The 56,117-nt window shown below is 66.8% G+C and carries 50 protein-coding genes, 1 tRNA gene, 1 other RNA gene and 1 pseudogene (2 of these 53 cut by a window edge); 22 read left to right on the top strand and 31 right to left on the bottom strand.

What is annotated here, in order from left to right; translation table 11 throughout:
• Positions 1–2,090 carry the 3' portion of a S8 family serine peptidase gene (locus tag AC1DBN_RS10565; RefSeq protein ID WP_477723148.1) on the top strand. Its footprint begins 1,240 nt before the window's first position, so the window shows 2,090 of its 3,330 coding nt (coding positions 1,241–3,330); its start codon lies beyond the left edge, outside the window; it ends in the stop codon at positions 2,088–2,090.
• Positions 2,091–2,198: 108 nt separating this feature from the next.
• Here AC1DBN_RS10565 and AC1DBN_RS10560 read toward each other — a convergent pair whose 3' ends face one another.
• The 4 genes from AC1DBN_RS10560 to AC1DBN_RS10545 form a co-directional block, all read right to left on the bottom strand.
• Complete coding sequence (locus AC1DBN_RS10560; RefSeq protein WP_091718017.1) at positions 2,199–2,576, bottom strand: serine protease inhibitor; 378 nt, start codon at positions 2,574–2,576, stop codon at positions 2,199–2,201.
• Complete coding sequence (locus AC1DBN_RS10555; protein WP_091718019.1) at positions 2,554–3,516, bottom strand: 3-methyladenine DNA glycosylase; 963 nt, start codon at positions 3,514–3,516, stop codon at positions 2,554–2,556. Before AC1DBN_RS10555 ends, AC1DBN_RS10560 begins: the two co-directional genes overlap by 23 nt.
• The gene (locus AC1DBN_RS10550; protein WP_091718021.1) at positions 3,503–4,084 is read right to left on the bottom strand and encodes an SSI family serine proteinase inhibitor; all 582 of its coding nucleotides are present in this window, start codon (positions 4,082–4,084) and stop codon (positions 3,503–3,505) included. Before AC1DBN_RS10550 ends, AC1DBN_RS10555 begins: the two co-directional genes overlap by 14 nt.
• 101 nt (positions 4,085–4,185) lie before the next feature.
• A complete protein-coding gene (locus tag AC1DBN_RS10545; RefSeq protein WP_091718023.1) occupies positions 4,186–4,653 on the bottom strand; it encodes a MarR family winged helix-turn-helix transcriptional regulator in 468 nt (155 codons plus the stop codon).
• A gap of 76 nt (positions 4,654–4,729) precedes the next feature.
• On the opposite strand from AC1DBN_RS10545, the gene AC1DBN_RS10540 reads away from it, so the two are divergent.
• Complete coding sequence (locus tag AC1DBN_RS10540; RefSeq protein ID WP_015935909.1) at positions 4,730–4,972, top strand: hypothetical protein; 243 nt, start codon at positions 4,730–4,732, stop codon at positions 4,970–4,972.
• A 166-nt stretch (positions 4,973–5,138) separates the two neighbouring features.
• Positions 5,139–5,354, top strand: coding sequence for a hypothetical protein (locus AC1DBN_RS10535; RefSeq protein ID WP_091718025.1), 216 nt, complete (start codon positions 5,139–5,141; stop codon positions 5,352–5,354).
• A 102-nt stretch (positions 5,355–5,456) separates the two neighbouring features.
• On the opposite strand, the gene AC1DBN_RS10530 is transcribed toward AC1DBN_RS10535, so the two are convergent.
• Positions 5,457–6,815, bottom strand: a complete 1,359-nt coding sequence (locus tag AC1DBN_RS10530) for an aspartate kinase (RefSeq protein WP_091718027.1) — start codon at positions 6,813–6,815, stop codon at positions 5,457–5,459.
• Between the two features lie 207 nt (positions 6,816–7,022).
• Here AC1DBN_RS10530 and AC1DBN_RS10525 point away from each other — a divergent pair, with 207 nt between their 5' ends.
• The 3 genes from AC1DBN_RS10525 to AC1DBN_RS10515 all read left to right on the top strand — a co-directional run bounded on the left by AC1DBN_RS10525 (position 7,023) and on the right by AC1DBN_RS10515 (position 10,403).
• Positions 7,023–7,982, top strand: a complete 960-nt coding sequence (locus AC1DBN_RS10525; protein WP_091718029.1) for an ABC transporter ATP-binding protein — start codon at positions 7,023–7,025, stop codon at positions 7,980–7,982.
• Entirely contained in the window at positions 7,979–9,112 is a 1,134-nt protein-coding gene (locus AC1DBN_RS10520; RefSeq protein ID WP_091718031.1) for an ABC transporter permease, read from the top strand. Before AC1DBN_RS10525 ends, AC1DBN_RS10520 begins: the two co-directional genes overlap by 4 nt.
• A 175-nt stretch (positions 9,113–9,287) precedes the next feature.
• Positions 9,288–10,403 (top strand): hypothetical protein, encoded by a 1,116-nt coding sequence (locus AC1DBN_RS10515; RefSeq protein WP_477723147.1) that lies wholly within the window; start codon positions 9,288–9,290, stop codon positions 10,401–10,403.
• Between the two features lie 50 nt (positions 10,404–10,453).
• On the opposite strand, the gene recR is transcribed toward AC1DBN_RS10515, so the two are convergent.
• The 3 genes from recR to ffs form a co-directional block, all read right to left on the bottom strand.
• Positions 10,454–11,053, bottom strand: a complete 600-nt coding sequence (gene recR, locus AC1DBN_RS10510) for a recombination mediator RecR (RefSeq protein ID WP_091718033.1) — start codon at positions 11,051–11,053, stop codon at positions 10,454–10,456.
• Between the two features lie 73 nt (positions 11,054–11,126).
• Positions 11,127–14,849: a DNA polymerase III subunit gamma and tau gene (locus tag AC1DBN_RS10505; protein ID WP_477723146.1), complete on the bottom strand. Its 3,723-nt coding sequence runs from the start codon at positions 14,847–14,849 to the stop codon at positions 11,127–11,129.
• Positions 14,850–14,870: 21 nt separating this feature from the next.
• An RNA gene (gene ffs, locus AC1DBN_RS10500) (signal recognition particle sRNA small type) lies at positions 14,871–14,967 on the bottom strand.
• Positions 14,968–15,394: 427 nt separating this feature from the next.
• On the opposite strand from ffs, the gene AC1DBN_RS10495 reads away from it, so the two are divergent.
• Positions 15,395–15,482, top strand: a tRNA-Ser gene (locus tag AC1DBN_RS10495).
• 81 nt (positions 15,483–15,563) lie between these two features.
• Here the strand turns inward: AC1DBN_RS10495 and AC1DBN_RS10490 are convergent.
• On the bottom strand, positions 15,564–16,484 hold the full coding sequence (locus AC1DBN_RS10490; protein WP_091718037.1) for an oxygenase MpaB family protein: 921 nt from the start codon (positions 16,482–16,484) through the stop codon (positions 15,564–15,566).
• A 238-nt stretch (positions 16,485–16,722) separates the two neighbouring features.
• Between AC1DBN_RS10490 and AC1DBN_RS10485 the strand changes: the two are divergent.
• The 4 genes and pseudogenes from AC1DBN_RS10485 to AC1DBN_RS10470 all read left to right on the top strand — a co-directional run.
• Positions 16,723–17,469: pseudogene (locus tag AC1DBN_RS10485) on the top strand (M23 family metallopeptidase); the annotation flags it as partial.
• 113 nt (positions 17,470–17,582) lie between these two features.
• The gene (locus tag AC1DBN_RS10480) at positions 17,583–18,323 is read left to right on the top strand and encodes a hypothetical protein (protein WP_314215613.1); all 741 of its coding nucleotides are present in this window, start codon (positions 17,583–17,585) and stop codon (positions 18,321–18,323) included.
• Positions 18,308–18,820 carry a glutathione peroxidase gene (locus AC1DBN_RS10475; protein ID WP_231994447.1) on the top strand — a complete coding sequence of 171 codons (513 nt, stop codon included), beginning with the start codon at positions 18,308–18,310 and terminating at the stop codon, positions 18,818–18,820. Before AC1DBN_RS10480 ends, AC1DBN_RS10475 begins: the two co-directional genes overlap by 16 nt.
• Before the next feature lie 164 nt (positions 18,821–18,984).
• Positions 18,985–19,914 (top strand): phosphodiesterase, encoded by a 930-nt coding sequence (locus AC1DBN_RS10470; RefSeq protein ID WP_477723145.1) that lies wholly within the window; start codon positions 18,985–18,987, stop codon positions 19,912–19,914.
• Between the two features lie 56 nt (positions 19,915–19,970).
• Here the strand turns inward: AC1DBN_RS10470 and AC1DBN_RS10465 are convergent, their stop codons facing one another.
• Both AC1DBN_RS10465 and AC1DBN_RS10460 read right to left on the bottom strand, forming a co-directional pair.
• Entirely contained in the window at positions 19,971–21,608 is a 1,638-nt protein-coding gene (locus AC1DBN_RS10465; protein ID WP_056076815.1) for a stealth family protein, read from the bottom strand.
• A 107-nt stretch (positions 21,609–21,715) separates the two neighbouring features.
• Complete coding sequence (locus AC1DBN_RS10460) at positions 21,716–22,645, bottom strand: hypothetical protein (protein WP_477723144.1); 930 nt, start codon at positions 22,643–22,645, stop codon at positions 21,716–21,718.
• Positions 22,646–22,792: 147 nt separating this feature from the next.
• On the opposite strand from AC1DBN_RS10460, the gene AC1DBN_RS10455 reads away from it, so the two are divergent.
• Positions 22,793–23,092 carry a type II toxin-antitoxin system VapB family antitoxin gene (locus AC1DBN_RS10455; RefSeq protein ID WP_171908923.1) on the top strand — a complete coding sequence of 100 codons (300 nt, stop codon included), beginning with the start codon at positions 22,793–22,795 and terminating at the stop codon, positions 23,090–23,092.
• Positions 23,085–23,762: a LytR C-terminal domain-containing protein gene (locus AC1DBN_RS10450; protein WP_056076811.1), complete on the top strand. Its 678-nt coding sequence runs from the start codon at positions 23,085–23,087 to the stop codon at positions 23,760–23,762. The genes AC1DBN_RS10455 and AC1DBN_RS10450 overlap by 8 nt, the downstream gene beginning before the upstream one ends.
• Positions 23,763–23,828: 66 nt before the next feature.
• Here AC1DBN_RS10450 and AC1DBN_RS10445 read toward each other — a convergent pair whose 3' ends face one another.
• Positions 23,829–24,479, bottom strand: coding sequence for a TetR/AcrR family transcriptional regulator (locus tag AC1DBN_RS10445; protein WP_056076809.1), 651 nt, complete (start codon positions 24,477–24,479; stop codon positions 23,829–23,831).
• 56 nt (positions 24,480–24,535) lie between these two features.
• Positions 24,536–25,234: a DsbA family oxidoreductase gene (locus tag AC1DBN_RS10440; protein ID WP_477723143.1), complete on the bottom strand. Its 699-nt coding sequence runs from the start codon at positions 25,232–25,234 to the stop codon at positions 24,536–24,538.
• A gap of 217 nt (positions 25,235–25,451) precedes the next feature.
• Between AC1DBN_RS10440 and AC1DBN_RS10435 the strand changes: the two genes are divergently transcribed.
• Complete coding sequence (locus AC1DBN_RS10435; protein WP_477723142.1) at positions 25,452–26,513, top strand: glycosyltransferase family 4 protein; 1,062 nt, start codon at positions 25,452–25,454, stop codon at positions 26,511–26,513.
• 59 nt (positions 26,514–26,572) lie between these two features.
• The gene (locus AC1DBN_RS10430) at positions 26,573–28,753 is read left to right on the top strand and encodes an amylo-alpha-1,6-glucosidase (RefSeq protein ID WP_056076806.1); all 2,181 of its coding nucleotides are present in this window, start codon (positions 26,573–26,575) and stop codon (positions 28,751–28,753) included.
• Between the two features lie 4 nt (positions 28,754–28,757).
• Here the strand turns inward: AC1DBN_RS10430 and AC1DBN_RS10425 are convergent, their stop codons facing one another.
• Together AC1DBN_RS10425 and AC1DBN_RS10420 are read right to left on the bottom strand one after the other, a co-directional pair.
• Complete coding sequence (locus AC1DBN_RS10425; protein WP_477723141.1) at positions 28,758–29,291, bottom strand: N-acetyltransferase family protein; 534 nt, start codon at positions 29,289–29,291, stop codon at positions 28,758–28,760.
• Positions 29,292–29,305: 14 nt separating this feature from the next.
• Positions 29,306–30,265, bottom strand: coding sequence for a D-2-hydroxyacid dehydrogenase family protein (locus AC1DBN_RS10420; RefSeq protein WP_477723140.1), 960 nt, complete (start codon positions 30,263–30,265; stop codon positions 29,306–29,308).
• A 145-nt stretch (positions 30,266–30,410) separates the two neighbouring features.
• Between AC1DBN_RS10420 and AC1DBN_RS10415 the strand changes: the two genes are divergently transcribed.
• Entirely contained in the window at positions 30,411–31,607 is a 1,197-nt protein-coding gene (locus AC1DBN_RS10415; RefSeq protein ID WP_477723139.1) for an MFS transporter, read from the top strand.
• Positions 31,608–31,878: 271 nt separating this feature from the next.
• Here the strand turns inward: AC1DBN_RS10415 and aceB are convergent, their stop codons facing one another.
• Both aceB and aceA read right to left on the bottom strand, forming a co-directional pair.
• Complete coding sequence (gene aceB / locus AC1DBN_RS10410; protein ID WP_477723138.1) at positions 31,879–33,531, bottom strand: malate synthase A; 1,653 nt, start codon at positions 33,529–33,531, stop codon at positions 31,879–31,881.
• Positions 33,532–33,749: 218 nt separating this feature from the next.
• Positions 33,750–35,078, bottom strand: a complete 1,329-nt coding sequence (gene aceA, locus AC1DBN_RS10405) for an isocitrate lyase (RefSeq protein WP_091718063.1) — start codon at positions 35,076–35,078, stop codon at positions 33,750–33,752.
• A gap of 148 nt (positions 35,079–35,226) precedes the next feature.
• Between aceA and AC1DBN_RS10400 the strand changes: the two genes are divergently transcribed.
• On the top strand, positions 35,227–36,738 hold the full coding sequence (locus AC1DBN_RS10400) for a helix-turn-helix domain-containing protein (protein WP_477723137.1): 1,512 nt from the start codon (positions 35,227–35,229) through the stop codon (positions 36,736–36,738).
• Position 36,739: 1 nt separating this feature from the next.
• On the opposite strand, the gene AC1DBN_RS10395 is transcribed toward AC1DBN_RS10400, so the two are convergent.
• From AC1DBN_RS10395 to AC1DBN_RS10380, 4 genes are all read right to left on the bottom strand, one after another.
• Complete coding sequence (locus AC1DBN_RS10395; RefSeq protein WP_477723136.1) at positions 36,740–37,132, bottom strand: hypothetical protein; 393 nt, start codon at positions 37,130–37,132, stop codon at positions 36,740–36,742.
• 398 nt (positions 37,133–37,530) lie between these two features.
• Complete coding sequence (locus AC1DBN_RS10390; RefSeq protein WP_477723135.1) at positions 37,531–38,556, bottom strand: TAXI family TRAP transporter solute-binding subunit; 1,026 nt, start codon at positions 38,554–38,556, stop codon at positions 37,531–37,533.
• Positions 38,543–39,985, bottom strand: a complete 1,443-nt coding sequence (locus AC1DBN_RS10385; protein ID WP_477723134.1) for a sensor histidine kinase — start codon at positions 39,983–39,985, stop codon at positions 38,543–38,545. Before AC1DBN_RS10385 ends, AC1DBN_RS10390 begins: the two co-directional genes overlap by 14 nt.
• Entirely contained in the window at positions 39,982–40,650 is a 669-nt protein-coding gene (locus tag AC1DBN_RS10380; protein ID WP_477723133.1) for a response regulator transcription factor, read from the bottom strand. Before AC1DBN_RS10380 ends, AC1DBN_RS10385 begins: the two co-directional genes overlap by 4 nt.
• Before the next feature lie 239 nt (positions 40,651–40,889).
• On the opposite strand from AC1DBN_RS10380, the gene AC1DBN_RS10375 reads away from it, so the two are divergent.
• Positions 40,890–42,308: an MFS transporter gene (locus AC1DBN_RS10375; RefSeq protein ID WP_477723132.1), complete on the top strand. Its 1,419-nt coding sequence runs from the start codon at positions 40,890–40,892 to the stop codon at positions 42,306–42,308.
• Positions 42,309–42,469: 161 nt separating this feature from the next.
• Here AC1DBN_RS10375 and AC1DBN_RS10370 read toward each other — a convergent pair whose 3' ends face one another.
• A complete protein-coding gene (locus tag AC1DBN_RS10370) occupies positions 42,470–42,757 on the bottom strand; it encodes a hypothetical protein (RefSeq protein ID WP_477723131.1) in 288 nt (95 codons plus the stop codon).
• 100 nt (positions 42,758–42,857) lie between these two features.
• On the opposite strand from AC1DBN_RS10370, the gene AC1DBN_RS10365 reads away from it, so the two are divergent.
• From AC1DBN_RS10365 to AC1DBN_RS10355, 3 genes are all read left to right on the top strand, one after another.
• Positions 42,858–43,481 carry a TetR/AcrR family transcriptional regulator gene (locus tag AC1DBN_RS10365; RefSeq protein ID WP_091718075.1) on the top strand — a complete coding sequence of 208 codons (624 nt, stop codon included), beginning with the start codon at positions 42,858–42,860 and terminating at the stop codon, positions 43,479–43,481.
• 102 nt (positions 43,482–43,583) lie between these two features.
• Positions 43,584–46,040, top strand: a complete 2,457-nt coding sequence (locus tag AC1DBN_RS10360; protein WP_477723130.1) for a hypothetical protein — start codon at positions 43,584–43,586, stop codon at positions 46,038–46,040.
• Between the two features lie 138 nt (positions 46,041–46,178).
• Complete coding sequence (locus tag AC1DBN_RS10355) at positions 46,179–47,927, top strand: pyruvate dehydrogenase (protein WP_091718079.1); 1,749 nt, start codon at positions 46,179–46,181, stop codon at positions 47,925–47,927.
• Between the two features lie 112 nt (positions 47,928–48,039).
• On the opposite strand, the gene AC1DBN_RS10350 is transcribed toward AC1DBN_RS10355, so the two are convergent.
• From AC1DBN_RS10350 to AC1DBN_RS10335, 4 genes are all read right to left on the bottom strand, one after another.
• Positions 48,040–48,897, bottom strand: a complete 858-nt coding sequence (locus AC1DBN_RS10350; protein ID WP_091718081.1) for a hydroxymethylpyrimidine/phosphomethylpyrimidine kinase — start codon at positions 48,895–48,897, stop codon at positions 48,040–48,042.
• Positions 48,898–48,967: 70 nt separating this feature from the next.
• On the bottom strand, positions 48,968–49,393 hold the full coding sequence (locus AC1DBN_RS10345) for a hypothetical protein (protein WP_091718082.1): 426 nt from the start codon (positions 49,391–49,393) through the stop codon (positions 48,968–48,970).
• Positions 49,390–50,301 (bottom strand): TIGR01777 family oxidoreductase, encoded by a 912-nt coding sequence (locus tag AC1DBN_RS10340; protein WP_091718084.1) that lies wholly within the window; start codon positions 50,299–50,301, stop codon positions 49,390–49,392. Before AC1DBN_RS10340 ends, AC1DBN_RS10345 begins: the two co-directional genes overlap by 4 nt.
• Positions 50,302–50,342: 41 nt before the next feature.
• Positions 50,343–50,999, bottom strand: coding sequence for a TetR/AcrR family transcriptional regulator (locus tag AC1DBN_RS10335; protein ID WP_091718086.1), 657 nt, complete (start codon positions 50,997–50,999; stop codon positions 50,343–50,345).
• A 187-nt stretch (positions 51,000–51,186) separates the two neighbouring features.
• Between AC1DBN_RS10335 and AC1DBN_RS10330 the strand changes: the two genes are divergently transcribed.
• Complete coding sequence (locus AC1DBN_RS10330; RefSeq protein WP_477723129.1) at positions 51,187–51,921, top strand: queuosine precursor transporter; 735 nt, start codon at positions 51,187–51,189, stop codon at positions 51,919–51,921.
• Positions 51,922–52,018: 97 nt separating this feature from the next.
• On the opposite strand, the gene AC1DBN_RS10325 is transcribed toward AC1DBN_RS10330, so the two are convergent.
• The 5 genes from AC1DBN_RS10325 to AC1DBN_RS10305 all read right to left on the bottom strand — a co-directional run.
• Entirely contained in the window at positions 52,019–52,246 is a 228-nt protein-coding gene (locus AC1DBN_RS10325; RefSeq protein ID WP_477723128.1) for a hypothetical protein, read from the bottom strand.
• A 33-nt stretch (positions 52,247–52,279) separates the two neighbouring features.
• Positions 52,280–52,951 (bottom strand): type IV toxin-antitoxin system AbiEi family antitoxin domain-containing protein, encoded by a 672-nt coding sequence (locus AC1DBN_RS10320; RefSeq protein ID WP_477723127.1) that lies wholly within the window; start codon positions 52,949–52,951, stop codon positions 52,280–52,282.
• 172 nt (positions 52,952–53,123) lie between these two features.
• Entirely contained in the window at positions 53,124–54,428 is a 1,305-nt protein-coding gene (tgt, locus tag AC1DBN_RS10315) for a tRNA guanosine(34) transglycosylase Tgt (RefSeq protein WP_477723126.1), read from the bottom strand.
• Between the two features lie 110 nt (positions 54,429–54,538).
• The gene (locus AC1DBN_RS10310) at positions 54,539–55,264 is read right to left on the bottom strand and encodes an SRPBCC family protein (protein ID WP_314215937.1); all 726 of its coding nucleotides are present in this window, start codon (positions 55,262–55,264) and stop codon (positions 54,539–54,541) included.
• A 48-nt stretch (positions 55,265–55,312) separates the two neighbouring features.
• Positions 55,313–56,117, bottom strand: partial view of a DUF6707 family protein gene (locus AC1DBN_RS10305; RefSeq protein WP_091718096.1) — the 3' portion only. It continues 257 nt past the right edge of the window; 805 of the gene's 1,062 nt are visible here — the last part of the coding sequence; its start codon lies beyond the right edge, outside the window; it ends in the stop codon at positions 55,313–55,315.

The raw sequence follows: 56,117 nt of genomic DNA, 5'->3' as shown, positions 1-56,117 counted from the left end.
GCGTGGATGTCCTGAACTACTCCATTTCGGGCAGCACCTCCACCACCACGGACCCAGTTGCTTTGGCGTTCCTCTCCGCAGCCTCAGCCGGAGTCTTCGTTTCCGCCTCCGCAGGCAACAGCGGCCCCACGGCCAGCACCGTGAACCACGGCGCACCATGGCTCACCACTGTCGCTGCCTCGTCCTTCTCCACCGAGCTGCAGGGAACTGTTGAATTCGAGGACGGCAGCAAGTACCGCGGTGCCAGCCTGATGGCCAACAACGTCCCGGCCAGCCCGCTGGTCCTCGCAGCATCGGCTGCAGCAGCAGGAGCCGCAAGCCCCGAACTCTGCGGACCGAACACACTGGACCCCGCCAAGGTGGCCGGCAAAATCGTTGTCTGTGACAGGGGAGTTGTTGACCGCGTTGCCAAGAGTGCCGAGGTCAAGCGCACCGGCGGCGTCGGCATGATCCTCGTCAACGTCACCCCGTCCTCCGAGGACGTGGACCAGCACGCCGTACCCACTGTCCACGTGAATCCGCCGGCAACGCAGCAGATCAAGGACAAGCTGGCGGCCAACCCCGCCATCAAAGCCGCGCTGGTGAACAAAGACACCACCGGCCTGCCGCAGGAGCCCCAGCCGCAGATCGCCGGATTCTCCTCACGAGGCCCGCTGCTGGCCACCGACTCCGACCTGCTGAAGCCGGACGTCGCCGCTCCCGGCGTCGCCGTGCTGGCCGGTGTCTCTCCCATCGGTGAAGCCGGCGCCCAGTTCGGCATGATGTCCGGCACATCGATGGCCGCCCCGCACGTGGCAGGCTTCGGTGCGCTGGTCCTGGGCAAGAACCCCACCTGGTCTCCCGCCACGGTCAAGTCAGCCATGATGACCACCGCTACGGACGTCAAGAACGCGGACGGCAGCCGCAACACAGATGTCTTCGCCACCGGCGCAGGCCAGGTGTCCGTTGCCAAGGTCCTGGACCCGGGCCTGGTGTACGACGCCAACGAGACCGACTACCTGAAGTTCATCCAGGGAACCGGACTGGACCTGGGCATCCCGGATCTGGGAACCACCGCGCCGCGCGACATGAATGTGGCCTCGTTTGCGCTGGGCTCACTGACCGGCAGGACTGAGGTCACCCGCACGGTGACCGCGCTGACCCCCGGCCTGTACCGCGCCCAGGTGAACGTGCCGGGCGTCAAGGTCACCGTGACCCCCTCGATCCTGAACTTCAGCGCGGTGGGCGAAAAGCGGACGTTCAAGGTCAAGTTCGAAAATGCCTCCGCCCCCACGGGCCAGTTCGCCATGGGCAGCCTGGTCTGGCAGGGTGCCGGCAAGAATGTCGCTTCACCGGTAGCGGTCCGTCCGCAGTCCGTAGTGGCGCCGGCGAATGCCGCCTTCAGCTCAGTGGGCGGTACCGGCCAGGGGAAGATTCCCGTGGTGTCCGGAACCAACGCACCGGTCAGCATGACGGTGGACGGCCTGTCCAAGGCGGATTCAACTGCCGTGGAACTGGTCCCCGGGCCGCTGGCCCTGGCGAACAACACCTCCAACGCCATGAAGCAGGTAACGGTGGCGGCGGGTTCGCCGCTGGCCAAGTTCTCCGTCTTCTCCTCTGACGAGAACGCCGACTTCGATCTCCTGGTGTTCACCCCGGATGGGAAGCAGCTCGCCTCCCAGACGGTGTCCGCCAGCGAATCGGTGTCCGTCACCAATCCCAAGGCCGGCGTGTACACAATGTTCGCCAACCTCTACGCCAGCCCTAACGGCCAGCCCACCAAGGCATCGTTGGATGCTGCCGTCCTGGGCGCCAACATGGGCAACGCCTCGGTCAGCCCGAACCCGCTTCGGCTGGCGAACGGCACTGCCGGTGACGTGACGTTGTCGTGGCAGAACCTTGAACCGGGCTCCTACATTGGCAGGGTCAACTACTCGGGCGGTGCCACCCCCACCTTTGTCTCGGTGGTGGTAACCCCGGGTGCCGGTGCCGTGGTCCCGGATGACGAGCAGACGGACCCGGGCAAGAAGGACAAGAAGGACAAGGTCAAGAAGGAAAAGAAGAAGAAGGAGTTCCAGGACGAATCGGGGAGCTCCAACCTGGGAATCTAGGCGCCAGCCTCCCAAGAGGCCCGGAGCCTGAATAACCGGACAACTGATGGCCGGCGGATCGACTGCGATCCGCCGGCCATCCCTGTCTTGGGCCGGGCAACCGTCCGCCTAGGTGGTGCCGGCGGCTCCGGCAGTTCCGCCCAGCAGTGGAGCAAGGGCCCGCCACCGGGAAATCTCGCAACCATCGGTCAGGGTCAGCGTGGTGTGAACACGCCTGCCCTGGAACGTCCCCGTGACGACGGCCTGCTGGGGCCCGCCATACTGCTGGGTACACAGGCGCGGCGGCCCGGGTTCCGGGAAGAAGATCGCAGGTCCGTGTTTCAGGACAGCGTCGAGGGCGGCCTGCGGGTCCGGTACGGTCGAGCCGGGGGACACCTTGCCGTGGCTGGCCTGCAGGGTGAATTTATGGTGCGGGCCGTCAGGCGTTTCGCTGAGGTTGATGACCAGGTGGACGGATCCGGGGTCAGGCTGCGCCTTGTTCTCCATGGACTTCTCCTTTCGCGGACCTGGTGGTCTCGCCTGTGGCCTCCGCCAAAGACGCTGCCAGCCGGCCCCGGAGTATTGCGGCTTCCTGGGCAAAGCCACGCTGCCGGGCAACGTAGTCGGCCTTTCCATCGGTGGTCTCAATCCGGATGGGCGGGTAGCCCCAGCCGGCGAGGTCGTAGGGGGAGGCCTGCATATCCATGGCGCGGATCCGCCAGGAGAGCTCGAAGCAGTCCATGACCAGCTCGCTCGGAAGTGCCGGAAGCAGCTTGTAGGCCCACTTGTAGAGGTCCATGTTGGCATGCAGGCAGCCGGGCTGTTCCATGTGCCGTTGGGAGTCCCGGGTAGGCAGGTGCTCATTGAGCGGCAACGCATCAGGAGTATAGAAGCGGAACGCATCAAAGTGGGTGCAGCGGATGCGGTTATCCTCCACCACCTGGTCGGTTCCCTCCGAACCCAGGCGCAGTTTCAGGTATTCGTGGCGCAGATCGAACTTGTCCTGGCGGTACACCATGGCCCATTCGTGCAGGCCAAAGCAGCCGAACTGGGCAGGCCTTGCCGCGGTTCCGCGCAGGATGATCTCCGCGAAGGCCACCGCGTCCGCACGGTCGGCCAGGAAGGCGGCCCGGTCGAAGGTGACCGCCGTGCTTCCCGCAGGCAGGCCGAGCGCAGCCAGTTCGCCGTCGTCGAGCACCCGGTAGTGCTTCCAACCGCGCCGGGCCTCGCCCGCGCTGCCCGCGAGGACGGTTCCGGCGCCCGGGTGCCAGCGGCGAAGCTGACCCGGTTTTTGCGTGTAGTAGGTGAAGAGGAAGTCCTCCACCGGATGTTTCCGTCCGGCGGACCTCCGCTCCAAATAGGGATCCGCGTAGCGGCCGACGCGCAGCTGGTGGGCCTCTTCCCTCGCCCGCCACTCGTTGGCCGCAAGGAGCTTAAGTTGCTCCACCGGCGCCTCCCAGTATGTCTTTCGCGGCGTCCCAGGCGCTGATCTCGCAACCGTCCGTGCGGGCGAAGGATGCTTCGACGGCGGTTCCGTCAACCACTCCGCTCACGGTCGCCTTTTCCGGTCCGCCATATTGCTGGGTGCAGGCCTGGGCCGTGCGGGGCGCCGGGTTCAGCAGGGCCGAATTCCGTTTGAGGGCGGCGCAGGCGGCGTCGGCCGTCGGGTGGCTGCTTTCGCCTGCCGGCACTCCGGCTTCGCACACCAGCGTGTAGTTGACTGCGGCTTGGCCTTCAGCCGGAATGACAGTGATGGCAAGTTCGGCATTGCCCTGGCCAGGCCCGGCAGGCAGCGCGGACGGGGAAGCGGGCGGCGGGGCCGGAACTGACGTTTCGGTGTCCGGGGACGGAGTGGCTGTTGACGGGGGCGCGGTTGCCGAAGACGTGGCGGAGGAGGTTGGCGACGGAGCCGGGGACGTGGACGGCGGGTTGCCGCCGTCCGGGCCACCGGTGCAGGCGGAGAGCAGCCCCGCGGTGACGGCAAGGGCCGCTAGGTGAAGCCGCACGTTACGCATGGTCCGACGCCTCATTCATGCCTCGATTCTAACTTCCCCGGGTTGTCCCGCGGGCTGCGCTGATCCGGGCCTGTGCGCTGGAGGGGAGTGTGCTGCGCTGCCTATGACTCCGTGCTGCCGGATGTGGCGGCGATGAGCGCCATCATGCTGGCGTGCAGTTCGGTGACCTGCCCGCGGGTCAGTCCCAGCCTGTCCATCATGGTGCCGGGAACCTTGAGCGCCTCCTGCCGGAGGGCGGCTCCCTTCGGCGTGAGTTCCACCGACAGCGCACGTTCGTTCCCGTCAGCGCGTTGCCGGGTGATGTATCCAGCGGCTTCAAGGCGGCGCAGCAGCGGTGAAATGGTGGCGGGTTCCTGGGCCAGGGCTTCGCTGATGTTCCTGACGGTGCGGGGACTTGTTTCCCAGAGCGCGAGCATGACGAGGTACTGCGGGTGTGTCAGGTTCAGTTTTTCGAGGACGGGCTTGTAGGCGCCTACGACGCTGCGGGAAGCCACGGTCAGGGCGAAGCACAACTGGTGCTCCAGGAGCAGGTCGTCTTCACGGGTGTCCGGGGCGGCTGCGGTGGTCATTGGTCCTCCAACTGTTAGTGCACTAATAATTAGCGTACACTTTTGGTAGGCAGAATGTCAGATGGAAGGAAAGTTCATGGCCAGGCGCAACACTGAAGACAGGGGTAACGCTTCCCAGCGGTTCATGCGGGCCACCGGCAAATTGCGGGCAGTCTTCGGGCCGGCCAACCGCTCCGCCCTCGGCCACGCCATGACCGAGGAAAACCGTCGGCTGCTCGCTCAGCGCGAGGCTGAAAGCCAGCAATGGGAAACCATCACCCGGCCGGACGGAAGCACCTACGTGGTGCCAAAGGATCCGGGCGACAAATCCCTGCGCTGACGGGCCTGCGGTTCCGTCACTAGCCAATCGGCCGCCGCGCCCCGCCGTGAGGTGACGCCCGATGGTCCGGAGCTTTTTGCACCTTCCCGGCGTAAAATGAGGGGCACCGGCTCCCGGGTGGAGCCAATGGCTCATTTCCTCGCACCGGGGAAGGGGGTGGAAAACAGTGGCACACGTACTCAGCGGATTTATGAGCATGACGGACCGGCTCCGCTTCTTCTTCGGTCCAGCGACCCGGCTCGATGCCGATACTCCGGTGATCCACAGGCACGATGACTTCGAGCAGGCCTCGGAGGAGGACCTTTCGCACTTCGTGGTGGAAACCGACTCAACAGGCCACCACTACGCCGTCCGGCTGGAAGACCTGGAACGGGAAAGCTGAACCCTTCCGTAGACAGGTCCCGGGCCGCACAGCATGAAAAAAGCCGGGCCGCCTTCCATGAATCAATGGAAGGCGGCCCGGCTTTTTGTCTGCCGGCGGCGGTCAGCGGCCGGTGCCGCCATACACGGTGGCTTCGTTGTCGCTGTCCAGCTCGAACGCATTGTGGATGACGCGCACGGCCTCATCCAGCAGGTCTGCATGGGTGACTACGGAAATCCTGATTTCCGAGGTGGAGATCATGTTGATGTTGATGCCGGCGTCGGACAATGCCTTAAAGAAGGTGGCCGAGACGCCCGGGTGGGACCGCATGCCGGCTCCGATCAGGGAGAGCTTGCCGATCTTCTCGTTGTACTCGATGGTTTCGAAGCCGATCAAGTCCTGCGCGGCGTGCAGGGCGGCAAGGGCATCGGCGCCCTCAATGATGGGCAGCGTGAACGAGATGTCGGTCTTGCCGGTTCCGTGGGTGGACACGTTCTGGACGATCATGTCGATGTTGGAATGGGCGTCGGCGATGACCTGGAAGATGGCCGCGGCCTTGCCCGGGATGTCCGGAACGCCCACAACGGTGACCTTGGCTTCCGAGCGGTCGTGCGCAACGCCGGAGATGATTGGCTGCTCCAAGGCAACTCCCTCTTGAGTGGTGATCTTGTCTTCGGCGCTGGGGATGACCCAGGTGCCTTCGTGCTGGCTGAATGAGGAACGGACGTGCAGGGGCACGCCGAACCGGCGGGCATACTCGACGCACCGGAGGTGCAGGATCTTGGCGCCGGACGCCGCGAGCTCCAACATCTCCTCGCTGGAAATGGTGTCGATCTTCTGGGCGGACGGGACCACCCGGGGATCGGCCGTGTAGATGCCATCCACATCCGTGTAGATCTCGCAGACGTCAGCTTCCAGTGCCGCAGCCAGGGCCACCGCTGTGGTGTCCGAGCCGCCGCGGCCCAGGGTGGTGATCTCGTTGGTGCTTCGGCTCATGCCCTGGAAACCGGCCACAATGGCGATATTTTCCTTGTCCAGCGCGGTGCGGATGCGGTGGGGGTCAACATCGATGATGCGGGCCTTGCCGTGGATGCCATCGGTAATCATGCCGGCCTGCGACCCCGTAAACGACTGCGCAGACGCGCCGAGTTTGTTGATGGCCATGGCCAGCAGGGCCATGGAAATACGTTCGCCGGCGGAGAGCAGCATGTCCATCTCGCGGGCCGGGGCGGAGTCGGTGACCTGGGCGGCGAGGTCCAGGAGTTCGTCGGTGGTGTCGCCCATGGCGGAGACCACCACAACAACCTCGTTGCCGGCCTGCTGGGCGTTTACCACCCTGGCGGCCACACGCTTAATGCCGTCAGCGTCGGCAACGGAGGACCCGCCGAACTTCTGCACGATGAGTTGTTTGGTTACCGCACCGCCGGCCTGCAGGCCCTGCGGCTGCGTCGCGTTGTGCACTTCGGTAGTGGGCGTACTCATGGCGCATACCTTCATCGGATCAATGGGATTTTCGGAAGCCAGGCAGCGGGGCGGCCCGGCATCCTCCGACAGTTTATCGCCGCCCGTACCGCGCCGCTGAATTGTGACCGAATCTCAGCCCGGAGGACGACAACCCGGGTATGGCCGCTGGCGTACGCTCGGAGGATCAGCATGCAGCAACACTGTGGGGGGACAGGTGCGCACACTATGGCAATAATTTCGGAACAGTCCGGCGGGCAGCAGGTTCCCGACGACGGAATCACGGCCCGGGGGGTAAGCCGCAGCTTTGGCGCCGTCCGCGCGGTGGACCATATGGACTTCCACGCCCCGGCGGGCATGGTCACGGCACTCATCGGCCCCAATGGTGCAGGAAAGACCACCCTGCTCCTCATGCTGGCCTCGCTGCTGGCCCCGGACCAGGGCACCATCACTGTTGGCGGGCTGGACCCTGTCCGGAACCGCGCGGAGGTCCGGAGCCGGTTGGGCTGGATGCCGGACACCCTGGGGGTGTGGGAATCGCTGACGGCCCGGGAGATCCTGACCCAGATGGCCCGGTTCTACCGGCTACCAGCGTCCGGGATCGCCGCGCGGGTCACCGACATGCTGGAGCGTGTCCGGCTGGCAGACCTCGCCGACCAGCCCGCCCGGGTCCTGTCCCGCGGGCAGCAGCAGCGGCTGAGCCTGGCGCGCGCACTCATCCACGATCCGTCGGTGCTGCTCCTGGACGAGCCTGCATCAGGCCTGGATCCGGGGTCCCGCGTTGAGCTGCGGACCACACTCCGGCAACTCGCCGCCGAAGGAAAAGCCGTCGTGGTGTCCTCGCACGTGCTCAGCGAACTGGATGAGATCGCGGACGGTGCGGTGTTCGTCAACAACGGACGCACGGTCCGGCAGCAAACCACCGAGGAAGCGGTCGCGGCTGGCCGCCGTTATGCGATCACGGCGGCCGACACAGCTGCGCTCGCCGCGGAACTGGAGCGGCTGGGACTCGAATTCCGCCGCGAGGAAGGCCGCCGGCCGGGCGTCAGCCTCGTTCTGCACAACGAGGTCGGGGCGGAGCGGCTCCTGCGGGACCTGGTGCTCGCCGGCGTCGGAATCCGTTCCTTTGCCCCGGCCGTCGGCGCGTTGGAGGAGACCTACATGAACCTCGAAGGGGAACGGCGATGAGCAGCATGACGGAAAACCGGGAAGGAGCCGCCCGCCGCGGAACGCCCGGCCCCTACATGGCCGGAATCGGGCATGTGGTGGCCCTGGAGCTGAAGCAGCGGCTCCGGTCCCGCGGCTGGTACATCATGCTGGCCATCTGGTTCGCCCTGACCGGACTGGTGACGTGGCTGACCTGGGCAAGCTGGAGCGCCTCGAATGCCTTCCAGCGCGACTTCGGTGGCGTATCCGGAACACGATCCACCGGGCCGGGTTCGCTGATCTTTGAAGTGGTGCTGGCGTTCGTCCTGCTGTTCGCGCTGCTGGTGGCGCCGGCACTGTCTGCCAACGCCGTGAACGGTGACCGGGCGGGCGGCACCTTGGCCATCCTCCAGGTCACGCTGCTGGAACCGGGCCAGATCCTCTGGGGCAAATTTTTCGCCGCCTGGGCGGCGGCCCTGGCGTTCCTGGTGGCCAGTACCCCGTTCCTGGTAATTGGCGTAGCGCTGGGCGGCCTGACTCCCGCCTACATACTGGTATCGCTGGTGATGCTCGCCGTTGAGGTGGGCATTGTCTGCGCCATCGGCGTCGGGATTTCCGCGCTGGCCGGGCGCCCCTTGTTTTCCATCGTGGTGACCTACCTGGCGGTGGCCGGCCTGGTGGTTGGCACCCTCATCTCCTTCGGGCTGGGCACCGGGCTGACCCAAGGCACAGTAATGGCCAACAATCCGCAGTACCGTGCCTACGCGCCGCTGCAGTCAGAGCCCGTGGACGCCGGATACACCTGTTCCGGACCTCTTCGAGAACAGTCCGCCCTGCATACCGAGCGGGTGGCCTGGACGCTTGCCATGAACCCCTTCGTGGTGGTGGCGGACGCCATTCCGTACCCGGACAGAACGGAGCGGCAAAACTTCACGTCCATCGGCGCGATCGAAGGCATCAGCCAGGCGGCCCGCCAAGCCATGGCCGGGCCGGAAGGGACCACGCCGTGCGTCAACGGCAAGGTCCAGCCCACATACCTGGGGCAAAAGACCCCGCTGTGGCCTGCCGGCCTCGGCCTCCAGCTCGTGCTGTCCGGGCTCCTGATGTGGCTCGGCTGGCGTTCGCTCCGGACGCCCGCCCGCAAGCTCGCCCGCGGGACCCGCATCGCCTGAGCAGGCCGGCAGGCTGAACCCGAACCCGCCGGGCGGGACCTTTCGAGGGTTCGGCCTGACGGGATCTGGACAGCCCGGCGCCGGTATCCCACGATTGAACCAGTTGTAACGCAGCTGGCCGGCAATCGCCGGCCGCTTCCGGGGCTGGGGCCTGTCCAGGGAAGGCGGACCCGGCATGCCCAATCAGCGGCAACCTTCCGAAGGTCCCGCGCCGGAGCCATTCTTTGAGCCGATCGGCCGGGACACTTCCCCTCCGGGCGCGGACTCTTCCGGGTTCCCGGACGCAGGGACTGATGACGACGACGGCGGGCGTCCGGCCGGTCCCGCGTTGCGGGCGGCGGTGCTTTCGGCAGTCGTGGCTTGGCGGGGCAGTATTGCTTCGCTTCGCTTCTGGGCCGTTGCCGTGGGCGCAGCGTGTGCGACGTGGGCCGTCGCCGCAGGCCTGGTGTGGGTGTCGGCCCCCGCGGAAGGCGACCAGTCCGGCTTGGTTCCCGCTGCGCTGCTGATCTACGTCCTTGCGTCCTCGCTGCTTCCGGCTGCGGCGGCCCTGGTGGGGATGCACTGGGGCATGGCCTGCCAGCTGCGGCGAGCCTCGACCGGAGAGCCTCATCCGGGCTATCTTGCAGCCGTCCTGGCCACCGCACTGCAGGGCCTGGTGTTCGCAGTGGTGGTGCTGGTCAGTCTTCTCATCCAGGCAATGGCTTCCGGTGGCCCCGGATCCGTCGCTGTCACCTCGTCAGGACTGGCGGTCGTGGAAGGGACCCTGTTCGGTGCCATGGGTGTTGCGATGGCCGCCCTGGTGCGTGGCCCTGTCCTGGCAAGGGTGGCGGGTTGGGTGCTCGGCCTGTTCCTCGTGGCGGGGACCCTGGTTGCCGGCGCCCTGCTGGTGCCTGCTGTCCGCTCCGAAGAACCCGTTACTGTGGCGCTGAACGTTCACCGGGCCGCAGACGGGACTCCCGTTGCCTACGAGTGCTCGCAGATCCCGGCCGGAACCGTCGAGGTTTACCGGACGGAGCGGATCATGTGGCTGCCGGCTGTGAGCCCCATTGTGGTGTTGACGATGCTGGCCGGTGAACCGGGGCCGGGGCAGGAACTGCCCGGCTGGCTTTCTGCGGAACTGCAGGCCGCGGCCGACGGCCCCAGGGTTCCGTGCGTCAACGGGGAACCGAGGAGCACGGATTCGCCGCGAACGCCCCTCGCAGCGGCTGGCCTCCTGCTGCAGGCTGGCTTGACCGGCGCCTTGCTGGGTGGCGCGCACGTGGCGGCGTCCCGCCGTCGTCCGCCTGCCTGACAGTTCCGGCGCTCTGCACTTGCCGTTATGTCCTTGCCCCGGGCCCGGGGTTAGCTCAGGGCGTTCCGCCGGCCCTCGAACGCGCGGCCCAGCGTGACCTCGTCCGCGTACTCCAGGTCGCCGCCGACGGGCAGCCCGGAGGCCAACCTGGTGACAGCAATCCCGATGGTTTTGAGCATCCTCGCCAGGTAGGTGGCTGTAGCCTCGCCCTCCAGGTTGGGGTCGGTGGCGATGATGACTTCCTGGATGGCGCCGTCGTTCAGCCGGGTGAGCAGCTCACGGATCCGCAGCTGTTCGGGGCCGACGCCGGCAATCGGATTGATGGCTCCGCCCAGCACGTGGTACCGCCCGCGGAACGAGCGCGTACGTTCCACCGCGAGGACATCCTTGGACTCCTCCACCACGCAGATGATGGCGGGATCGCGGCGCGGGTCGCGGCAGATGTTGCAGAGCTCCTGCTCCGTGACGTTGCCGCAGACCGTGCAGAACTTGACCCGGTCCTTGACCGTGGTGATGGCTTCCACCAGCCGCTTCATGTCCTGTGGATCTGCTTCAAGGATGTGGAATGCCAGCCGCTGCGCCGACTTGGGACCGACTCCCGGAAGGCGTCCGAGCTCGTCGATAAGCTCCTGGACCGCACCTTCGTACACAATTCCCTCTTTAGCTTGGTTTGGTTGTTTTGCAGGTCATGGCGTGGCCGCCCCGTTGGCGGACTGGCCGCCGTCAGTAGCGCGGAGCCAGGGGGCTGCCGTCCGGCGAGCGTTCTTCGATCAGCTTTCCGCCCAGAATACGTTCCACGGCAGCGCGTCCGAAGACGCCCGACTCCTCGATGGTTTCGTCGTCCGCGCTGGGAATGTCCTGCACATAAGTGGCCGCTGCGGCGGCCGCCCGTGCGGGGGCCTTGGCACGTCCGGCTTCGGCTTCCGGGCTGTTGGAAAGCCTTTGGTAGAGGCTTTGGCGTGTCGCGGCGGCAGCGGCAGACGCCGGGGCGGTGGCAAGGGCTGGCGAAGGTGCGGATGCCGGTGCGGAGGATGCCATGGCGTACTCGCGGGCCTGCTGCGGTTCCGGGCTGGCCGGTGCCGGCGGCGCTGGTGCCGGTGTTGTGGCTGCCACTGGTGCCGACGGTGCTGCTGAAGGCGTTGTGGCCGCGACGGGTGCCAACGGTGCTTCCGCTGGCACGGTGGTGCGGACCGGTCCGGCGGCGGGAGTAACAGGGATGGACGGTGGGACCTGGGCCGTGGCGGGCTCGTAGTGCGGGGTGCTGGTCACAGCCGTGACACCTGCTGGCCTGGACGGGTTGTCCAGTTCCGCACTGGCCCCGCTTGCGACGGGAGGGGCTCCCACGTTGCTTTCCGTCCCCACAACCCAGACGCCGGGTGCCTGTTCCACAGCCCGGGTCCAGGGGTCGTGGGCGCCGTCTGCTGTGCCTGAAGCCCGCTGTGGGGCTTCCACGACGGGGGATGCCGCTGGTGCCTGTGAAGACGCGGGCGCCGGTGAGGACCCCGGTGTTGGGGTGGGCGCGCGGGCCGGTGCTGGCGCTGGTTTGCTTCCCCTTGAGGGCGAGGGAGCCCAGTCCATGGGAGGTTCTTCTTCCAGCGGGGGAGCGTCCTCGTCCCTCGGCGGTCCCCAGTCGTCGTCTGAGTAGGAGTAGTCGCCTGCAAGGGCCGCATAGGGGTCCCCTCCGGCGGCGGCGCTGGTACCTGAAGGTGCGGCGGAGCCGGCGGGACTGTTGACGGCAGAACGTGCCGGGGCGCTCCCGGCTGTGCCTGCGCCGGACGGTGCGGGCCCGCTGGGGTTGCCGGCGGCGCCGTGATTACCTGGGGCGTGGCTGCCGGCTGCGTGGATGCCCGGTGCCGGGGCATCGGCCCGCGCACCCTGTGCCTGGTCCTGCGACGCTGGCGGCGTGGGGACTGCTTCTGCGCGTTCGGCCGCCTGCGCTGCGCCGGTCCCCGCGGGCACAGCGGAGGAACCGGTGCGGGTTGGCTGCGAGGATTGCGCGCTGTGGCCTGGACGCCCTCCGGCATCGGCAGGTTCAACCGCTGGTGCTGGTGCTGGTGTGGGCGCCGGGGCGAGGCCCCAGGCAACGTCAGCTGAGCTGGCCGGTGCTACTTGGCTGGCCGGAGCCGCCTGGCTCGCGGTAGCTACCTGGTTGGCGGGAGCGACCTGATTGGCCGTGGGTACCTCATTGGCCGTAGCTACCTGGCTGGCGGGTGCTTTTGGGTTTGGTTCAGCGCTCGCTTGGCCTGCGCCGGCCGCCACTGCATTGATCTGGCAGTCGATGCCCACCGTTTTGTGGATCGCCTGGCGGAGGTTGTCGGAGTGGTCCGCCCGCCCGAAGGCACCGGCGAGACCGGACGTTGCGAAAGCAAGCGTGAGGACGCTGCCATCGAAGGCGCTGACCTGGGCGTTCGGTTCCACCAGTGCCCAAGTGCTGCGCTTGATTTTGGACAGGGTCTGCAGCACGTCTGGCCACGCACGGCGAAGGACTTCAACATCGCCCATGCCTGCCGGGCCACCAGGGGCCGCAGTAACGCGTGGCGCGTTCTGTCCGGCATTGTCAGTGCTGCCGGCGCCAGCAGTGGCGTCGCCGCGACCGTGCGACGTGTGAGCTGAACCTGCCGGGGCGGATGCGTCCTGTGTTGCGGAGGACGCAGCGGGCTGAGCCTGCTCCGGAGCGCCCTGCACCGCAGCGGCAGGTCCTGACGCGGGCGCCGGGCGGCCTGCAGCAGACTGGACCGGAGAGGTGCTGCTGCCCGGTTGGCGTTCGTTGCCAGGCTGATCCACGGGCCAGTCGTTGGTGCTCACTCGCGGGGGCGTCAGCGGCGGGCGGCCGTCCGCGGTCCCTGGACCCGGAGCGCCTTGAGTTGTCCTGGGCGCAGATTCCCCTGGTGCAGGGAGGGAAGGTGCATCTGGGCCAGCCTGCGGCTGGGCCGACGCGATGGGGGCCTTGGGAGTCTCCTCCGGAGTCCCGGCTGCAGGGTCATGCGCTGAAGGGGCCTGCGGTGCCTGAGCCTGGCCCGTATGAGCCTGCTCAGCGGGAACATGGCCAGCTGCGGCCTGAGCGGCGGGGGACTGGGCTGTGTGGGACTGGGCCGCGGGAGCGTGGGTCTCGGATGCCTGGCCGCCGCCGGCAGCGCCAGCCTGCGTTGCCGCCGGAATCCGGGTAGCTGCAGGGGCGTGTGGTGCCGAGCCGGCACCCAGCGCGGCGCTGGCACCCTGGCCGGTGGCAGCACCGGCGTCGTTCCCGGAGTAGTTCAGCCGCCGCTCGACGCGGTCGATGCGCGCAGCAATGCCGCGTTCATTCTGTTCCGAACTTGGCAATAGGATCCGGGCGCAGAGCAGTTCCAGGTGCAGCCGCGGAGACGTGGCACCTGTCATCTCGGTCAGCGCCGTGTTGGTGACATCGGCAGCGCGGGACAGCTCCGCTGCGCCAAGGTTGTGGGCCTGGTTCTGCAGCCGGGCGATCTGGTCCGCGGGCATCCCGCGCAGGATGACCTGGGCGCTCTCCGGCATGGCCTGGACGATGATCAGGTCGCGGAAACGCTCCAGCAGGTCCTCAACGAAGCGCCGCGGGTCATGCCCGGTTTGGATGACGCGGTCCACCGCGCGGAAAACGGTGGCTGCGTCCGAGGCGGCAACGGCCTCCACAACATCGTCCAGGAGGGAAGCGTGCGTGTAGCCGAGCAGCGCAACCGCGAGTTCGTAGTCGAGCCCGTTCGGACCTGCGCCCGCCATGAGCTGGTCCAGGACGGACAGGGAGTCACGGACGGAACCGCCGCCGGCGCGGATCACCAGGGACAGGACACCGGGGGCAACCGGGACGTTCTCCTGGTTGCACAGCAGCTCAAGGTAAGCCATCAGCGGCTCGGGCGGAACCAGCCGGAATGGGTAGTGGTGAGTGCGGGAGCGGATGGTGCCAATGACCTTGTCCGGTTCCGTGGTGGCGAAGATGAACTTGATGTGTTCCGGCGGCTCTTCGACGATTTTCAGCAGGGCGTTGAAGCCGGCCGAGGTGACCATGTGCGCTTCGTCGATGATGAAGATCTTGTAGCGGTCGCGGACCGGGGCGTAGGTGGCGCGTTCACGGAGGTCGCGGGCATCATCCACACCGCCGTGGCTGGCCGCGTCAATCTCGATCACATCGAGGGAGCCGGAGCCGCCGCGGGCCAGTTCAACACAGCTGGGGCACACGCCGCAGGGGGTGTCGGTGGGGCCCTCGGCACAGTTCAGGCAGCGGGCCAGGATGCGGGCGGAGGTGGTTTTGCCGCAGCCCCTGGGGCCGGAAAACAGGTAGGCATGGTTGACGCGGTTCTTGCGCAAAGCCGTCATCAGTGGTCCGGTGACATGCTCCTGCCCGATAACGTCTGCGAACGAATCGGGACGGTATCTGCGGTAGAGAGCGGTAGTAACTGTCACAGGAAAAACCCTACCAATCCGGGCCGACATCCTGCCGCCCTGTGGGGGAATAGTAAAGACCCCCCATGCACCCGCCAGAGCCCGTCTACCCTTGCTACCTTCCGGTCCTGGGGGAGTTCAACAGGATGACGCCACATGAGGGGCCGTCAGACACTTTACCCGAACATCGGGCCCGACTCGAATCGGGGGCGGTCCCGCGCATCTTCTGCCCGCCACGCCTGCCCTGGGATGGAATGGCGAGCACAGAGGGGGCTATTTTCATTGCTTATCCCGTCGGCAGCCGCGATCATAGGTATGTACACCGATTGGGGCAATCTCAAGGTTGTGAGCTGTGTGGCCTGGCTGAACGGGCCGGACCCGGCAGCTCAACGGTGTCCGATGGAATGGGCGCGTTGGGGGCGCCCATTTCTGGCGTATGGCCGGTTTTGGGTGGCTGGCCAGTAGGGCGGGTGGAGCCCTGCGCAGGCTGCGCCGCGGCCGCCGTCCAAGCGCCGGCGTCACGCCGAAAATGGCCCAATTGGGCGATGCGCGATTCTTCAGGTAATCTAGTATCTGCTTTTGATTCAAGAGCAGCTGGAGAATTCGCCTAGCGGCCTATGGCGCACGCCTGGAACGCGTGTTGGGTTAACGCCCTCGGGGGTTCAAATCCCCCATTCTCCGCCAGCCAGGAACCCGGTCCCACAGTGTGGGGCCGGGTTTTTGCATGTTCTGACCAGAATGCGGGCTTTCTGAAAGGCACTGTGCTCAGGCGTCCGGTGCTGCCATTCCCAGCCGGAGCAGACGCGCCCGCGCTGCAATCTCGCTCGGTCCACGGGGACCAAGCGTGAGGCGTACGACGCCGAGGACGGCTTTGGTCGCCAGCCTCACCGGCAGCGGGAAGGGGCCCAGCCGCGGGACAGAGAGCCCCAGCATCTCGCGGTACCGGGGCTCGAGGCTGTACACGGCGCCGGCAAAGAGAACACGATAGCCGGGCCGCAGCATCGGGTGCAATGGAGCCTTTCGGATGAACTCCACCGTCTCGGCGACCCGATGGTCCGCGCGCAGCTGGCCGCTTTCGTACCAGCGGTCCAGTTCGGCCCGCATCTCAGCCTCCGTCAAGGGTGGCCGGTCGACGCCCATCAAACTGCCGGCCTGGGCCCACTCACGGACATAGGCGTCGGGGCCTCCCGGGACAGGCCCACCCCAGATTTTGTGGGAGGCCAGGAACGCGTCCGTGAAGGCGATGTGGATCCAGCCGGCAAGGTGGGGATCATTGGCGCTGTAGCTGTGGGCTTGGCCATCGTTGCCGTCATAGGTCCCGCGCACGGGCACATGCAGGCGGCGGACTCTGCCCGAGGCTTCTTCGGCGGCTTCCCTTGAACCGTAGGTCACCGTGAAGATCCAGCGGATCGTGTGGGCAAGGCGGCCCAGCGGGTCCTCCCGGAAGTTCGAGTGCTCGTGGACACCCGCCAACGCCCCCGGATGGAGCGACTGCATCAGGAGCGTCCGGATTCCGGCCACGATAGGGGACATGGAGCCGTGGACTGCCCACACGGCGGAACCGGGGTGGTGGTATCCGGCGTCGTCCCCCTCCTCGAGCCGCACGGCCCAGTCCGGAGGGGCGTCCGACCTTCCGGTGAACGTCTTCCTGATTTCGCCTTGCCACTTCCGAAGAAAGCTCCGCATACCCCATTGTTGCCCGGTTCCGCCGGTCGATGGGAGGAAATCGCCCTGCACAGCACACCGGTGACCAGGCTTGGGAGCCCCGCGCCAGTCCAGCCTGCGGTTTTCCACATAATCCCCGCAATGTGTTGTTAGGGGTTCACACCGGTCCGCCCGTATGGTCCCATGAGATGTACCGTCAAGAAAGCGCGGATGGCTACCTTCTGGAGCCAGTCAATTGGGCAAGCATTGGGGAACCGGTATGGGCGGAGATGCCCGGCGCTTCAGCCATCCGGCCGCGCGCGCGCTGGTTGCTACCGGGGCATTGGCGGTGGCCTTCGGTGTGGTGAACCTCAGTGCTTCTTCCACCGGTCTGTGGCCAGGTTCAGCCGACACCGTCCGGACTGCTGCCACACCCGGGGCGAATGAGCCGTTGACAGGTGCGGGGAACAGTTTCCAACTTCCCGGTGCACCCGCCCAGGACACCCAGGCGTCCGGCCGTGTTGGTCCCGGCCTGCTGTCCCCGGCAATCCTCACGGATCCCGGGGCTGCCGTCGCTTTTCCACGCCCCCAGGTGGGCAGCTCGGGAGTTGGCTCACAATCCACGGTGTCAATGGAACTGTCGGGTATCGGCAGGCCGCCGGCCGGCTTCCTGATGGCACCGCTGGCCCTCCTGAATGCCAGCTCTCCCTTTGGGTTCCGCACCAGTCCGCTGACGGGGACGGCAGGGGATTTCCATCTTGGCCAGGACTACGCGGCTCCGTGCGGCACCACCGTCTACGCCGCCGATTCCGGCGTGGTGCGGGCTGCCGGCTGGCATCCCTGGGGCGGCGGCAACCGGGTGGAAATCGATCACGGCAACGGCCTCATCACCACCTACAACCACCTCGAGTCGATTGCCGTCCGCGCGGGAGACAAGGTGCAGGTTGGCCAGGCCATCGCCCGCGTGGGCACCACCGGCTGGTCCACCGGTTGCCACCTGCACTTTGAAACGATCATGGACGGCAAGTACGTCAGCCCCCGTGGCTGGAGCCTGATGACGCTTCGCGCGCTGGGAGGACCTGCACCCGAGCCCTCAGTTTCCTATGCCCCTGGCGCCGGAGCCTCTTCGGGAGCCACGGTGTGGACCATACCTTTAGGGGTGGGAGCGGATCCGTCGGCCGGCCAGGAGGAAACCACGGCGACGACGACGCCCCCCACCACTGCGTCTCCGTCACCTTTCCCGTCGGTGACGCCGGGCCCCACAGGGACAGTCCTGCCGCCGCCGGGTGCTCCCCAGGTACCGTCGCCTACGCCCTCACCCAGTCCGACGCAAACGCCTACGCCTGCTCCGACACCGACACCGGCGCCGAGTCCGTCGGCACCGGCCGCAACTCCCAGCCCGACGCCGGCACCTTCGCCCTCACCTGGCCCGACGCATACGCCCAGGCCCACTCCGACACCAACGCCCACGCCTACCCCGTCGCCAACACCTACGGCAACGCCCACGCCTTCACCCGCTCCGTCGCCGAGCCCGACGCCCACTACTACGCCAGTGCCAACTCCAACGCCGCCTCCGACGCCGGTCCCTACACTGGCGCCCACTCCTACGCCCACCCCGACGACGTCTGCCCTGACGCCGACAGCACCTCCGCCGTCGTCCGCGCCGCCCAGCCCGGTGCCGACCTCCACCGCCACTCTGACCCCCACCGTCGCTCCCACCCCAACGCCGCTGCCCTCCGCCACCTTGCCTGCAACGGACCCCTAGGCCGGCAGTTCCTCGGGCCCGGCCGGACCAAACCCCTCGCACGTACAGGAAACACGCAGCCGCGACCAGTACCGTGGGCGGTTGGCAACGAAGCACCGGCATGGACAACTACCTGAGGACGCAACGCGTGGCACCCCTGTACCCAATTCACCTGACCCTGAACGATGGCACCACCACCGAGTTTGCCCGGTTCAAAGGGAACGTGGTTCTAGTAGTCAACGTTGCTTCGAACTGTGGTTTCACGTCGCAGTACGCGGGCCTGGAAGCCCTGTACGGCAAGTTCCGCGACCGGGGATTCGAGATCCTGGGCGTCCCCTGCAACCAGTTCGCGGGCCAGGAACCGGGCAGTGACAGTGAGATCGCAGAGTTCTGCGAGCGAAACTTCGGTGTCTCCTTCCCGCTGACCACCAAGGCCGATGTGCGCGGCAAGAACCAGCACCCGCTCTACGCCGAACTGACCAAGTTCAAGACGGGGATCCTGCCGGGACTGGTGAAGTGGAACTTCGAGAAGTTCCTGGTCAACCGCGACGGCGACGTGGTTGCGCGTTTCGCACCCACCGTGGAGCCGGATTCGGCGGAGGTCATCGACGCGATTGAAAAAGCACTCGGCTGAAATGTAGGCTATTTCCCGAATTTGCCCTGCAGAAAGCGCAGTTCTTTTAGCTTTTTCCACATCAGCTCCGGCGATTTGCCCAAAGTTTGCCAAATGTCTGATTGGATAAATATTACTGAGGGGTACAAGGGAAGCGCCGTTTCCCACCGACCACAGAGGTAGCAATGGAGCACATCGAGGCCGAACATCCCCGGCCACGCCACTTCCTACTCCACCTGAGCGATCCCCATTTGTTGGGAGGTTCGGAACCCCTGTACGGCGTCGTCGACAGCGAAGCCCGCCTCACGCAGCTCTTTGAAGAAGTCAAGGCGTCCGGGGCCAGGCCGGAGGCCGTCATCTTTACCGGCGATCTTGCCGACAAGGGCGAGCCGGGCGCTTACACCAAGCTTCGCGCGATCGTGGATCCCGCCTGCAAGGAGCTCGGCGCCGAGGTCATCTGGGCCATGGGAAACCATGACAACCGTGCCAACTTCCGCGAGGGCCTGCTGGACCAGCCCGGCGATGACGCCCCGGTGGACAACAGCTACTTCATCAACGGCCTGCGCGTGATCACCATGGACACCACCGTTCCTGGGTACCACCACGGGGAGCTGAGCGGGTCCCAGCTCGAGTGGCTGGCCAGGGAACTGGAGACGCCCGCGCCGGACGGCACCATCCTTGCCCTGCACCATCCGCCCGTACCCTCGGTGCTGGACCTGTCGGTGCTGGTGGAACTGCGTGACCAGGGGTCGCTGGCTGCGGTGGTCCGGAATTCAGATGTGCGGACCATCCTGGCCGGGCACCTGCACTATTCCACCACCGCCACCTTCGCCGGGATCCCGGTGTCCGTGGCCTCCGCCAGTTGCTACACCCAGGACCTCAACGTCCCGGTGGGCGGCACTCGGGGGCAGGACTCCGGCCAGGCATTCAACCTGGTCCACGTGTACGAGCACACGATTGTCCACTCGGTGGTCCCCATGGGAACCGCGACGACGGTGGGCGAGTACGTGACAGCGGAAGAGACTGCGCGGCGCCTCGAGGCCGCCGGGGTACGCATCCCCGAGACCGCGAAGCAGCGCACCATGTCGAGGACGGGCGCCAACACCAGGCGCTGACCTTGCGGTGGCTTTCCGCGCGGCAGTGCCACAGCGCGGGCTGTGGCACTGCAGTGCTACTTCTCCCAGGGCGCCTTGATGGGGTAGTACTTCTCCAGGAAATCCGTGACCAGTTCGGCGCGTTCATCGGCTGCGACTTCCGGGAAACTTCCGTCGTTGAGGCAGAAGAAGTCCATGTTCCGCTTGGACAGCAGTTTGGGCAGGTAGTTCAGCCCGGCCCGCATGGTGGTGTCCACGTATCGCACCTTGGCCGCGGTCTGCGTAACGGCACGTCCGGTCAGCAGCGCGTAGTAGTGGTAGAACGAGTTGGTCACCGAAATGTTGTCGGCCGCCCGGAACCTGCTGGCGGCGGTCTTCCGGAACTCCTCCGGAAACTCCTCCTCCATCTGCTTGATGAGGCTGCGGCGAAGGGGCGCGGCAGTGTGCTCCAGGTGACGGGTGGTGATCCGGCCGAACCTGTTCCACAGCAACTTGCGGTTGACCCGTGCCGCGTTCTCGAACCCGCTGCGTTCCGCAGCGTTGTCGCCCAGGCCGATCCTGGTTTCCGCCTCAATGAACTTCGTGATGCCGCCGGGGGTGAAGAACAGGTCCGGGCTGACGGGCCGGCCGAAGAACATGTCGTCGTTGGAGTACAGGAAGTGCTCTGAGAGTCCGTCGATGTGGTGCAGCTGGCACTCGACGGCCTGGGAGTTATGGGTGGGCAGCACCGAGGGATCGGAGAAGAACTCCTCGCTCCGCACGATGGTCACCGAGGGGTGCTCTGCCAGCCAGGCCGGGGCGGGGGAGTCCGTGGCGATGAAGATGCGGCGGATCCACGGCGCGAACATGTAGACAGACCGCAGCGCATACTTGAGCTCGTCGATCTGCCGGAACCGGGCCTCGTGGTCGTCGCCTTCGCCCAGGACGGCGTCCTTTTGCTGGGCACGCCGGGCGGCAATGTACTCGGGCGAGCTGCCGTCCACCCATGAGAACACCAGGTCAACGTCGAAGCTGATGTCGCTGGCATGGTCGGCGAACATGTTCTCGATGGTGGGCCAGGTGTGGCCGTAGCGTTCCACCGTTCCGCGGACCGCGTCCTGGCGCAGGAGCGTGCGGCGCGTCAGCGAGTTTTCGATGGGCAGGATGATCTGCTCGCCCTCGAAGGACCACAGCTCGATCTGCACACCGGCGGATGCGCCGAACTCGAAGCCGCCCACCGGTTCCACACGGGGCCGGTACAGGCGGAAGATGCGCGCCTGCCGGTTGGAGGAGAGTTCGCCGTCCGCAACCAGAACGGACGTCTTCTTCTTCGCATCCACGGTCATGGAGTAGAAAGGTTCGTCCCGGCAGGCCTCCACCAGGGCGGCCCGGAGCTTCTTCCGGTCCCGCCAGCCCAGCGCGATGACGGGCCTGTCGTTGTTGCCGCGCACCAGAAGGTAGGCCAGCCCGGCGTTGGCCAGCACGTTGCGCAGGAACAGCAGGTCCTCCACCATGGCCTGGTAGGGCGTCCTGTTGTCGTTGACCACGGCGTAGCGGCCCTTGTGCCGGATCACGTCAGGGCGGAGCCTGAACCGCTGTTCAGCCTCAGCCGAGGTCACCTCGGAATGGAACTGTTCCTCGCTCGAGGGCTGTCCGGCGTAGTAAACCTCGTCCTGGACCGGTGCTTCTGTGATGGTTGTCTCCGTGCTGGTCAAAGTAAGCCTTTCTACCTGCATGATAGCCGCGCGGGGGAAACAGCTTGTTTCGCTTGCGTCGGCATGCCCGCGCCAAGCGGGATGTGGCGGGCCGCCCGGGACCGGGTGCCGCGGGGAAGGATCCGGCGTCAGGCGCCCAGCGCCTCCCGCCAGCTGCGCAGGAAGGCGCCGCCGGCGTCGTCGTGGATAACCGAATCTGAGAGTCCCAGGTCCGTGGCCGTCAGGATATCGTACGGTTTCTCCGGGACGCCATCAGCGGGCCGGACGTCCACATGTTTGACCGGATGGTCGTTGTGGTGCAGCCAGTCAGCCATGGCGTAATCGGTCCGGGAATCACCCACCGTCCGCCAGGCGTCAGGCGTGATCCCTTGGGCGGCCAGCAGTTCAACCGCCCGGCTCGCCCCCAGGTCCTTGCCCAGCCGCACCGACTCAATGTCGGTGGAGATAATGGTGGGGTCCACGCGGTAGTCCACGTCGTCGTCGGAATTCGGCGCGTGGTGGTCCAGGCGCACCACGCCCAGGCCGTGGCGGGCCATCAGCTCCATGGCGTCCGCGTCAAAGAGTTTCTGTTCGGCAAGGTAGTCCGCGCTGGGCACCTCGATGTGCTGCTCCACGGACACCATGGCACGCTTTGTTTCGTCGAAGAACATGTGTGCGCTGTAGTCCTCGGCCACCAGGCGGCGGATGTCGTCACCGTACGCGGCAGGCACGGCCAGCTCGCGGTCAACGTGGACGGGTCCGGGGCCCGCGGCGGTGTAGCTGAACCACACTGCGCCCTTTTCGCAGACCGCATGGATGACGGTGCCGTCCGGGATGCCCGCAGCGAGCATCGGCTCCATGACCTGCTCGCGGATGAAGGCATCCGAGCGGCCGGTGTTGAAGATGACGGGGATGCCGGCGGCGGCCAGTGCCACCAGGTCGCCGATGATGTCCGGTTTGACGTCCCGCGTGACCGGACTGGCTATCGGCCCGTCCACATCCAGCAGGAGGGCCAACGGCGGGGTTGACGGCAGGCGGGTTCCGGTCACGGACACGGCGGGGGCTTCGGATGCTGTCATGGATCCATTGTCTCAGTTGGGTGGTCAACTCCCCGCTCCGGCTGTGCAAAGGTCACCGCGTGTGACATGGTCACCGTTTGGCTACAACCTTAAGGCGGCACGGCCGGGTACTTCCGCTGTCGTCGGCAGGATGCCTAGGGTGGCATGGTGATATTCAAAGCTGTGGGCGAGGGCCGCCCTTACCCCGACCATGGTTACAGCACGCCCAAGGACTGGGCCTCGCTGCCGCCGCGGCCGGTCCGGCTGGACGAACTGGTAACCACCAAGCGCACCCTGGACCTGGAAGCGCTGCTGGCGGAGGACTCCACATTCTTCGGCGACCTGTTCCCGCACGTGGTGCAATACCAGGGAACCCTGTACCTGGAGGACGGGCTGCACCGCGCGGTCCGGACTGCCCTGCACCAGCGCACCGCGATCCACGCCCGGGTCCTGGTGATAGATGGCTAGGAAGAAGAAGCCGCAGGACGTCAGCGTCCTGCACGGACATCATGTGGTCAGCGGGCAGGAGCTGCGGGCCACGTTCGACGCCGGCCGGAACGCCGACGACACCGCCCGCGTACGGCGCCGGGTGCTGCACGCCGTGGTCCTGGTGCTCCTGATCGGACTGATCGCAGCGGGCATTATCACGGCTCTTGCCATCATCAACGGGCGGTTCAGCATCCCCTCTGCGGAGCCGGCCGCGAAGACCGTCAGCGCCTGCCCGGCCGCAACGTTCGACTACACGCCGAACGAACAGGTCAACCTCAACGTCTACAACTCCACCAGCAGGCCAGGGCTGGCGAAATCCGTGGCGGATGATTTCCTCGCGCGCAAATTCGTCGTGGCCGCGGTCGGCAACACCGAGCCCAGCTACCGCGGGGTTGCCGCAGTGATCTCCGGAGCGGCCGGGCAGTCCGCAGCCTTCAGTGTCCAGCGGAACCTGCCGGGATCGGACTACTTCCAGGACAGCCGGACGGACGGCACCGTGGACGTCATCCTGTCGCAGGATTACCGGGCACTTGCGCCGCCGGAACTGGTGGACCAGACTCCCGGCACGCTGAGCTGCCCCAGGGAAAGCCGGCGGGTGGCGGACGATGACATGTGGCCCGTGATGCCCTCGGCAGCCCCCGCCTCCTGACACCCGCTGCCATATCAGCCCGGGCTGCTAAACCCGGCTTGTGGGGACCTGAAGTGATGGGGCAACTCAGCCGGCCACGGCGCGAAGCGGTGCCAACCGGACGGGCCGGCCGCCGTCGTCGAACCTTGCCCCGGCGCCCAGTTGGATGAACCGCACGGTCCGCGCCACCCGCGCTTCCAGTTCCGCGGGCTCGTCGCTGCCCCTGGCCGCGCTCGAGGACAGGGTTCCCAGGATCAGCTGCGACTGCTGGCCCACGTCCGCGGCAGGCAGGTAGCCCTGGTCCATGCCGTCACGCAGAATGCCCTGCAGGAGCACGCTCAGCTCGCCTACATGGTCGGCGAGTTTGGCAAAGGACGACGGCGAGAGCACCGCGCCCATGGCAGGTCCGGGCGGCAGGTGGCGCCGGGTGAGGTCCTCCACCTGCGCGCGCACGTACAGGGCCAGCCGCTCCACCGGATTGTCGAGCCGGCCGAGCGCCTCCCGCAGCTCCGCGAGGAACTTTTCCGTCTCCTCCAGGGCATAGGAAATCAGCAGCTCTTCGATGTCCGCGTAGTAGTTGTACACGGCCGTGCGCCCCACGCCGGCGTGCCGCGCGACGTCGGTCATGGTCAGCCCGGGCAGGCCGTGCGAGAAGAGCAGTTCGCCGAAGGCCGTCAGGATGCGGCGTTGGGTGTCGGCGCGTTGTGCTGCGTTGGTGGCCGCTGAAATCCTGGGCATACAGACACTTTACCGCGATGTGTCACTAAACGGTGAGTGCCCCGCCTGCAGTCGGGTCAGACGCTGCAACCATCCGGGCCGCAGGCTTCGCCGTCGCCGGAGTTGACCAGAACCAGGGGGTTGGCGTCCTGCCATGCCTGGTTGAGGGCAGCGGTGAAGGTTTCGGTGGGCTGCGCTCCGGAGAGGCCGAACTTCCGGTCGATGACAAAGAACGGCACCCCGCTGATGCCCAGGGCACGGCCTTCCTCGACATCGTTGCGGACGTCATCGGCGTACTTGTCGGTGGTGAAAAGCGCTTCCACCTCTGCGTCCGGAATTTCGAGGTCGCTGCCCAGCGCGGCCAGGTAGTCCCGGCTGCCGATGTCCTTGCCATGCTCGAAGTGGTCGCTGAGCAGGCGCTCCTTGGCGGCGTCCTGCTGGCCGTGCGCGGCAGCCAGGTGGATCAGGCGGTGCGCAGTGAAGCTGTTGGCCACCACCACGTTGTCGAACCGGTACTCCAGGCCCTCACCCCTGGCCTGCTCCGCCACATGGTTGAACATCTGGGAGACCTGCTGCGGTGCCATGCCCTTGCGGGTGCTGAGGTACTCAAGTTCGGTGCCCTCGTAGTGCTCGGGGAGGCCGGGATCGAGCTGGTAGCTGCGCCACTGCACCTCAACCGCGTCGCGGTGCGGGAAGTCAGCCAGGGCGGCCTCGAAGCGGCGCTTGCCGATGAAACACCACGGGCAGGCAACGTCGGACCAGATCTCAATCTTCATGGACTGCATAACCGGTGCGGTTCTGCAGTCATTCCGGGCCCGGGTGTGAGATACCCCACGGTAGGTCTTGTGGGCCGCCGCATCCTGCGCAATAGTCTGAACAGAGGCCCAGTAATGGACCGCGGAAACCCAAACATTCCACTGCGGCATTGCGTGCCGCGGCGGGGTGGCGCCCGGCCCGCTGGGGAGCCCGGCCCGTCTCACCTGGGAGGTCAGGATGCGGATTGGCTTGGTATCAGGACCATGGATTCCTGTTCCACCGGCAACGTACGGGGGGACGGAACGGGTGGTGGACACCCTTGCCCGGGGCTTCGCCGCACGCGGCCACGAGGTACTCCTCGCCGCACCCAGTGAAAGTACCTGCCCGGTGCCCCTTGTCCCTGGCATGCGCCCGGCGGACTATACGGGCATGGGCACCAGCCTGTCGGAGCTTAGCCACGTGGTCAGGGCCTATGAGGGGCTGGCGGACGTGGACATCATCCATGACCACACCCTTGCCGGCCCCCTCTACATGCACCGGCCCGGAGGGATTCCGGTGGTGACCACCATCCACGGACCCCTGCATGCCAGGGCGGTCGACATCTATCGCGCCATAGCCCGGGCAGGGGCGGTGATCGCCATCTCCCGGGACCAGGCCTCGCATGCTCCCGGCGTACCCGTCACCCGGGTGATTCACCACGGTATGGACCTCGCGGCGGTTCCGGTGGGAACGGGAGGAGGCGGTTACCTGTGCTTCGTGGGCCGGTCCTGCCCGGACAAGGGCCTGCTGGAAGCCATCAGCATCGCCCGTGAGGTGGGGATGCGCCTGAAGATCGCGGTGAAGATGCGGGAACCGGAGGAGGTGCGCTATTTCCGGGATGTGGTTGAACCCATGCTGGGCTCCAACGAGGACTTTATGGGGGAGGTGGATGACGCGACCAAATACCGCCTGATGGGGGAAGCGGTGGCATTCCTTAACCCCATCCAATGGGCCGAGCCCTTCGGCCTGGTCATGATCGAGGCCCTCGCCACCGGAACGCCGGTGGTTGGAACCGCTGTGGGAGCCGCGGAGGAGATTGTGGAGCACGGGCGAACGGGCTTCCTGGGCGCCACCGAACAGTTAGCGGACTTCATTCCGGCCGCCGCAGGCCTGGACAGGGCGGTGTGCCGCAGCGCGGTGCAGGGGCGCTTCAGTGCAGAGCGGATGGTGGCGGACCACCTGCGCCTATATGCCGAACTGATTGAAAGGCGGCCTCCGGCGGGGGTTCCGCATGCCGTCCCGGTGGACCAGAATCGATAGGGCAACGGTGCTTCCCGGATTTTCGGGCAGCACCTCGTCGCTTGAGAGGGGAGTCCCTGATGACCGCCTGGAACGCCGATAACGAAGCATCCGTGTCCGATTCCGGATCGGTCACCGTCCTGGAAGGATCCTCCTTCTGCATCTCGTCCGGAAGCGGGGACATCCCCTCCGACGGCGGCACGAACGGTGCGTTCTTCCAGGACACCCGCATCGTTTCGCGGTGGATGCTCCGCGTCAATGGGGCCCTGCGTGAGCCCCTGACAGCCCAGCGGCCGCAGCCCTTCAAAGCGACGTTCGTGGGCCGGGCCAAATGGCCCGGCGGCAGGTTCGACAGCCCGCTGGTGGTCCGCCAGGTGCGGCACATCGGTCCCGGCATGCAGGACGACATCACGCTGGAAAACTATGCATCCGAGCCGGTGGACTGCGAAATTGAGCTGCTGGTGGAGGCGGACCAGGCAGACCTGTTCGAGGTCAAGGGCAGCCGCGCCACGGGGAACGACGACACCACCCGGACCGTCAGGGACGGCAAGCTCATCATCGAGGCCTTGCGGCACGGCCAGCAGCGCGGAACCGCCGTTGGCGCCAGGGATGCCGAGGTCAGCACCGAAGGCCTGCGCTTCCGCATCACCGTCCCGGCGCGGGGAAAGTGGGCCACCAGCATCATCGTGGTGCCCCTGGTCAACGGCGAAGCACCGGACCAGCCCTTCCGCGAGGGGCAACTGCCGCACCACCGCGAAGGCGTGCGCCGGCACCTGGACTGGGAAGAAGGCGTACCGCGGATCAGGATCGAAGACGCCAGCCTCCAGGACCTGCTCAACCGCAGCCAAAGCGACTTGGGTGCACTGCGCATCTTCGACCCCCACCATCCGGACCGGGCGGCCGTCGCCGCCGGGGCGCCCTGGTTCATGGCGCTGTTCGGCAGGGACTCGCTGCTGACCTCCTACATGAGCCTGATGGTCAACCCCAACCTTGCCCTTGGCACACTGCAGACCCTGGCCGGCATCCAGGGCAAGAAGGTGGACAACGACTCCGAGGAGGAACCCGGCCGCATCCCGCACGAGGTCCGGCTGGGGGTCACCGCCGGATTGTCCCTCGGCGGCACGGCCTACTACGGCACCGCCGACGCCACCCCGCTGTTCGTGGCCGTCCTCGGAGAACTGAGCCGATGGGGACTGTCCAAGGACGTGATCCAGCCACTGCTCAGCCACGCGGACCGGGCCCTGGAATGGATTGAGAAGTACGGCGACCGCGACGGTGACGGTTTCGTGGAATACCTGCGCCCCAACAACCACGGGCTGGTCAACCAGGGCTGGAAAGATTCGTGGGACGGCATCAACTTCGCCGACGGGACCATCGCCGAACCGCCCATCGCCCTCTGCGAAGTGCAGGCCTACGTCTACTCGGCCTATCTGGGCCGCTCCCTGCTGGCGCACTGGGACGGGGACCCGGAACTGGAACACCACTGGGCTGAAAAGGCAGCGGCCTTCAAAGAGGAGTTCAACAAAAAGTTCTGGCTGCCGGACAAAGGCTATTTCGCCGTCGCGCTGGACAAGGACAAGCGCCCGGTGGACGCCCTGACCTCCAACATCGGCCACTGCCTCTTCTCAGGCATCGTGGACCGGGACAAGGCGCAGTCCGTCATGGAGCACCTGATGTCCCCGCAAATGTTCACTGGGTGGGGCATCCGCACGCTCGCCTCGGACATGGGCGCCTACAACCCGGTCAGCTACCACAACGGGTCCGTCTGGCCGCACGATACGGCCATGGTGGCCACAGGCCTGATGCGCTACGGGTTCGTGGACGAGGCAAGACGGGTGGCCCTGGGGGTCTTCGAAGCAGCCGAACACTTCGACAACCGGCTGCCCGAACTCTTTTGTGGCTTCGACCGCGGTGAGTTCCCCGGCCCCGTGCCGTACCCCACCGCATGTTCGCCGCAGGCGTGGGCTGCCGCGGCGCCTGTCCAGCTGGCGCGGATCCTCCTCCGCTTCGACCCTGTCTTTACCCGCGGAGTAGTGCACCTGGCACCGATCCTCCCGGACACCGTGGGCACCTTCCGGGCCGAAAACGTCCTGCTGGACTCTTCCCGGGTCACCATCACCGCCACCGGCACCAGCGGCACCATTGACGGACTTCCCCCGGGCCTGAAGCTCCTGGCCCAGCCGCGCCCGCCGCTGGCGTATCCGCCCGGAAGCCCGGAGGCCGCCTCAGACCATGCCGGCCTGAACCAGCCCGGCACGTAAGCAGCTACGGCAAGGCGCGTTCGAGGACGAAGTCGTGTTCCACGGTGCTGCCCAGCCGGAAGGACTTGGTGCCCACCTTCTGGAACCCGGACTTCCCGTAGAAGCGGATGGCGCGGGCATTCTGGCTGTTGACGCCCAGCCAGATCCCGGCCCGGCCAGCCGCACCGGCGGCCTGCACACTGGCATGCATCAGTTCGGCGGCGGCACCCAGTCCGTGGTGTTCGGGATGCACATAGCACTTGCTGAGCTCCACCGACGGCGTGAGTGTCAGGGCCGAGGCAACGTCCGGGTCCGACGCCGGCCGGTCCACCAGCAGGCTGTACCCGTTAAGCCGGTCGCCGCTGTCCAGCACCAGGATGGTGATGTCCGGATCGGCGAGGTAGCCCCGGAAGTGGTCTTCGCTGAGCGTGTTTGCCAGGTGCGCCGCGATATCCTCCGGCGACGACGACGGCGGGCAGGCCAGCGGAAAGGTGACGGCCGCCAGCTCAGCCAGCGCGCCGGCGTCGGCCACGGTGGCGCGGCGGACGGTGTGGCTCATGGGTTACTCCGGGGTCAGGGGGTGATGGTGCGGATGGGGGAGCCTGCCAGCCAGGCGGTGACGTCCTCGAAGGCGCCGCCGTAGAACTGCCGGTAGCTCTCCTGCGTGACGTAGCCGAGGTGCGGTGACAGGACGGTGTTGGGGGCCGCCAGCAGCGGGTGGCCGGCCTGCAACGGTTCCTGGTCGAAAACGTCCAGGGCGGCGCCGCGGATCCAGCCTTCGTTCAGTGCCCGGACCAGCGCTTCCTGGTCCACGAGGGGGCCGCGGGCGGTGTTGACCAGGATGCCTTCGGGGCCCAGCAGCCGCAGCTCCTGCTCACCCACGGTGCTCTCCGAGCGAGGGGAGAGCCGCAGGTGGAGAGTGGCGATGTCGGACGCGCGGAACAGCTCCTCCTTCGATACCAGCCGCACCCCGGCCTCCGCCGCGGCTTCGGCTGTGAGGTTCTGGCTCCACGCCACCACGTCCATGCCGAAGGCTTGGCCGTAGCCGGCAATCCGGCGCCCGATCTTGCCCAGCCCCACCACGCCCAGGGTCTTGCCTGCCAGCTCCACCCCTACGGTTTTCTGCCAGGAGCCGGCCCGCAGCGAGGCTTCCTCGGCCGGCAGGTGCCGTGCGATGGCCAGCAGCAGCGCCCAAGTCAGCTCCGGGGCTGCCGCGGGCGAACCGGGTGTTCCGCAGACCGTGACGCCGTGGTCCGCGGCTGCGGCGACGTCGATGGACGCGTTGGCCATCCCCGTGGTCACCAGCAGTTCGAGGGCGGGCAGTTTCTCGAACACTTCGCGCGGGAAGGCGGTCCGTTCCCGCATGGCGATCACGATGGTGGAGCCGGCGAGCGCCGAGACCAGCGCATCCTGCGAGGCGAAGGGTTCGCGGAACGTGGAAACTTTGACCCCCTCTGCTTCCAGGGCCGCCCAGTCGGCGTAGCCATGGGCCACGTCCTGGTAGTCGTCGAGGATGGCAAGGCGGTGCGGCATGGCGGTGTCCTGTCCTTCGCGGTGTCCGTTGGGGCAGGTTCATCCTAAGCCTGGGGGTCACGCGGTGCCTTGCGGAACCTGCGCCCCTGCGCGGCGTGATAGCAATGAAGGTGATGAGTGACTTCCAGTTCCCCTTTTCCGCCCCGTGAGCGGCCGGCTGCTTTCCCGAATTCCCGGCAGCTGGATCCTGCTCGCCTGCATTGGCCTGCTGGCACTGAACCTGCGCGGGCCGTTCGTGGCCGTCGCGCCGGTGGTGGGTCCCATGCAGGCAGAACTGCATTTCTCCCCTGTGGTGCTGGGACTGCTGACCAGCATTCCCGTGCTCTGTTTCTCGCTCGCTTCGCCGCTGGCGTCCCTGGCCGCGAGGAAGTTCGGCGCCGAGTTCGCCGTGAGCCTCACCATTTTGGGCGTCCTGGCGGGCGTGCTGGTGCGGTCCGCCGGGGGGCCAGCCCTGGTGGTTGCTGGGACGGTGATTATTGGCCTGGCCATCACAGTGGGCAACATTGCCGTGCCGCTGATCATCCGCCGCGACTTCTCGCCCTGGCGGCAGGGGACCGCCATGGGCATCTACACCGCTGCCCTGAACATCGGCTCGTTCCTGACGTCCGTGGCCATGGCGCCCCTGGCTGAATGGACCGGCTGGCGTGCAGCCCTGGCATCGGTGGCCCTCCTGGCCGTGGCCGCCATCGTGGTGTGGACGCTGGCGGTGGGGCCGCGGACCGCGTTCATCGCCTCCGCTGCCGAGGACGCCGGCGAGGCCAAGCTCCCGCCGGTGGCCGGCACCGGCTGGATCACCTTCGGCCTGACGGCCGGCTTCGGCGGCCAGGCCTTCTCCTACTACGGTGTCACCGCCTGGCTGCCCAGCTACCTTCACGACGAGCTGGGCATGTCCGCCGCGGAAGCCGGTGCGGCGTCATCCATCTTCCAGATCCTCGCCATTGTGGGCGGGCTCGGCGTGCCGTTCGCCGCCAAATACATGAGTACGACGGCGGTGGCGGTCACCTTGGGCGTGTTGTGGACGGCCGTCCCGGCCGGGCTGCTGCTGATGCCGCAGCTGTGGTGGCTGTGGTCGACCTGCGGCGGGATCGCCCAGGGCGGCGGCATTACCATCATCTTCATCGCCATCATCCGGCTGGCCCGGAACCAGGCCATGGCGGGCAGGATGTCCGCCACCGTGCAGGGCCTGGGCTACTGCCTCGCTGCGGTTGCCCCGCCCCTGGTGGGCTTTGTCCACGACGCCTCGGAGTCCTGGACCCCGGCGCTGCTGGTCATCCTCGCCTCGGTGCTGACCTTCTTCGTCAGCACCACCCTCTCCGTCCGCAAGGTGCCGCGGGGCCGCTAAGGCGCGGGCCGCCGTCGGACGTCCCTTCCGCACCCCGGGACGCGCGCTCATTTGATGTCGTTAACCCAAGGACGGGCGCTCACTTGATGGGGTTAAACCGCGGACGCGCGCTCACTCTTCTGGGGGAAGTGAGCGCGCGTCGGGCGGTTTGACGCAATAAGTGAGCAGGCGTGTAAAGGGGTTCCGTTGCCGGGCCGGCGCCCCGGATTTCGGGGGGGCCTGTTGCGAAGGGCGTGCCGGCCCGGCGGACGGAAGTTTGGGCAGCTGCGGATCAGGCCGCTGCGAGCTCCTCCACGGTGGCCTTTTCACGGGCTTCGGTGAGGTAGCGGGCGTAGGCCGGGAGGGTGAGGAAGGACGGGAACTCCGTGGCGAGGGTGACTTCCTCGAAGATGTCCCGGGCGTCCTCGAAACGGTCGCCGTCGAAGCGCTCCAGCCGGGCGAATTCGCCGTCCAGCAGCTCCTCCACCCATTCGTGGGTGATGATCTCGCCGTGGTCGGTGATAGCCCGGGCGTAGATCCACTGCCAGAGCTGGGAGCGGGAGATCTCCGCGGTGGCGGCGTCCTCCATCAGGTTGTGGATGGCCACGGCACCGTTGCCACGGAGCCAGGACTCGATGTAGCGGATGCCCACCTCGATGTTGTTGCGGATGCCCTGCTCGGTGATGGTGCCGTGCAGGGATGCGATATCGATGAGGGCGCGGTCGTCCGGGGTGACGTCCTCGCGGAGCTTGCCGAGCTGGTTGGGGCGCTCGCCGAGGACAGCATCGAACGCTTCATGGCAGATGGGCACCAGATCGGGGTGGGCCACCCAGGAGCCGTCGAAGCCGTCGCTGGCCTCGCGGGTCTTGTCCGCCCGGACCTTCTCCAGGGCATTGGCGTTGGCCTCCGGGTCCTTGCGGTTGGGCACGGCCGCGGCCATGCCGCCGATGGCCATGGCGCCACGCTTGTGGCAGGCCCGGACGAGCTGCTCGGTGTAGGAGCGCATGAACGGGGCGGTCATGGTCACCTGGCCGCGGTCCGGGAGGACGAAGCGGGGGCCGCGGGTGCGGAAGTTCTTGATGATGGAGAAGATGTAGTCCCAGCGGCCGGCGTTCAGGCCCGAGGCGTGGTCCCGCAGTTCGTAGAGGATCTCCTCCATTTCGAAGGCTGCGGTGATGGTTTCGATCAGTACCGTGGCGCGGATGGTGCCCTGCGGGATGCCGAGCAGGTCCTGGGCCAGGATGAAGATGTCGTTCCAGAGCCGGGCTTCGAGGTGGTTCTCGATTTTCGGCAGGTAGAAGTAGGGGCCCTTGCCCTGGGCGAGCAGGCGGCGGGCGTTGTGGAAGAAGAACAGGCCGAAGTCAACGATGCCGCCGGCGATGGGTGTGCCGTCGATGAGCATGTGCTTTTCGGGCAGGTGCCAGCCGCGCGGGCGGACCACGATGGTGGGCAGATCGCCGGCAGGCTTCAGCTTGTACTCCTTGCCCTCTTCGCTGGTGAAGTCGATCCGGCGTTCCAGGGCGTCTGTGAGGTTCAGCTGGCCCTTGATGACGTTTCGCCAGGTCGGGGTGGAGGAGTCTTCCATGTCGGCCAGCCAGACCTTGGCGCCCGAGTTCAGGGCATTGATGGTCATCTTCTTGTCCACCGGCCCGGTGATCTCCACGCGGCGGTCCTCCAGGCCCGGCGCCGGGGGAGCCACCCGCCAGGATGAGTCGTTGCGGATGTGTTCGGTCTCGCGGAGGAACCTCGGATCCTGTCCGGCGGCGATGGCAGCCCGGCGGCTCCGGCGGGCCTGCAGCAGCTCCTGACGGCGCGCCGCCGTGGCCCGGTGCAGTTTGGCGATGAATGCCAGCGCGTCCGGCGTGAGCACCTCGTCCTGCCGGCAAATGGGCTGGGCAGTCATGGTGATGCCGTTGATGGTGAAGCTATCGGTGAAGCTGTTCATCTCAGTCTCCTTAAAGACGAAAGGGAAGTTCGACGGCGGCGAGCGGCACCAAGGCGAGGAACACGCAAAGCCGTAGGTGCGGTGATGCGGCAGCCTGCGTAAAGGGGCCCTGTGCCCGCCCCCGACCGAGTTCGACGAGGTCATGGGGCGGGCATGGGGATAGCAGGCAGAGCATTGCCGCTCCGAAGGCGAAGGTGACCGTCCGCCGTCGTAAGTTGCTAGTGGAACTGGCCTTCTTCGGTGGATCCCACCAGGGCCAGGGTGGACGCGTTCGGGTTGAGCGCGGTGGAGAGAGTGTCGAAGTAGCCGGTGCCGACTTCGCGCTGGTGCTTGGTTGCGGTGTAGCCGCGGGATTCGGAGGCGAATTCCTTCTCCTGGAGTTCGACGTAGGCGCTCATGCCTTCCCGGGCGTAGCCGTGGGCAAGATCGAACATCGAGTAGTTCAGGGCGTGGAAGCCGGCCAGGGTGATGAACTGGAACGTGAAGCCCATGGCGCCGAGTTCGCGCTGGAACTTGGCGATGGTGTCGTCATCGAGGTGCTTGCGCCAGTTGAATGACGGGGAGCAGTTGTAGGAGAGCATCTGGTCAGGGAACTCGGCCTTGACGGACTCGGCGAACTTGCGGGCCAGCTCCAGGTCCGGGGTGCCCGTCTCCATCCAGATGAGGTCGGAGTACGGGGCGTAGGCCTTGGCCCGGGCGATGCAGGGTTCGATTCCGTTGCGGACCTTGTAGAAGCCCTCGGCGGTGCGCTCACCGGTGATGAATTCCTGGTCCCGCTCGTCAACGTCCGAGGTGATCAGGGTGGCGGCCTCGGCGTCGGTGCGGGCAATGACGACCGTGGGGGTACCGGCGACGTCGGCCGCGAGCCTGGCCGCGTTCAAGGTGCGGACGTGCTGCTGGGTGGGGATGAGGACCTTGCCGCCGAGGTGGCCGCACTTCTTCTCGGAGGCGAGCTGGTCTTCCCAGTGAACGCCGGAGGCGCCGGCCTGGATCATGGATTTCATGAGCTCGTAGGCGTTCAGCGGGCCACCAAAGCCGGCTTCGGCGTCGGCAACAATCGGGACCAGCCAGTCCTCGACGGTCTGGATGCCTTCGGAGAACTCGATCTGGTCTGCGCGGAGCAGGGCGTTATTGATGCGGCGGACCACGGTGGGGACGGAGTTTGCCGGGTACAGCGACTGGTCCGGGTAGGTGTGCCCGGAGTTGTTGGCATCAGCTGCTACCTGCCAGCCGGAGAGGTAGATTGCGCGCAGGCCGGCCTTGACCTGCTGCACCGCCTGGTTGCCGGTGAGGGCGCCCAGGGCGTTGGTGTAGCCGCCGGTCTTGTGCTCTTCGGTGAGCTGCTTCCACAGCTTCTCCGCACCGCGGCGGGCCAGCGTCTGCTCTTCGGTGACACGGCCCCGGAGGCGGACGACGTCGGAGGCTGAGTAGTCCCGGGTCACACCTTCCCAACGCGGGTTGGCGGCCCACTCGAGCTCCAGGGCGGCGGCCTGCTGCGTGTTGTCCTGGCCGGACGGCTTCTGGGTGGGCTCAAATGCTGCAGTCATCGTTGATCTCCTTGATTGAGCTCCGGATTGGGTAGGTGGGAACCGCGTCGTTGAGGTTCCCACCGGCTTTCCGGTGCGGTGCTTCTTTCCGTGTGAACTACTTTTCAGCACTTTCAACCCCCTTTCTAGATAAAAACTATGGAAAGAAATGCACTTCTTCACGTATTCTTCAGAAATGTCGCCTTCAAGCTGGAACAGGGACGTTTCCCAGCCGCCGTCAGCCGCCGCCGCGGGACTCGACGTCATTGCGCTGGGCCGCCGCGTCCGCCATCTGCGTAAACAAGCCGGGCTCACGCTCGATGGGCTGAGCGCCGCCGTCGGGACCGCCCCCAGTCAGCTCAGCCTGATCGAAAACGGCAAGCGTGAACCCAAGCTGACCCTTCTGCAGCACCTGGCCGCGGCACTGAACGTGAGCATCGATCAGCTCCTGGGCGCCGAACCGCCCAGCCGGCGCGCGGCGCTGGAGATCGAGCTGGAACGGTACCAGCGCGGACCGCTTTACGAGTCTCTCAACCTGCCGAAAATCCGCATCAGTTCGCGGCTTCCGCTGGATGTGCTCGAGGCCCAGGTGGGGCTCCTGCACGAGCTGGAGCGGAAGATGAACGAGCAGGTGGCCACCCCGGAAGAAGCCCGGCGCGCCAACGGTGAGCTGCGTGCCATGATGCGTGAGCGCGGCAACTACTTCCCGGAGTATGAGGCCGAAGCGCAGAAGGTCCTCAAGGAGGTGGGCTACACCGCCGGTCCTCTGAGCCAGCACGTCATCGCTGACATTGCCGCGCACCTTGGATTCGCCCTGTACCACGTGGGCGATTTGCCGCATTCCACACGGTCCGTGACCGATTTGAAGAACCGCAGAATTTACCTGACGCAGAGCCAGCGGCAGGACCACGATCCCCGGTCCGTGCTGCTGCAGGCCCTGGGACACTACGTCCTGGGCCACGAAACACCCCGAAACTATGGCGACTTCCTGGCCCAGCGGGTGGCGACCAACTATTTCGCCGCGGCGCTGCTACTCCCGGAGCAGGCCACCGTTGAATTTTTGCAAAAAGCCAAAGCAGCCAAGGAAATCGCCGTGGAGGACATCCGGGATGCATTCGCCGTTTCCTACGAGACCGCGGCGCACCGGTTCACCAACCTGGCCACCAGGCACCTGGGCATCACCACGCATTTCCAGAAGACGCACCAGAGCGGGATCATCTACAAGGCGTACGAGAACGACGGCGTGAACTTCCCCCAGGACCACACCGGCGCCATCGAGGGCCAGCCGTCGTGCAAGGCCTGGACATCGCGTGCCGTGTTCGACGTTCCGGACAAGTTCAGTGCCTACAGCCAGTACACGGATACGCCGTCGGGCACGTACTGGTGCACCGCGCGGACCGAGCGCTCGGCCACCGGTGAGTTTTCTCTCAGTATCGGGGTGCCCTACCAGCATGTGAAATGGTTCCGCGGGCGTGAGACGACAGCCCGGGCCACCTCCAACTGCCCCGACCCGAACTGCTGCAAGCGCCCGCCGGCCGCCTTGACCTCGGAGTGGGCCGGGAACGCCTGGCCCTCCGCACGCGCCCATTCGCATCTCCTGGCGGCCATGCCGCCCGGCGCCTTCCCCGGCGTCGACGAAACCGAGGTGTACAGCTTCCTGCAGGCCCACTCGGGGAGCTGAGCTAAGGCCAGTCGGCGGTTCCGGTGGTGACATGTTCTGGGATGTGCTCGTAGCTAATCGCTATGCGCACCCTGGCGTTGGAGATGTCCTCCAGGATGCCGTGCACGGCCAGGAACGATTCCTGGCTGCCGGACCAGCGGCCGGCAGCATGGAGGAACTCGACGAACCGCATCAGAGAGTAGGCGGCCATGACGCCTTCGAAGAGGGTATGCGTGATGAGCGACGACAGCTTTGCAGACACTTCCGCTGATTTCAGGGCAGTGATGGAACGACCTCCTTCGAAACTGGGATACAAGCGGAAGAAGAGCGTTAGGCTCTCCAGCACCTCCTCGATGTCAACGCTGAATCGGTGCTGGGCATACCAGGAGATGAAGTCCGGACTCAGGGATTCCAACTCCTGGATGTTTCCGGTCGACGGGATGGCCACTCGGGGGATGGCGGTTTTGAACGGGTCTCCGGGTTGGTTCCGCGGATGATTCGTTCGGGCCGCCCGTCGGCGCTGGTTCCTGTCCACATTGATCCTCGCTTCGCTTGCTGTTCGGGGTATCCCAAACGGTAGGAAGGACGCGGTGCGCTTGCTATCACCGGAAGCGCGTATGTGGATAAGGCGCCGAAACCCTGACCCACGCCCGCTCAGCAGTGGTGGGTTTCCCCGCGACGCGCGCTCACTTTCCTGAGGAGAGTGAGCGGGCGTTGGTGTGGGAGCCGCCACGAGTGAGCCCGCGTCGGTGGGAGTGCCGCCACGAGTGAGCGCGCGTCGGTGGGAGAGCCACCGTAAGTGAGCGCGCGTCGCTAGCCGTGGAGGGCGCGGTACGCTGCGGCGGCAGCGGGGTGCAGCGGGATGCCGGCGGTGTTGATCAGCGTTTCCGGACTGAGGAACTGCACGCCCAGGCTGGACTGCGGAATCAGCTCGCCCGCGTGGTTCACCAGGAGCTGGACGGTCCGCTCGACGGTGCCGGAATCCAGGTCGGCGCGGCACAGCAGCAGGTTGGCTGTGCCCACCGTCCACACGGCCGGCACCCTCGGGTAGCTTTCCGCGGGGATGAACACGCGATCGTACTGGGCCCCGTGCCGGGCACGTAGCTCCGGCAGCAGCGACGAGAGGTCCAGCAGCGCCAGCGGCACCTCCCTCTGTGCGGCGGAGATGGCTGCCGTGGGTACGCCGCCGGACCAGAACAAAGCGTCCACGGTACCGGCCTTCAGGGCTGCGAGGCCGTCGTTCAGGCCCAGGCTTACGACGGCGACGCTGCCTTGCGCCGCCGGCCCGGCCTCCGCCGAGGTGCCAAGGCCCGCTGCCGCGAGCAGCCGCGGCGTGGTGAGTGACGTCCCCGAACCCGGCTGGCCCACTGCCACGGTCCGCCCGGACAAGTGTGACAAGGCAGTGATGCCGCTGCCTTTCCGCACCACGCAATGGACGTAGTTTTCATAGACCTTCCCCAGCGCAGCCAGTTGTGCGCCGCCGCCAGTCGCATCCATGGCAGGGTCGGCGACCGCATCCGCCAGGGACACAGCAAGCGTGGCCCTTCCATCCCGCAACTGCGCCAGGTTGTCCAAACTGCCGCCGGTGGCCACGGCTACAGCTTTTTGGGCCACATTGTGGCGTTCCAGGGAAGCGGCCAGCAGCGTGGAGAACTCAAGGTAAAAGCCACCCGCCTCACCGCCCGCCACGGTTAGCAGCCCGGGCCGGTTCCCGCTGCAGGCGGACAATACGGACGGGAAGAGGGCCGCTGCCGCCAGGCCTGCGCCGGTTTTCAGGAGGGACCGTCTGGGCAGGCCGGCACCGGTGAGGCCGGACGTCCTGGCCTCAGCCACGTCCATCCCCGCCTTCGGAGGGGCGCTCCAGGACCGGAACAGGAAATTCGAGCCGGGCTGACAGTCCGTGCGGTGCAGCCGTTGCCAGGACCAGGCGGCCACCGTTGGCCGCCGCCAGTTCACCCACGATCGTCATGCCCAGGCCTGTTCCCCGGACCGAGGCATGCTGCGGCGCCCGCCAAAACCTGGTGGACGCCTGGGCGAGGTCTTTTTCGGAAAGCCCCGGGCCGTCGTCGTAAATTTCCACCGTGACCATGGAAGGCTCCGCCCGGACGGAAGCAGTGACGGTGGCACCGGGGGCGTACTTGACCGCGTTGCCCACGAGCTCACCCACCATCTGGGCAAGCTCGGCCGGCTCGCACGCCACCAGGTCCGGGGACGGCGGCGGGGGAGCGAGGACCAGCCGCACACCGGCGCGGCCCGCAGCGGGGGCAGCCCGCTCCATTTCCTCCTGCAGGACCGGGTAGGGGTCGATCGGCGCAGCAACGGGCCTGGCCTCCGGGCTGTTGAAGGCCCTGACGGCGTCCTCACTGGCACGGTGCTCGGCGGCGGCCAGCTTCAAGACGTCGTCCAGGATCTCCTCCACCCGCTCCAGCTCGGCCACGGCACTGGCGGCGGCGTCGTGTTCCCGTTCGCTCTTCAGCTCAAGCTGGAGTACGTCCAGACGCAGCCGCAGAGCGCCGATGGGGTTCCGCAGCTGGTGCGACGTGTCGGCGATCAGCTGGCGCTGCGACTCGATGCTGTCGCTGACCGTCCGCGCCATGGCCGTGAAGGACCTGCTCAGTTCGCGCAGCTCCGGCGGACCGTCCTCCGGCAGCCGCCCGGCCCGGCCCGTGCGGCCCAGCTCGGTCACCGCGGAATTCAGCCGCAGGACGGGCCGGAGCACCCAGCCGGTCACGCGTGCGGCGGCGAGCAGCAGGACCGCAGCGAGGGCGACGGCGGCGGCCCCCACCACGAGCCAGCGCTGCTGCAGCTTCGTCCTGGCGGCGTCGAGGTTGACGTCCATGGCCACGCCGCCCAGCACCTGGTTGGCGCTGCCGAAGGGGCGGAAGATCACCTCGGAGCCGGAACCGAGCGGCTCCAGCGGCGCCAGTGCGGTGCCGTTGACGTTCAGCCGGGCCAGGGACAGCGCATCCTGCACGTCGGAGCGCGCTTCACTGAGCCCTCCCGAGCTGAGCGTCTCCTGTTGCAGCCGGACCACGATCCCCTCGGCATAGAGGGCCGAGTACGTGTCCATCTCGCGCTGCAGCCGCGCGGTATCGCCGTCGCCGGCCGCATCGAAGGCCACCTGGGCCAGCCGGTTCAGGGACGCCACCCGGTTGATCTGGACCTCCTGCGTCAGCTCCCGCGCCGCCGAGGAGAGGATGGTCCCGGACACCAGGAACACCACCACCAGGCAGAGCACGCTAAGGACGCCAAGGACCCGCAACCTCATGCGGGATCCGCCTCCACCCGGTAGCCCACGCCCCGGACGTTGATGATGAAACCGGGTTTCTGCAGTTTGGCCCGCAACCCGGTCAGGTGCACATCCAGGGACCGGGACGAGGCCAGGAAGGCATCACCCCACAGGGCATCGAGGATCTGTTCCCGGGTCACCACCGAGCCGGCGTGCCGGGCCAGAAGGGCCAGAAGTTCGAATTCCGTGGCCGTCAGCGGGAGGACAGCGCCCTCCCTGGATGCGATCCGGCGGCCCAGGTCAATGTCGAGATCGCCCAGGACGATGGTGTCCGGCACGCTTCCGGTGCGGCGCCCGGCCCTGCGGGTGACGGCCTCGATCCGTGCCAGCAGTTCCACGAGCTTCACGGGTTTGACCAGGTAATCGTCGGCGCCGGAGCGAAGTCCCAGCACCACGCTGCGTTCGTCGTCGCGGGCGGTGAGGATGAGAATGGGGCAGTCGGTGATCTGGCGGAGCTTGCGGAGGACATCCAGGCCGTCCATGTCCGGCAGCCCGAGGTCCAGGAGGATCACTTCGAAGTCCCGGTGGACCAGCAGGGCGTCAGCTCCCCGCGCCACCCTGGTGGTCTTGTGGCCCGCCGTCGCAACACCCGCCGCCAGCGCGCCTGCCATGGCGTCGTCGTCCTCGACGATGAGCACTTCCATGGCCATGTTCCTTCTCTTTGGGGGCGGGGCGTGGGGCGAAACAAGGATCGGGTGCGGGGACCAGCCCGCCTTTGGAGATTACCGCCTCACGGGGAACCGGCGCTTGGGAACGGGAAAATGCCTATTCCTAAGGAAGTGTTAGGAAACCCGCTTCCGCATTGGCTGTGCCGTGGATCACCCATAGTTTGGTGGAGGTCCTCCGCGCTTTCGGGAGACCGTCACACCAAGGAAGGTTCATGATGAGCACCGAACAAGCAGCGCCGCTGACGGGGGCAGCCCAGTCCGAGGCGGCACAGACCCGCCGGGCGGTGGGCAACATCCTTAAGGGCTCCGCCGGAAACCTGGTGGAATGGTACGACGTCTACATCTACACGGCGTTCCTGGCCTACTTCCAGCCGCATTTCTTCAATTCCAAGGACCCGATGCAGGGCGCCCTTGAAGGCATGGCCGTCTTCGCAGTCACCTTCTTGATGCGGCCCATCGGCAGCTGGTTCTTCGGCCGGTTCGCCGACCGCCGGGGCCGGAAAGCCGCCCTGACGCTGAGCGTGACCATGATGTCCGCCGGTTCCTTCTTCATCGCCATCCTGCCCACCAAGGACGTCATCGGCGTCTGGGCCCTGGTCCTGCTGGTCCTGGCGCGCCTGGTGCAGGGCTTCTCCGTGGGCGGCGAGTACGGCACCAGTGCCACCTACATGTCCGAGGCCGCCACCGCCAAGCGCCGCGGCTTCTTCTCCAGCTTCCAGTACGTCACCCTGATCGGCGGCCAGATGCTGGCCCTGCTGGTCCTGGTGGTCCTGCAGAACGCCCTGGGCAAGGACGCCCTGACCGAGTGGGGCTGGCGCATTCCGTTCGCCATCGGCGGCGTGGCCGCTTTGGTGGTCCTGTGGCTGCGGCGTTCCATGGAGGAAACCGTCTCCGCCAGCCAGGTGGAAGCCGCCGCAAACGCCAAGTCATCCGGCGAGGCGCAGCCCGGCACGCTGAAGCTGCTCTTCACCAAGCACTGGAGGGCGCTGCTGATCTGCATCGGCGTCACCCTGGGCGGCACCGTGGCGTTCTACACGTACACCAACTTCATCCTTAGCTTCATGAACAACACCAGCGGCATCCCCAAGGAAACTACCTCGGTCATCAACTTCTGGGCCCTGTTTATCTTCATGCTGCTGCAGCCCGTCTACGGCATCATCTCGGACAAGATCGGCCGCAAGCCCCTCTTGCTCTGGTTCGGCATCACGGGCGTGCTGTTCACCTGGCCGCTGATGTCCGCTCTGGCCGGCACCAAGGACCCGATGGTCGCGTTCCTGCTGATGATGGGCGGCCTGCTGATCGTGGGCGGCTACACCTCCATCAACGCCCTGGTGAAGGCCGAGCTCTTCCCCGCCTCGATCCGCGCACTCGGCGTGGGACTGGGATACGCGCTCGCCAACTCGATGTTCGGCGGCACCGTCCCGCTGATCGGCGCAGCCCTGCAGAAGGCCGGCCAGGTGGAATTGCTCTTCACCTACGTCACGGTGGCCATCGGGGTGTCGCTGCTGGTCTACATCTTCGCGCTCAAGAACAAGAAGTCGACGCACCTGGACCAGGAACAGGGCCACGCCTGGGACGCCGGCACGGCTTCCGCCGCGGACGACGACGATCGCCTGGCTGCCGCCAAGCGCTGAGCTTCCGCAGCACGCACCGGCGCCCGTTCCCCGCTCAGGGGGACGGGCGCCGTCGTCGTTAAGCGTCGCGGCGGCCGCGCCCCGGCGCCGGCAGGCTCAGGTGCCGTGGGCTGCCCGGGGAGGGGGTCGCCGTCGTGCGCTGTCCGGTGCTGCCGGTGTGCCTAGCTGCGCCCGACTCGGCGCCCGGCCAAGGATGCGTGCGCCCTCATCATGCGGGGCACCACCAGGTATACGGCGGTGGGAACCACCATGAGCGTGAGCGCCAGGGCCTTGAATACCGGGTGCCACCCCTCGGTCAGCGGAGCGGTGGCCATCATGCCGAGGGCCACCAACGGGAAGATCGCCAGCCAGGTGATGACGGCCCGGACGTGGACGGACGGTACGGCCGGCGGCGAGGCCGGCGACGGCGATGCGGGGGTCAGGACGGCGGGGCCGGAAACGGTCTCCATGAAAATCTCCAACTAGTTAGTTGCTTTTTGTTGTGAAACGAGAATATGCGCGCCGGACTGCAATTGCAACTACCTGGTTGGAATTGCGTAGAATGGGGTCATGGCCTGGAACACCGAACGCACCAAAGAGCTGCTGCTGGCGGCTGCCACCGAGGAATTCAGCGCGAACGGACTGGCCGGTGCACGGGTGGACCGCATTGCCGCCGCAGCCGGGGTCAACAAGGAGCGCATCTACCAGTACTTCGGCAAGAAGGATGAGCTGTTCGACGCCGTCCTGGCCGCCGAAATGATCCGCGTCATGACTGAGGTCCCCATCCAGGGCCACGGTCCTGAAGCCTTCGGCGACTACGCCGGCAGGCTCTTCGACCGGCACACCACCGACGGTGTGCTGCCGCGGCTGGTGTTCTGGGAAGGGCTGGAGCGGGGCAGGGAGACCGTCAGCAGGGCCACCCGCACGGACCACTGCGCCATCAAGGTGGGGCAGGTGATGGAGGTGCTTCCCGGTGTGGGCCGCGAAGACGCAGCAGACCTGCTGATCACCGTGGTCACCCTCTGTGACGGGTGGCCGGTCCTGCCCCAGATCGACGCACTCCTGGCGGGCAGCGGCCCGGACCGGGCCGCCCGCCGTCGGGCGTTCATCGTGCGGACCGCAACCCTGATGGCCGGCGCCTTGCTCGAGGACGCCGCAGCAGGCCGCCCTGCGGTGGCGGCAGCAGCGGACTGAGGCGGGCAGAACTCCCCATGGCCCCGGCCTTGACCGGCGCCTAGGATGACGGTGAACCGCTCGGTTCACACTGTCACTTTCTGGGGGAAAAGGACTCATCCCATGCCGATACCGCACCCTGCCCTGTCACGCCCGCATCAGAACCCAAGGCAGGGTGCGTGGGCCCGGGCCCGGGCCGTCCTTGCCGCGGCCGTACTCCTTGCCGCCGGACTCTTCGCCGGAGCCGTCCCTGCGCACGCCGCAACCTACACCTTCAAGGGCGTGGTGAAAGGAAAGCTGACCGCCACCGCGACTCCCGCGGCCCTCGCAAATGCATGGGTGGGCGCCTACACCAACGACTCAAGTGCCTCCTACGTTGCCGGCGCCTGGTCGGCCGCAGACGGCACCTACAGCTTCACCGTCCCCGCCGCGGGCAGCTACAAAATCTGGATCACCTGCGGAAACAACGCCTGCGCAGACACGTACGCCGACAAATGGAACGGCGATTCCTCCGGTGCCTACAACTCCACTCCGCTGGCCGTCACCGACGCCGCACCTACTACTACCTACAACCCGCAGCTCGAGGCCTACGGGACCATGAGCGGCCGCATCACCAACAGCGCCGGGCAGCCCGTTACGGCCGCCGAGATCTCGGCCTCACCAGCAAACGGTGGCCAGTACAGCACGGTGCGGCCGGACGCCAACGGGTACTACACGCTGGCCAAGGTTTCGCCGAACCAGGCGTACATCAGCGTGCGGGACGACTCTGGCCAGCGCCTCTACACGGAGCAGTACTGGAACGGGACACAGGGCGTTGACACCTACACCGCCGCCGCCGTCCCGCCGGGCGTCAAGTGGACCAACGCGAACTTCGTCCTCAAGGATGAGACAGTCCTGGAAGCCACCGTCACGGACCCCGCGGGCGCACCCATCGCAGAAATGGGCTACGTACCCTACGTCTTCAACGACGCCACCGGCGCCTGGGACGGCCCCCAGATGGGCCCGCTGACCTCTGACGCCAACGGAAAGATCTACTGGCGCATGACGGTGGGCAAGAAATACAAGATCTGCGTCTTCGACACCTACTACGGTGAACCGCGCCAGTACCGCTACAAGTCCGAGTGCTACAACAACGCACCCACCATCGACACCGCCGTCGTCCTCACCGCCACCGCGCAGGGCCAGCGCGTGCAGGCAAACATGCAGCTGGAAGTGGCCGGACTCTCCCTGTCTCCGGGCAGGATCTTCGCTTATGGTTCGGTCCAGGCAGGCCAAACCCTGACCGTTGATCCGGGCGTCTGGGGCCCGGCGCCGGTGACCCTCACCTTCCAGTGGCAGCGCACCAAGGGTACGGAGACAACTGATATCGCCGGTGCTACCGCCGCAACCTACACCGTCACGGCCGCAGATACAGGCTTTGACATCTTCGCCAAAGTCACCGGAAGCAAGGCCGGCTACGCCTCCTACACGGACACCGTCCACGCGGGGCAGGCAGGTGCAGACGCCACCACCGCGTCCAAGCCGTTCACCATCACCGGAACCCCCAGCGCCGGCAGCACCCTCACCGTCGACCACGGAACGCTGACGCCCACCCCCGAGTTCGGGCCATACTACGACTGGTTCGTCAATGGCGTCCCGGACTACCGCTCCAACACCAAGGCCTTCGCCCTGACCACGGCGGACACCGGCAAGAAAGTCACCGCCCGCCTCAGCGTGCACGCCTGGCCGCTGCAGCCGTACTACGGCCAGGCCTCGGTAACGGTTGCCGCCGGGTCGCTGACGGCGCCGGTTCCCACCATCACCGGCACCGCCAAGGTGGGGACCACGCTGACCGCGAACCCGGGCGCGTGGGGGCCGGCCCCGGTCACGCTGGCCTACCAGTGGTTCCGCAGCGGGGTTGCCATCACGGGCGCCACGGCGGCGACGTACCCGTCCGTTGAGGCTGACCTGGGCAAGACGCTGACGGTCCGGTTGACCGGCACCAAGTCCGGGTTTACGACGACGGCGAAAACCTCAGCGGCTACGGCCGCCGTGGTTGCCGGTACGCTGACGGCGCCGGTTCCCACCATCACCGGCACCCCCAAGGTGGGGACCACGCTGACCGCGAACCCGGGCGCGTGGGGGCCCGCTCCCGTGACGCTGGCGTACCAGTGGTTCCGCAGCGGGGTTGCCATCACGGGCGCCACGGCGGCGACGTACCCGGCCGTTGCGGCTGACCTGGGCAAGACGCTGACGGTCCGGGTGACCGGCACCAAGTCCGGGTTTACGACGACGGCGAAAACCTCAGCGGCCACGGCCGCCGTGGTTGCCGGCACCCTCACCGGCCCCACCCCGACGATCACCGGCACCAAGACCGTCGGCAGCACCCTGACCGCAAACCCCGGCACCTGGGGGCCGGCCCCGGTCACGGTGGCCTACCAGTGGTACCGCGGCAGCACCGCCATCACCGGGGCCACGGCCCAGACCTACAAGCTGGTGGCCGCCGACAAGGGAACCGCCATCAAGGTCCGGGTCACCGGCACCAAGACGGCCTACACCGCGCTGGCGCGCTACTCAGCCGCGACTGCGCTGATCGGCTGATCCCTCCGGACCGACAGGCTCTCCGCCCACCCGTGCCAGCTGCGCGGGTGGGCGGCGCCACTTAACAGGGGGCGGTGAGCCGCGCGGACTATATTGGGGCTTGTCAGCACACCACCACCACCGCGGGAGTCTGCACCCATGGCCAAGGAACTTGCCACCCAACTTATCGAACAACTCCAGGCTGCCGGCGTGCAGCGGATCTATGGGATCGTGGGAGACAGCCTCAACCCCCTTGTGGACGCCGTCCGGCAAACCGGCGGTTCGGCCAAGGGCGGCATCGACTGGGTCCACGTCCGGCACGAGGAGGCCGCCGCGTTTGCAGCCGCCGCGGAGGCACAGCTTACGGGCCGCCTCGCCGTGTGCGCCGGTTCCTGCGGCCCCGGCAACCTGCACCTGATCAATGGCCTCTACGACGCCAACCGTTCCGGTGCCCCCGTCCTGGCCATCGCCTCCCACATCCCCAGCAAGCAGATCGGCAGCAGCTTCTTCCAGGAAACCCACCCGGACCGGCTCTTCAACGAATGCTCGGTCTACTCGGAATTGGTGAGCACCGCCGAGCAGGCACCGCGCGTCATGCACAGCGCCATCCAGCATGCGCTGGGACTGGGCGGAGTCGCCGTCGTGACCCTTCCCGGTGATATCGCCGGGCTCGAAGCCAGCGCGCCGACGCCGCTGCCTGCCACCTTCCGCCCCGCCAGCCTCGTCCCGGACCCGGCCAGCGTCCAGGCCCTGGCGGACGCCATCAACGACGCCGGCAAGGTCGCCATCTTCGCAGGCGCCGGCGTCGAAGGTGCCCACAGTGAACTGATGGCACTCGCGGAACTGGCGAAGGCGCCAATCGGCCACTCCCTGCGCGGCAAGGACTTTGTCCAGTACGACAATCCGTTCGATATCGGCATGACCGGGCTGCTGGGCTACGGCGCCGCCGCCGAGGGCATCGAGGACGCCGATCTCCTGGTCCTCCTGGGCACCGATTTTCCGTACGACCAGTTCCTGCCGGACACCCGGACTGCGCAGGTGGACAGGGTGGCGCACCGCCTCGGCCGGCGGACCGACGTCGACATTGCCGTGCACGGCGACGTGCTGCCAACCCTGCGCGCCCTCCTGCCCCTGGTGAAGGCAAAAAAGAGCCGCCGGTTCCTGGACCAGATGCTCAAGAAGCACGACCGGCTGATGAACAAAGCCGTGGGTGCCTACACCCGCAAGGTGGAGAAGAAGCAGCCCATCCACCCGGAATACGCGGCCTCACTGCTGGACCAGATAGCCGCAGAGGACGCCATCTTCACCGCGGATACGGGCATGTGCAACGTCTGGACGGCGCGGTACATCAACCCGCTGGGCACGCGGCGCCTGATCGGGTCCTTCCTGCACGGCTCAATGGCCAACGCCCTGCCGCACGCCATCGGCGCGCAGCTGGCGTACCCCGGCCGGCAGGTCATCTCCGTGTCCGGTGACGGCGGCCTGTCCATGCTGCTCGGTGAGCTCATCACCGCCGCCGCCTACAAGCTGCCCGTCAACGTGGTGGTGTTCAACAACTCCACCCTGGGCATGGTCAAGCTCGAGATGCTGGTGGACGGGCTCCCTGATTTCGGGGTGGATGTGCCGGATGCCAACTACGCCGCCGTGGCCCAGGCACTGGGCTTCCATGCTGTCCGCGTTACGGATCCCTCGCAGATCGAGGCGGCCTACCGGGAAGCGTTCGCGCACCCTGGGCCGTCGCTGGTGGAACTCATCACCGATCCCAAGGCGCTGTCCATTCCGCCCAAGATCTCCGGCTCGCAGGTCATCGGGTTTGCCACCGCCATGTCCAAGGTGGTCCTGAACAGGGGAGCAGGCGAGGCCGTCAGCATGGCGCGCAGCAACCTGCGGAACATCCCCCGGCGCTGACCCCTCCCGGACGCGCCATCAGATACCGCCCAAAAACCCGGAACGCGTCTGCATGGAGTCCAGACGCGTTCCGGGTTTAAGGACGAAAAGTGATGGGGCGTTTTTGGGCTGTCTAGCGGGCGCCGCCCTGCCACAGGGCATCGAACGGTGCACCGGAGGCCACGCGGTTGCGGATGCCCTCGGTCACGAACGCCTTGGCCGTGCGGGCCGCCTCCAGCGGGGTGGCGCCCTTGGCGAGTTCGGCGGTCACGGCCGCCGCCAGCGAACAGCCGGCGCCGGAAACGGCCACCTCGCCCACCTTCGGGGCGCTGAGGACTTCGAGGGTCTCGCCGTCAAAGAAGACGTCGACGGCGTCCGGGCCCTCCAGCCGCACCCCGCCCTTGGCCAGGACTGCCGCGCCGCTGAGTTCGTGGATGCGGACAGCGGCGGCCTTGAGGGACTCGACGTCCGTGATCTCCAGGCCGCTGAGGGATTCCGCCTCAAAGTGGTTGGGGGTGACGAAGGTGGCCAGCGGCAGGATCTCGGCCTTCAGGGCCTGGTCCGTGTCCAGGGCGTGGCCGGGCTCCTGGCCCTTGCAGATCAGCACCGGGTCCAGCACCACGTTGCCGAAGCCGTTGGCCTTCAGGGAGCCGGCCACGGTGCTGATGGTGGCCGGGCTGCCCAGCATGCCGATCTTCACGGTGTCCAGCACGGAGGGGGCGCCCGACGCCGGTCCATACGCCGCCGCCGTTGCCTCCAGTTGGTCGGCAATCACCTGCTGGTCCACCGGGACGAAGCGGTGGTTCCAGTTGTCCTTCGGGTCGAAGGACACGATGCAGGTCAGGTTGGCGATGCCGAAAACGCCCAGCTCCTGAAAGGTCTTCAGGTCGGCCTGGGCGCCGGCACCACCGGTGGCTTCGGACCCTGCGATGGTGAGGACGACGGCCGGAGTGGTGGCGGACGGCGATGCGCCGGTGGAAACGGAAGTCATCCCACCATCCTGCCATCCGGCGTCGTGCGTTGCCTTGTGTTGCTGAACAGGGGGAGCGGGAGGGCTGTGTTCAGGACCCCAACGTGGATGGCTGCGCGTCCGGATCCACACGGACCAGCCGCCAGACGGCCAGTCGGCCCACGGCCAGTGCCCCACCGATCATGAGCGCCGTGGACAGCATGAAATCGGCGCTGGAACCGGACCATGGCCTGAGGGCGGCGAGACCCGCGCCAATGAGTGCGCCCAGGCCGGCGAACGCGGCAACGTGCAGCCACTGGTTCCGCACGGGCTGGAGCAGGATCGCCAGCGGCGCCCCGGCGCAGAAGGCGAGGACCGTCGCCGGAACGGCTCCCCAGACGAGGGTCGCCAGGAACATGGGCAGGAACCACGATCCGCCGCTCCAGACAGCCAGGATGACGGCCAGGCAGAGCAGGCTGACCAGCGCGCCGACGGCCAGGGCTGATGTACCCAGGACCACGCGGCGCGGCCTGCTCACACCCGTCCCTTGGCGACCTGCTGTAGGGCGCCGCCCAGTTCCGGCTGGCGGTAAATGAACCCGGCGGAGAGGAGCTTCTGCGGCAGGACCCAGCGGCTCTTGAGCACCAGTTCCGCTTCGGTGCGGATCAGCACGGCGCCCGCCCGCAGGAGCCACGCAGGAGTGGGCAGGCCAAAACGCTTCCCGTAGGCACGCCGGACCAGCCGCATCAGCTCGTGGTTGCTCACCACGTCCGGCGAAGCCACGTTGACCGGTCCGGTGATGTCCGTCCGGGCGTGCAGGAACCGCATGCACCGGTACAGATCCTCCACGTGGATCCAGCTGAACTTCTGGTTGCCGTCTCCCATGGGTCCGCCCAGGCCCAGCCGTGCGAGGTTGGCAAACGGCCGCAGCGCCCCGCCGCCGGGGCCGAGAACAATAGAGATCCGCAGCGGGATCTTCCGGGTTTTTGGCGTGGCCGCAACATCCAGTGCGGTCTCCCAGGCGCGGGCCACGTCCACGGAGAATCCGGTGCCCGGCTCGCCGTCGTTCTCTGATTGCGGCCGGTCCCTGGCGTCCCGGTAGATGGTCCCGGTGCTGGCATTCAGCCACGTCGACGGCGGTTCCTGGCACCGGGCGATGGCGCGGCCCAGCGCCTCGGTGGTCCGGACACGGGACTCAAGAATCGAGGTCCGGTTCCGGGCGCTGTACCGGCAGGACACCGAGCGTCCGGCGAGGTTGACCACGAGGTCGGCGCCGTTGAGCACCCTGGTGAGGGCGTCGTCGTCGTTCCAGCTTGCCGAGGAATTCCCCGCTCCCTTGCGCCCGATGGTCCGCACGGACCAGCCGTCCTGCTCGAAACGCGACCGGACGTATCTGCCGATGAAACCCGAAGCGCCGGCGAGTACCACCGTCTTGGTTCTGCGCATTTTTCCCCCTTGTTGGTTTTCCACGATGTGTTGCCGCCTGCCTAACTGCGGACGCTGCGGCTGAGGTTGAGGACGTCATCCAGGACCTTGCCTACGCCTGGAACGCGGGCCAGCCCCAGTCCGCGGGCGATCAGCGGCGCTGCCCCATCCACCAGCCGCCTGGTGCGTTGCTGCCCGTCCGAAGTGTCGTAGACCCAAAACAGGGTGACGCCCATGTAACAGAGCCACAGCAGCTCGGGCAGATCGCTGCGCAGCTTTTTGGAAACAGCCGGCCGGGCGCCGTCCACCGCCTGCCGGAAGATCTCCAGAGACGCTTCGCGGGCCGGGGTGGAGGCTGTGGAGAACGGGTTGACGGGGGAGGTGGGGCGGATGGCGGTGGCCACAAAGTCGGCGCCGAACCGGTGGTAGGGAGCCATAACGTCCAGGCCTGCGTGGAGGACGGCCTTGAGCCGCTCTGCAAGCCCGCCCGTGGTGTCCAGCGCTCCGGCCGCGCGCTCGGCGTGCTCCGCCTGGACCTGGACGTAGAGCTCGTGGACCAGGTCGTCCTTGGACTCGAAGTAGTAGTACGCATTGCCGGCAGAGACGCCTGCCTCGGCCGCGATGGCCCGCATGGTGGTCTTTTCGAAGCCGATCTCGCGGAACATTCGCAGGGCCACTTCTGCCAGCTTCTGCCGGGTCTGCTCACTCTTCGCAGCCAATTGTTCCCCCAATTTGAACGTGTTCAAGAATAAGTATGGCACATCTTTTGAACGTGTTCAGTTTCTGCTGTACCCCCTCGCGCGCTTGTAGACGGTGGCGATGGGAGAATGGACTGACACCAGTGCTAATACAGCCGGCGGCCCGGTTCCGCGCCGCCGAGCGAACCACTCCGAACGGATCTCCTCCATGCCTGCTGCCCCAGGACACAACGCCGCGCCCGAAACCACCTCGCCGCAATCTCCCGCGACATTCGCCTCAATCGGCTCGCCGTACTTCGGCATCATGCTTTCCTTCATGGCAGTGGTGCTCATCCTGTCCAACATCGGCGCATCCAAGGGTGTGGCGATCGGCCCCATCGTGACGGACGGCGGCTTCTTCCTGTTTCCGCTCGCCTACATCCTCGGTGACGTCATCAGCGAGGTGTACGGCTTCAAGGTGGCGCGCAAGGCCATCTTCACCACTTTCGCACTCTCCGTCTTCGCGTCCCTCTGCTACTGGGTGATCATCGCCCTGCCCGGGTTCGACGACGAGTACGGCATCGCCAAGCAGTCCGCGCTGGAGGGGGCACTCGGCCCCGTGCCGCAGATCGTGCTGGCCTCGCTCCTGGCGTTCCTCGCCGGCCAGACCATCAACTCGTGGATCCTGGTGAAGATGAAGGCCCGCACAGGCGAGAAGTCGCTGTGGGCCCGGCTGATGGGGTCCTCCGGGGCGGGCGAATTCGTGGACACCCTGATCTTCTGCAGCATTGCCGCGTCCGTCATTGGCATTACCGACTTTGGCATGTTCCTGAACTACGTGGTGGTGGGGTTCCTCTACAAGACCATGGTGGAGTTCCTCTTCGTCCCCGTCACCGCCCTCGTCATCGGGTGGGTCAAGAAGCGCGAACCGAGTTACGGGGCTGCCGCTCTACCGGCAGCTTGATTCTGCGGCCGCCTGGCCCGCCGATTCGACGGTTCCCTGCATGCTCGATGTTTCGAAGCCACGCGTAGGCAGGGAACCGTCGAAACGGGTGTAGCGGTCAGGGTTCGCAGTTTCTGGCAAACGCGCGCAGTACGCGATACTTGAACTCCGCCTCGCTGAAGAGATGTTTCCACTCGATACGCAGTACGATCCAGCCGTCCTCGGTGAGCGCCTTTTCGCGCTGTCTTTCGTTGTAGATCACCTCGTCAGTTGGATGGAAGTCGAAGTACTTGGACTTGCCGTCGAATTCGAGTGCCACCTTGCGGGCAGGCCATGCGAAGTCCAAGCGATAGGGTCCGCTGGCCGTGTACACCGAAAACTAAAGTTCCGGCGTGGGGAGTTTCAGCCTGTGGATGAGTTCGCGGGTGAGGCTTTCGCCGGCTGACTCGGAGCGCGGATCCACCAGTTCAAGGGCCGTTCTGAGCGCCACGGCTCCGTTGCGGCCTGCCAGTGCAGCGCATCTTTCCCGAAGGAGCGGAACGTCTGCACCGAGCCTGGCGGCGTGATCCACCAGAATTACCGCCTGCCTAACGTTGAACATCAGGGAGGAGTCCACAACTGTCCGTTCCAGCGAGGTGCACGGCAGGCCGTCAACGAGCGAAAGTTCACGTCCGTTAATTGTCCCTGTGTGGGCGGCAACGTCAGATCCGTGGGAAATTCCGGAAGGGCGGCCCGGTTGCGTCAGGTGAACTGTGTCATCGACGTTCCAGAGATGGAGCCGGCGTAGGGCGGCGGCTGAGGTGTGGCTATAGACAAAACTTCCTGCCGACGTCGTCAGCGTTCCGTGTGCGTGGCCGTAAACGCGTTGACGCCGGCGATCCGGCTCCGTCAAACCGTTCCACCAGTCACCGCGGGCATAGCAGCCGCGGCGGATCCTGACCAACTGCCCACCGCGCACCAGCGTGGAGATCGCCCGGGCGTTCAATCCCTGTTCCAGCAATTCGGCGGTCCGCCAGAAATTTACCTGGCCAAAAGCAGGGATCCCATTCATGGTTCAAGCGTTGCCGGAACGCCTCCCGCCGCCCAGCGCTGGACACGGCTATGTGGACAATGCCGTTTCGACGATCAGCTGCGCCTCCGATGCTGACCCACGTCGAGTGCGCAGGGAACCGTCGAAACGGGTAGACACTGGCACTCGGCGGCGGGAGGCCGCCTCACTGCCCTCAGGAGTAGTAGTTCGCCAGGGTTTCGGCTTTGAAGTCGAAGAAGGTGCCGGACTCGATGGCCAGGCGGGCATCGTCCACCATCTTCACCACGAACCGCTCGTTATGGATGGAGATCAGCGTGGCCGACACCATTTCCTTGGCCTTGAACAGGTGGTGGATGTACGCCCGCGAATAGTTGGTGCAGGTGTAGCAGTCGCAGCCGTCCTGCAGCGGGCCGAAATCGCGCTTGTACTTGGCACCGGACAGGTTGTACCGGCCGCTGGGGTGGTAGAACGCGGAGTTGCGGGCGACGCGGGTGGGGGAGACGCAGTCGAAGGTGTCGGCGCCGTTCTCGATGGCAGTGAAGATGTCGTCCGGCTCCGAGATGCCCAGCAGGTGGCGTGGCTTGTCCTCGGGAAGTTCCTCGTTGCACCAGCGGACGATGGTGCCCAGGTTCTCCTTCTCCAGCGCCCCGCCGATCCCGAATCCGTCGAACGGCATGGCCCCCAGGTCGCGGCAGGCCTTCCGGCGCAGGTCCTCGTACTGGGCTCCCTGGATCACGCCGAACAGCGCCTGGTACGGCTTGCCCACCCGCTCACCGGTCAGCCGGAAGTGTTCGGCGATGCACCGCTCGGCCCACAGCCGGGTGCGCTCCAGCGACTCCTCCTGGTAGCCGCGGGAATTCTGCAGCGTGGTCAGCTCATCGAAGGCAAACATGATGTCCGCGCCGATCTGGTGCTGGACCTGCATGGAAATCTCGGGGGAGAAGCGGTGCCGGTCCCCGTTCAGGTGGGATTTGAACCAGACGCCGTCATCGTCAATGTGAGCGAGGCGTTCCTTGCCGGGAGCCACAGCATCGTCAGGTCCGGAGGCATCAACGGACTTCATGTCGATGACCTTCTTGAACCCCGAGCCCAGGCTCATCACCTGGAACCCGCCGGAATCGGTAAAGGTGGGGCCGGCCCAGTTCATGAAGGCACCCAGGCCGCCGGCCTCGTCCAGGATGTCCGCGCCCGGCTGCAGGTAGAGGTGGTAGGCGTTGGCCAAAAGCGCCTGCGCGCCGAGGTCCGCCATGGACTCCGGCAGGACTGCCTTGACGGTGGCCTTGGTCCCGACGGCGATGAACGCCGGAGTGCGGATCTCGCCGTGCGGGGTGGTGATGGTGCCGGTGCGGCCCAGGAATTCGCCGCCGTTCTCCGAGACCTGGGCGGCCGACGGCGGGCAGGATTCACTGAGCCGGGTCCCCACCGTGAACGAGAATGCGGACTGCTCCGCGGGAAGCGCGGGATCAGACGTGGTTGCGGGGGCGGGGTTGGCTGGCACCGTACCAGTGTGCCAGCAAACCGGCCGGCACCAACAAAGCGGGCCCCGCCGGTAAGCGCCCGGAAGGACAGCCACGCATCCGCGGCAACCAGCCGGCCGCCAGCGCCCCGTCAGCTGACCGGATCCGACTCTGGGTACTGGGCCTGCCGCCACGAATCCCAGGATGACCGGATGGCGTCCACCTTCGCGGCACCCAGGCCGTACGTGGAGGCAATCACCATGGACCCGCCGTCGGGCCGCAGGTCCTCGATGACAGGCTGGTCCGTCACCACCAGGAGCCCCTCGCCGTGCGCGGCGTAGTCGTGGACGGTGAGCCCCACCTGGTGGTTGCTGCGGTACCAGACCTTTCCGGAGATCTCCTCGCCCGTGCCCAGGGTGAGGCTGTAGTCCTCGCCGGGAGCCGGGACGTCGGTGAGGCCGAGCTTTTCAATCGCGGAGCCGGGGCCGCCCGGAAGCTGCAGGAACAGTGTGTGCCGCGTGCCATTGGGGTGGCGCTCCAGTGCGAAGCGGAGTTGCTGGAGGAACGTGAGCCACCCCTGGGTGATGTCCTCGTCCCAGGCAGCCCATTCGGAGTTGTGGTCCAGCGCCGCGCGGGTGACGTTGACCCGTGTCCCGCCGGCCACGGGATGCAGCTCGAACGTGTCGCCGCCGTGCACGGTCAGGCTGGTGTGGTCCGGTGCTTCCTGCACGTTGTCGGCGAAGTAGATTTCCTTGACTTCGGCGTCAAGGTCTTCGGCCTGCCAGCCATGCCACTGGACCACCCGGGACGGTTCACGCAGCATGTTCCAGACCTGCGGCGCATCGGCGTTGATCACTACGCTGAGATTGTTCGTCATAGCCCCGAATCTACAACTCCGTCCGGGGCCCGGGTAGGGCTAATTTGTTCAGGCGCGGACGGCCTCAAGCTCGTTGCCGATCCGGCGCTCCAGCTCGGACATGCCGATGGTCTCCGAGCCGCCGTGCGCCCGCAGGAACAGCAGCGACTCCAGCCGCAGCAGCCGCCACTCACGCTCGGCGTCGTGGTTGGAGTTGTCGATGGAACGGAAGATTTCCTTGTCGTACAGGTTGGGCTCGTTGAGCGAGCGCTGCCGTACCTTGGCCGCCATCCGGGCCTTGAACGGATCCGTTTCCTGGCTTTCCGGGGTGCGGATGAGTTTCTCGTACACGGCCGCGCGTTCGTCCTGGCCGTCCTGCCGGCAGATGTAGCTGGCCAGCGCCAGGGATGCCTCTACGGACGCCCAGCGCCCGGGGTTTCCGTCGTAGGGCAGCACCGTGAGGAGGTCAGCGATGGACAGCGCGCCCTCCGCGTCCTTCAGCGCGACGAACAGTTCGTGCGCGAGGTCGGTGAGGTCCTTCAGGCAGCTCCCTGACTTGAAGTTCACGCCCTTGGACAGGCGGTCCGTCAGCAGCAGGACGCCCACGGCATCCGGGTGCGCTTCAGCAGCGGCTTCCACAACGGATTCGGGGGTGCCGTCCGGGGCGGGGATCAGCGCCAGTTCCTCTTCGCTGGGCCCGTTGGCTGCGGGTGGAGCCGCCGGAAGGGGAGGTACGACGACGGCGGGCACCTGGGCGTTGGCGGCCGGCTCACCGCCGGGCTGCTCCTGCCCGGGTTCCGTGCCAGCCGCGGCACCGGCCGAGCGCGTGGCCTCCGGCACCGGGGTGTCCGCCGCTGTGGCAGCCGGAACGCCG

Source organism: Pseudarthrobacter sp. 10T415 (genome assembly GCF_056394175.1).
This window is presented reverse-complemented; position numbering and strand designations above follow the sequence as displayed.

Bases quoted from the DNA above. Each gene is read 5' to 3' on its own strand.
- AC1DBN_RS10560 (WP_091718017.1), bottom strand. From the start codon at position 2,576: ATGGAGAACAAGGCGCAGCCTGACCCCGGATCCGTCCACCTGGTCATC.
- AC1DBN_RS10550 (WP_091718021.1), bottom strand. From the start codon at position 4,084: ATGCGTAACGTGCGGCTTCACCTAGCGGCCCTTGCCGTCACCGCGGGG.
- AC1DBN_RS10545 (WP_091718023.1), bottom strand. From the start codon at position 4,653: ATGACCACCGCAGCCGCCCCGGACACCCGTGAAGACGACCTGCTCCTG.
- AC1DBN_RS10540 (WP_015935909.1), top strand. From the start codon at position 4,730: ATGGCCAGGCGCAACACTGAAGACAGGGGTAACGCTTCCCAGCGGTTC.
- AC1DBN_RS10530 (WP_091718027.1), bottom strand. From the start codon at position 6,815: ATGAGTACGCCCACTACCGAAGTGCACAACGCGACGCAGCCGCAGGGC.
- AC1DBN_RS10525 (WP_091718029.1), top strand. From the start codon at position 7,023: ATGGCAATAATTTCGGAACAGTCCGGCGGGCAGCAGGTTCCCGACGAC.
- AC1DBN_RS10520 (WP_091718031.1), top strand. From the start codon at position 7,979: ATGAGCAGCATGACGGAAAACCGGGAAGGAGCCGCCCGCCGCGGAACG.
- AC1DBN_RS10515 (WP_477723147.1), top strand. From the start codon at position 9,288: ATGCCCAATCAGCGGCAACCTTCCGAAGGTCCCGCGCCGGAGCCATTC.
- AC1DBN_RS10505 (WP_477723146.1), bottom strand. From the start codon at position 14,849: ATGTCGGCCCGGATTGGTAGGGTTTTTCCTGTGACAGTTACTACCGCT.
- AC1DBN_RS10490 (WP_091718037.1), bottom strand. From the start codon at position 16,484: ATGCGGAGCTTTCTTCGGAAGTGGCAAGGCGAAATCAGGAAGACGTTC.
- AC1DBN_RS10475 (WP_231994447.1), top strand. From the start codon at position 18,308: ATGGACAACTACCTGAGGACGCAACGCGTGGCACCCCTGTACCCAATT.
- AC1DBN_RS10470 (WP_477723145.1), top strand. From the start codon at position 18,985: ATGGAGCACATCGAGGCCGAACATCCCCGGCCACGCCACTTCCTACTC.
- AC1DBN_RS10465 (WP_056076815.1), bottom strand. From the start codon at position 21,608: ATGCAGGTAGAAAGGCTTACTTTGACCAGCACGGAGACAACCATCACA.
- AC1DBN_RS10460 (WP_477723144.1), bottom strand. From the start codon at position 22,645: ATGACAGCATCCGAAGCCCCCGCCGTGTCCGTGACCGGAACCCGCCTG.
- AC1DBN_RS10450 (WP_056076811.1), top strand. From the start codon at position 23,085: ATGGCTAGGAAGAAGAAGCCGCAGGACGTCAGCGTCCTGCACGGACAT.
- AC1DBN_RS10445 (WP_056076809.1), bottom strand. From the start codon at position 24,479: ATGCCCAGGATTTCAGCGGCCACCAACGCAGCACAACGCGCCGACACC.
- AC1DBN_RS10440 (WP_477723143.1), bottom strand. From the start codon at position 25,234: ATGAAGATTGAGATCTGGTCCGACGTTGCCTGCCCGTGGTGTTTCATC.
- AC1DBN_RS10435 (WP_477723142.1), top strand. From the start codon at position 25,452: ATGCGGATTGGCTTGGTATCAGGACCATGGATTCCTGTTCCACCGGCA.
- AC1DBN_RS10430 (WP_056076806.1), top strand. From the start codon at position 26,573: ATGACCGCCTGGAACGCCGATAACGAAGCATCCGTGTCCGATTCCGGA.
- AC1DBN_RS10425 (WP_477723141.1), bottom strand. From the start codon at position 29,291: ATGAGCCACACCGTCCGCCGCGCCACCGTGGCCGACGCCGGCGCGCTG.
- AC1DBN_RS10420 (WP_477723140.1), bottom strand. From the start codon at position 30,265: ATGCCGCACCGCCTTGCCATCCTCGACGACTACCAGGACGTGGCCCAT.
- aceB (WP_477723138.1), bottom strand. From the start codon at position 33,531: ATGAACAGCTTCACCGATAGCTTCACCATCAACGGCATCACCATGACT.
- aceA (WP_091718063.1), bottom strand. From the start codon at position 35,078: ATGACTGCAGCATTTGAGCCCACCCAGAAGCCGTCCGGCCAGGACAAC.
- AC1DBN_RS10400 (WP_477723137.1), top strand. From the start codon at position 35,227: ATGCACTTCTTCACGTATTCTTCAGAAATGTCGCCTTCAAGCTGGAAC.
- AC1DBN_RS10390 (WP_477723135.1), bottom strand. From the start codon at position 38,556: ATGGACGTGGCTGAGGCCAGGACGTCCGGCCTCACCGGTGCCGGCCTG.
- AC1DBN_RS10385 (WP_477723134.1), bottom strand. From the start codon at position 39,985: ATGAGGTTGCGGGTCCTTGGCGTCCTTAGCGTGCTCTGCCTGGTGGTG.
- AC1DBN_RS10380 (WP_477723133.1), bottom strand. From the start codon at position 40,650: ATGGAAGTGCTCATCGTCGAGGACGACGACGCCATGGCAGGCGCGCTG.
- AC1DBN_RS10375 (WP_477723132.1), top strand. From the start codon at position 40,890: ATGAGCACCGAACAAGCAGCGCCGCTGACGGGGGCAGCCCAGTCCGAG.
- AC1DBN_RS10370 (WP_477723131.1), bottom strand. From the start codon at position 42,757: ATGGAGACCGTTTCCGGCCCCGCCGTCCTGACCCCCGCATCGCCGTCG.
- AC1DBN_RS10365 (WP_091718075.1), top strand. From the start codon at position 42,858: ATGGCCTGGAACACCGAACGCACCAAAGAGCTGCTGCTGGCGGCTGCC.
- AC1DBN_RS10360 (WP_477723130.1), top strand. From the start codon at position 43,584: ATGCCGATACCGCACCCTGCCCTGTCACGCCCGCATCAGAACCCAAGG.
- AC1DBN_RS10355 (WP_091718079.1), top strand. From the start codon at position 46,179: ATGGCCAAGGAACTTGCCACCCAACTTATCGAACAACTCCAGGCTGCC.
- AC1DBN_RS10350 (WP_091718081.1), bottom strand. From the start codon at position 48,897: ATGACTTCCGTTTCCACCGGCGCATCGCCGTCCGCCACCACTCCGGCC.
- AC1DBN_RS10340 (WP_091718084.1), bottom strand. From the start codon at position 50,301: ATGCGCAGAACCAAGACGGTGGTACTCGCCGGCGCTTCGGGTTTCATC.
- AC1DBN_RS10330 (WP_477723129.1), top strand. From the start codon at position 51,187: ATGCCTGCTGCCCCAGGACACAACGCCGCGCCCGAAACCACCTCGCCG.
- AC1DBN_RS10320 (WP_477723127.1), bottom strand. From the start codon at position 52,951: ATGAATGGGATCCCTGCTTTTGGCCAGGTAAATTTCTGGCGGACCGCC.
- AC1DBN_RS10310 (WP_314215937.1), bottom strand. From the start codon at position 55,264: ATGACGAACAATCTCAGCGTAGTGATCAACGCCGATGCGCCGCAGGTC.